Here is a 57,671-nt window from a genome sequence, read left to right as displayed (position 1 = left end):
GGGCTGACCAACAAATGGCTGGCGAAAATCGCTACGAAAGTATTGCAGGCGTTTCCGGGCGCGTTTCCCGCCGCCGATGTGGTGGGAAATCCGGTTCGCACTGATGTACTGGCACTGCCTTTACCCGCGCAACGTCTCGCGAATCGTCATGGCCCGATACGGGTGCTGGTGATCGGTGGCAGTCAGGGTGCGCGGATACTGAACCAGACGCTGCCGCAGGTTGCCGCGCTGGTGGGTGATGAGATCACCCTGTGGCATCAGACCGGTAAAGGGTCGTTGCCCGAAACAGAGAAAGCTTATCAGCAGGTCGGGCAGACGCAGCACAAGGTGACCGAGTTTATTGATGACATGGCTGCCGCCTACGCCTGGGCTGATGTGGTGGTGTGCCGCTCCGGCGCGTTAACCGTGAGCGAAGTCGCTGCCGCTGGCTTACCGGCGATTTTCGTGCCATTTCAGCACAAAGATCGCCAGCAGTACTGGAACGCGCTGCCGCTGGAGAAAGCGGGCGCCGCCAGAATTTTTGAGCAGCCGCAATTTACTGCGGAGGCTGTAGCGGATCAGCTACGCCACTGGGATCGCGAAACACTGCTGACGATGGCTGAGCAGGCCCGTCAGGTGGCGATCCCCGATGCGACTGAACGGGTCGCTCAGGAAGTGGCTCGCGCCGCAAAGTAATCATTCCGGTCAGCGCGTCTGACCTGTACCCGGACTGGGTACAAACTGAAATAGCAGGTAACTGAGAGCGATGAATACACAACAATTGGCAAAACTGCGTTCTATCGTGCCCGAGATGCGTCGCGTCCGGCACATCCACTTTGTCGGCATCGGCGGTGCTGGCATGGGCGGTATTGCCGAAGTGTTAGCAAATGAAGGCTACCATATCAGCGGTTCAGATCTGGCCCCTAACCCGGTGACGCAGAACCTGATTGCGCTGGGTGCCACCATTTATTTTAACCATCGCCCCGAAAACGTGACCGATGCCAGCGTCGTGGTGGTTTCCAGCGCCGTTTCGCAGGATAACCCCGAACTGGTGGCGGCACGTGAACAGCGTATCCCGGTGATCCGTCGCGCGGAGATGCTGGCTGAGCTGATGCGTTTTCGTCACGGCATCGCCGTTGCGGGTACCCATGGCAAAACGACCACCACGGCGATGGTGTCGAGTATTTATGCGGAAGCGGGTCTCGATCCGACTTTTGTTAACGGCGGACTGGTCAAAGCAGCAGGCACCCATGCCCGTCTGGGTCACAGCCGGTATCTGATTGCTGAAGCGGATGAGAGCGATGCGTCGTTCCTGCATCTGCAGCCGATGGTGGCGATTGTGACCAACATCGAAGCTGACCATATGGACACCTATCAGGGCGATTTTGAGAACCTGAAGCAGACGTTTATTAACTTCCTGCACAACCTGCCGTTTTACGGTCGTGCGGTGATGTGTGTGGATGATGCGGTTATTCGTGATCTGATCCCACGCGTGGGACGCCATATCACCACGTACGGTTTCAGTGATGATGCTGACCTGCGCATTGAAAATTATGAACAGAGTGGCGCGCAGGGGCATTTCACCTTGATCCGTCAGGATAAAGCACCGCTGCAGATTACGCTGAACGCGCCGGGACGCCACAACGCCCTGAATGCGGCAGCCGCCGTCGCCGTCGCCAGTGAAGAAGGCATTGAAGACAATGCTATCCTGGCTGCGCTGGAGAGTTTCCAGGGCACGGGCCGTCGCTTTGATCTGCTGGGTGAATTCCCGACAGAGCCGGTCAACGGACAGCCGGGCACCGCGATGCTGGTTGATGATTACGGTCATCATCCCACCGAAGTGGACGCGACAATTAAAGCCGCGCGCGCAGGCTGGCCGGATAAAAAACTGGTGATGGTGTTTCAGCCGCACCGTTACAGCCGTACCCGCGATCTGTTTGATGATTTCGCCAACGTACTGTCGCATGTGGATGTGTTGCTGATGCTGGATGTTTACTCTGCCGGTGAAACCGCTATTCCGGGTGCTGACAGCCGTTCGCTGTGCCGTGCGATTCGTAATCGCGGCAAGGTGGATCCGATTCTGGTGCCGGAACATGACGCGCTGCCAGAGATGCTGGCACCGCTGCTGTCAGGCAATGACCTGATTCTGGTGCAGGGAGCCGGTAACGTCGGCAAGGTTGCCCGCAAGCTGGCTGACACTAAGCTCCAGCCGGAACGCAAAGCGGAGGATCGTCATGGCGGATAAAGTTGCAGTATTAATGGGTGGCACCTCGGCAGAGCGCGAGGTTTCGCTGAACTCAGGTCAGGCCGTCCTCGCCGGATTACGGGAAATGGGCATTGATGCGCATGGCATCGATACCCGTGATGTCTCTGTGCTGACGCTGAAAGAGCAGGGCTTTACCAAAGCCTTTATCGCACTGCATGGCCGGGGCGGCGAAGATGGCACGCTGCAGGCGGTGCTGGAGTTCCTGCAACTGCCGTACACCGGCAGCGGCGTGATGGCATCGGCCGTGACTATGGATAAGCTGCGCACCAAGCTGCTGTGGCAGGGACGTGGTTTACCGTCAGGAAAGTTTGTCTGGCTGACGCGTCAGCAGTTTGATGCCGGTCTGGACGCAGAAAACAACGCGGCAATTGCGGCACTTGGCCTGCCGTTGTTCGTCAAGCCAGCCTGTGAAGGCTCCAGCGTGGGCATCAGTCGGGTTAACGATCTGAGCGCGCTGCCGGCGGCACTGGACATGGCGTTTAAGCATGACAATGACGTGCTGGTCGAAGCGTTTCTCAGTGGCGCGGAGTACACCGTCGCGATTGTGGGCGATCGTATTCTGCCCTCGATTGAAATAAAGAGCGCCAGCGAGTTCTATGACTATGAAGCTAAATACATTTCTGACGATACTCAGTACGTCTGTCCGGCCGATTTAAGCGCTGAACGTGAAGCGGAATTACAACAGCTGGTACTGGCGGCCTGGCGTGCGCTGGGATGTCGCGGCTGGGGACGGGTTGATGTGATGACCGACGGGGAAGGGCGCTTTCAGTTACTGGAAGCCAATACCTCACCGGGCATGACCAGCCACAGTCTGGTACCAATGGCAGCGAAACAGGCGGGCATGAGCTTCCCGCAGCTGGTTGCCCATATTCTGGAGCTGGCCGACTGATATGTCACAGGCGGCGATGAGAGTTCGAAACCGTGAACCGCAGGAGCGTATTCGCACCGGGCGCAGTAACGGTGCCCGACTGTTCGGCATTATTTTTCTGCTGATCGTCATCGGGATTATGGTTGCTGGCGGGCTGGTGGTACTGAAGTGGATGAACGATGCGTCCCGGCTGCCATTGTCAAAACTGGTGGTGACAGGACAGACGCACTACACCACACACGATGATATTCGTCAGGCGATTTTGTCGCTGGGTCCGCCTGGTACGTTTATGTCTCAGGATGTGGACATCCTGCAGCAGCAGATTGAGCGGCTGCCCTGGATTAAGCAGGTCAGCGTACGCAAGCAGTGGCCGGACGAACTGAAGATCCACCTTGTGGAGTACACACCGGTGGCGCGCTGGAACGATTTGCACATGGTGGATGCTGAGGGTGTCTCCTTCAGCGTACCCGCCAGTCATGTCGGCAAAGAGACAATGCCGATGTTGTACGGGCCGGAAGGGAGTGAGAAAGAGGTCCTGGCGGGCTATCACAGCATGGATGATGTGCTGAAAGCCCGGAAGTTTACTCTGAAGGTGGCGTCGATGACGGCGCGGCGTTCATGGCAGCTGGTCACCAGCGACGATGTTCGTATCGAACTGGGCCGCAGCGACACCATGAAACGACTGAATCGCTTTATTGAGCTCTACCCGGTGCTGCAACAGCAAGGTCAGAACGAGAGCAAACGTATCAGCTACGTGGATTTACGATACGACTCTGGCGCTTCTGTTGGCTGGACACCGATCGTGATGGAGCCACAGGACAGTAATCAGCAACAGAACCAGGCACAGGCTAAACAACAATGATCAAGGCAACGGACAGAAAACTGGTAGTTGGACTCGAAATCGGCACTGCGAAGGTTGCCGCCCTGGTTGGGGAAGTTCTGCCCGATGGTATGGTCAACATTATTGGGGTGGGCAGCTGCCCTTCCCGCGGTATGGATAAAGGTGGCGTAAACGACCTTGAGTCGGTGGTGAAATGCGTTCAGCGCGCCATCGATCAGGCTGAGCTGATGGCAGATTGCCAGATCTCCTCCGTCTACCTTGCTTTATCGGGCAAACATATTAGTTGTCAGAACGAAATCGGGATGGTTCCGATTTCCGAAGAGGAAGTGACTCAGGATGATGTAGAGAACGTCGTACATACCGCCAAATCGGTGAGAGTACGTGACGAGCATCGCATCCTGCACGTCATTCCTCAGGAATACGCCATCGACTATCAGGAAGGGATTAAAAATCCGGTCGGGCTTTCCGGCGTGCGTATGCAGGCGAAAGTGCATCTGATCACCTGCCACAACGATATGGCGAAGAACATCGTTAAAGCCGTTGAGCGTTGCGGGCTGAAAGTGGATCAGCTGATTTTTGCCGGTCTCGCCTCCAGTTTTGCCGTTCTGACTGAAGACGAACGTGAGCTGGGCGTGTGTGTTGTCGATATTGGTGGCGGTACAATGGACATAGCCGTATATACCGGCGGCGCTTTACGGCACACTAAGGTTATTCCGTATGCAGGCAACGTCGTTACCAGCGACATCGCCTATGCGTTTGGCACACCACCAACGGATGCTGAGGCGATCAAAGTGCGCCATGGTTGCGCGCTGGGCTCGATTGTCGGCAAAGATGAGAACGTTGAGGTGCCGAGTGTGGGCGGACGTCCACCACGTAGCCTGCAACGTCAGACGCTGGCTGAAGTGATTGAGCCGCGTTACACCGAACTTTTGAATCTGGTCAATGACGAGATTCTGCAGTTACAGGAACAACTGCGTCAGCAGGGCGTGAAGCATCACTTAGCCGCAGGCATTGTCCTGACCGGTGGTGCAGCGCAAATCGAAGGACTGGCGGCCTGTGCGCAACGCGTATTCCATACGCAGGTGCGTATCGGACAGCCGCTGAATATTACCGGCCTGACTGACTATGCGCAGGAATCGTACTACTCCACTGCCGTGGGACTGTTGCATTACGGCAAAGAGTCGCACATGAACGGTGATGCAGAGACCGAAAAACGGGTCTCAGTAGGTAACTGGTTCAAGCGTATTAACAGTTGGTTAAAAAAAGAGTTTTAATTTTTGTGAAAGGGGATCATGCTGTTTTCTTTAGTGATCTCCAGGCGACAGGCACATAACGGAGAGAAATCATGTTTGAACCTATGGAATTAACCAACGACGCGGTGATTAAAGTCATCGGCGTCGGTGGCGGCGGCGGTAACGCCGTAGAGCACATGGTACGCGAGCGTATCGAAGGTGTGGAATTCTTTGCTGTGAATACCGACGCGCAAGCGCTGCGTAAAACAGCTGTCGGCCAGACCATTCAGATCGGTAATAACATTACCAAAGGTCTGGGTGCGGGTGCGAACCCGGAAGTGGGCCGTAACTCTGCAGAAGAAGATCGCGAAGCACTGCGTTCTGCGCTGGAAGGGGCAGACATGGTCTTCATCGCAGCAGGTATGGGCGGCGGTACCGGTACCGGTGCAGCGCCTGTCGTGGCTGAAGTGGCTAAGGAACTGGGTATCCTGACGGTGGCGGTTGTCACCAAGCCGTTCAACTTCGAAGGCAAAAAGCGCATGGCGTTTGCCGAGCAGGGGATCGCCGAACTCTCTAAGCATGTCGATTCACTGATCACCATTCCAAACGACAAGCTGCTGAAAGTGCTGGGCCGTGGTATCTCTCTGCTGGATGCGTTTGGTGCAGCTAATGACGTGCTGAAAGGCGCCGTTCAGGGTATCGCTGAGCTGATTACCCGTCCTGGCCTGATGAACGTCGACTTTGCTGACGTGCGTACCGTCATGTCCGAAATGGGCTATGCGATGATGGGTTCAGGCGTCGCGTGCGGTGAAGATCGTGCGGAAGAAGCGGCTGAAATGGCGATCTCCAGCCCACTGCTGGAAGATATCGACCTTTCTGGTGCGCGTGGCGTGCTGGTCAACATTACGGCGGGCTTCGACCTGCGTCTGGATGAGTTCGAGACCGTGGGTAACACTATCCGCGCCTTCGCCTCTGACAACGCGACCGTCGTGATCGGTACTTCACTGGATCCGGAAATGAATGACGAACTGCGCGTCACCGTGGTGGCAACCGGTATCGGCATGGACAAGCGTCCTGAAATCACCCTGGTAACCAACAAGCCAGCCAGTCAGCCAGTGATGGATCATCGCTATCAGCAGCACGGTATGTCACCGCTGCCGCAGGAGCAGAAACCTGCTGCCAAAGTCGTTAACGACCAGGCTGCGCAGTCGAACAAAGAGCCCGATTATCTTGATATTCCGGCCTTTTTACGTAAGCAGGCCGATTAGGATTAACCCTATAATTGGGATTCTCCGCTCTTTGTGCTAAAGTCTCTGTCCGCTGGTAAAGTATACTGGCGGTCGGACAGGTGATATTGCGAGATAATACGATGATCAAACAAAGGACATTAAAACGTATTGTTCAGGCGACTGGTGTCGGTTTACATACCGGCAAAAAAGTCACCCTGACATTACGCCCTGCGTCGGCTAATACCGGGGTCATCTATCGTCGCACCGACTTGAATCCACCGGTAGATTTTCCGGCTGATGCAAAATACGTGCGCGACACCATGCTGAGTACCTGCCTGGTGAATGATGAAGGCGTGCGTATTTCAACGGTTGAACACCTCAATGCCGCCCTGGCGGGTCTGGGTATCGACAACATTATTGTTGAAGTCGATGCGCCAGAAATCCCGATCATGGATGGCAGCGCAGCACCGTTTATCTATCTGCTGATGGATGCGGGCATCGAGCAGCTCAACAGCGCGAAGAAATTTGTGCGTGTTAAGCAGACCGTGCGTGTGGAAGAGGGTGACAAATGGGCCGAGATCAAACCGTTTAACGGCTTCTCGCTCGATTTCACCATCGACTTCAAACACCCGGCTATCGATTCCAGCTCACAGCGTTATGCGATGAACTTCTCTGCTGACGCCTTTGTTCGTCAAATCAGCCGGGCGCGTACATTTGGCTTTATGCGTGAAATCGAATATCTGCAGTCTAAAGGCCTGTGCCTGGGCGGTAGCTTAGATTGTGCGATAGGTCTGGATGATTTCCGCGTACTGAATGAAGAAGGCCTGCGTTTTGAGGACGAGTTTGTCCGTCACAAAATGCTGGACGCGATTGGCGACTTGTTTATGTGTGGTCACAACATCATTGGCGCATTCACTGCGTTCAAATCGGGCCACGCGCTGAACAACAAGCTGCTGCAAGCGGTTCTGGCTAAGCAGGAAGCCTGGGAATGGGCAACCTTCGAAGACGAAGCTGAACTGCCGCTGGCATTCAAAGCACCGAATCTGGTTCTGGCTTAATTACCCCGGAACGTGAAACGGCTGGTTATGCTGACACCCTCTCCGGTCAGCGGCGCCAGCCGTTTTTTATTGCCTCTTATCACACGCCTGATGACTGCGACCTCGCTCGCAAAGCGTTGTCTGTTCTGCTGATTTGCTGAACAATCACACGCGTTTTCTCTCGCCATCACTTTAATCCCAGGTGTGGATGCCCCACATTAATGATACTATCTGTGGCGCTTTTACAGGCCGAAATCCGTTGCGGCTCGCGGCGGGTACCAGAAAACAAGAGCGCAACAGAGCATGCGCGATGGAAAGGTTGTGATCGGGATTCTTCTGCGCTGGCGACAATTAGGTAGACGCTACTTCTGGCCTCATCTCCTGTTAGGGATGGTAGCGGCCAGCTTTGGCCTGCCAGCCTGTGCGCAAAGCTCCGAACTCAACGCGTCGTCTGAATCTCCGGCCAGCAGTCTCTTTCTTGGCAGTGCCACACGCTTTGATCACCTGATCCGGCTGCAGGAAGCGTCCCGACGCCCGAGCTTCAGCGTGGATTACTGGCATCAGCACGCCATCCGCACCGTTATTCGTCATCTCTCTTTCACGCTGGCGCCCCAGGCGCAGGCGGAGCAACAGACATTACCGCTGGCGGCACAAAAGCTGGCGCTGATCGACTCACTGCATAGTTTACTGACATCACATTCTGCGCTGCACACTGCACCGCAGCAGATCTCTACGCCGCCTCTTTTCACGGCCGTTACCCGTTCATGGGTAGAGTGGCATGCCAGCGTGCATGGCATTCGCGCCGGACCTGCCCGATTGTTCTGCTAATATTTTTGGTTTTATTCACTCTGTTTAGATTTCGCAGTCCGGAATGCTCCGGCTGAATTGAGAATATATTTACTATGTTAAGCAAAATATTAACCAAGGTTTTTGGTAGCAGTAACGATCGTACCCTGCGTCGTATGCGTAAAGTGGTGGATGTCATCAATAAGATGGAGCCCGATTTTGAGAAGCTCTCTGATGATGAACTGAAAGCGAAAACTGACCTGTTCCGCGAACGCCTGAAAAAAGGTGAATCGCTGGAAAGCCTGATCCCGGAAGCGTTCGCAACCGTGCGTGAAGCGAGTAAACGCGTGTTCGGGATGCGTCACTTCGACGTGCAGCTGATTGGCGGCATGGTGCTGAACGATCGCTGCATTGCTGAGATGCGAACCGGTGAAGGTAAAACGCTGACCGCAACGCTGCCAGCCTACCTGAACGCGCTGTCCGGCAAAGGCGTTCACGTGGTCACCGTCAACGACTATCTGGCACAGCGTGATGCGGAAAATAACCGTCCGCTGTTTGAGTTCCTGGGTTTAACCATTGGTATCAACATGTCGGGCCTGCCGGCGGTGGCAAAGCGTGAAGCTTACGCAGCAGACATCACCTACGGCACCAATAACGAATATGGCTTCGACTACCTGCGCGACAACATGGCTTTCAGCCCGGAAGAGCGTGTACAGCGTAAACTGCACTATGCGCTGGTGGATGAGGTCGACTCCATCCTGATCGATGAAGCGCGTACGCCGCTGATCATCTCTGGTCCGGCAGAAGACAGTTCTGAGCTTTACACCAAAGTGAACAAGATCATCCCTCATCTGGTTCGCCAGGATAAAGAAGATACCGAAACCCATCAGGGTGAAGGCGACTTCTGGGTCGATGAAAAAGCGCGTCAGGCTCACATGTCTGAGCGCGGTCTGGTCAAAGTGGAAGAGCTGCTGGTCAGCCAGGGCATCATGGAAGCGGGCGAGTCACTCTACTCTCCGACCAACATCATGCTGATGCACCACGTCACTGCGGCGCTGCGTGCGCACGCACTCTTTACCCGCGATGTTGATTACATCGTGAAAGATGGCGAAGTGGTGATTGTTGATGAACACACCGGCCGTACCATGCAGGGTCGTCGCTGGTCTGATGGTCTGCATCAGGCGATTGAAGCGAAAGAAGGCGTGGAGATCCAGAACGAGAACCAGACGCTGGCCTCTATCACCTTCCAGAACTACTTCCGTATTTACGAGAAGCTGGCCGGTATGACCGGTACCGCTGATACCGAAGCATTTGAATTCAGCTCCATTTATAAGCTCGACACCATTGTCGTGCCGACTAACCGTCCGATGGTGCGTAAAGATCTGGCTGACCTGGTCTACATGACCGAGAAAGAGAAGATCGATGCCATTATCGAAGATATCCGTGAGCGCACCGCCAATGGTCAGCCGGTGCTGGTGGGAACCATCTCGATTGAGAAATCAGAAGTGGTCTCTAACGAACTGACCCGTGCCGGTATCAAACATAACGTTCTGAACGCCAAATTCCACGCCCGCGAAGCGGATATCGTTGCGCAGGCCGGTCAGCCGGGTGCGGTCACTATCGCCACCAACATGGCCGGACGTGGTACAGATATTATGCTGGGCGGCAGCTGGCACGCTGAAGTGGCCGAACTGGAAGAGCCAACTGAAGCGCAAATCGAAGAGATTAAAGCGGCATGGCAGATTCGTCATGATGCGGTTCTGGCGTCAGGTGGTTTACACATCGTCGGTACTGAGCGTCACGAATCGCGTCGTATCGACAACCAGCTGCGTGGTCGTGCAGGTCGTCAGGGTGACGCCGGTTCTTCTCGCTTCTACCTGTCGATGGAAGATGCGCTGATGCGTATTTTTGCCTCAGACCGCGTCTCGAATATGATGCGTAAACTGGGCATGAAGCCAGGCGAAGCGATTGAGCATCCGTGGGTCACCAAAGCGATTGCCAATGCCCAGCGCAAAGTTGAGAGCCGTAACTTCGATATTCGTAAGCAGCTGCTGGAATATGATGATGTGGCTAATGACCAGCGTCGCGCCATCTACAGTCAGCGTAACGAGCTGCTGGATGTGTCTGACGTTAGCGAAACCATCAACAGCATTCGCCACGACGTCTACAAAGTCACCATCGATACTTACATTCCGCCGCAGTCGCTGGAGGAGATGTGGGACGTGCCAGGCCTGGAAGAGCGTCTGCGCACTGACTTCGATCTGAACCTGCCGATTGCAGAGTGGCTGGATAAAGAGCCTGATCTGCATGAAGAAGTGCTGCGTGAGCGCATCATGACCCATGCTATGGAAAGCTACGCGGAGAAAGAAGAGATCGTTGGCGCAGAGATGATGCGCAACTTCGAAAAAGGCGTGATGCTTCAGACGCTGGATTCGCTGTGGAAAGAGCATCTGGCCGCGATGGACTATCTGCGTCAGGGCATCCATCTGCGCGGCTATGCGCAGAAAGATCCGAAGCAAGAGTACAAGCGTGAATCCTTCGCCATGTTTGCTGCGATGCTTGAATCACTGAAATATGAAGTGATCAGTACACTGAGCAAAGTCCAGGTGCGCATGCCAGAAGAAGTTGAAGCGATGGAGCAACAACGTCGCGAAGAAGCTGAACGTCTGGCACAGCAACAGCAACTAAGCCATGTTGAAGAGGATCTGCTGGCAGCCGCAGAGCCTGTGGCGGAGCAGAGTGGTGAACGCAAAGTCGGCCGCAACGATCCCTGCCCATGTGGTTCCGGTAAAAAGTACAAGCAGTGTCATGGCCGCATCGCCTGAGACTGAATGCTAATAAAAAAGGAGCCGCTGGCTCCTTTTTTCATGGTCTCTGCCACCCAGGCAACAGCGACTCCGCTGAGCTAAAGCGGTTAACATCCGCTACGGCATGCTCTAAAATCAGGCTTCATTCACCCATTACTACCGGATAGTCTCCATGAAGCACCTGCAGGTTGCAGTTGGCATCATTCGCAATGCCAGTAAACAAATTTTCCTTGCCCAGCGCGCGGCGACCTCTTACATGGCGAACAAGTGGGAGTTTCCTGGCGGTAAGATTGAAGCGGGCGAAAGCGCCGAACAGGGATTGATAAGGGAACTTCAGGAAGAGACCGGGATTGAGGTCACCGAGGCACGCCCGATTGGTCATGCAGACCACAGTTATGACGATCTGCGCGTGACGTTGCATTTCTTTCTGGTTGAAGGGTGGAAAGGAGAGCCGTGGGGCAAAGAGGGTCAGCCGCAGCGTTGGGTTGATCAGCATGCGTTGGTCGCGGAGGAGTTTCCGCCCGCGAATCATCAGCTGATTGCGCGTCTGATCGCCGGCGAACTCTGAGCGGATGGGGCTGCGCGCCCCATCCGGTTCAGCTATCAGCGATCCTCTTCACTCCAGTTGTCGCTGTCGTTCATATCGTCGCGGCTGGGAATGCGTTTCTCTTCTGCGGCCCATTCACCTAAATCAATGAGCTGGCAGCGCTTACTGCAAAAGGGGCGCCACGGGCTGAGTTCATCCCAGATCACATCTTTGCCGCACTGCGGACAGGCAACGGTCATCACTTCTTGCTGCATTTTTACCTCTAACAACAGGCCAGTTGAAAATTAAGGCGAGCCGGAACTTCACCGCGCTCGCTATCAAGCGGCATAAAACGAATGGCGTAGCGGCTTTTATGTCCGGACACCTGTGGATAGAGCGCATCCTCCAGCGACAACTGCAGTCGCAGCAGATCGGCGCCTTCGGCATTATCCTGATAAAAACCATTAAGGCTGGTCTGCACATGAAACGCGCCGGACTGGCGGATCAGATCCAGTATCATCGCCAGCGCATGATGCAGTGGCTCCAGCGTCAGCATCCAGGCTTCGACCTGCGCATCGCGTGCTTCCTGCGGCAGATGGAGCCAGATGTGCAGGCCCGGCAAATCAAAGCTGCAGCATCCACCAGGGATGCTCAGGCGCTGCCGCACCAGGGCAATCAGACGGTCCTCGCGGAGTTGCTGGCCCATACGTGGGGCATTCATTAACTGCGTCGACTGAATTTTGAGTTTATCGCGCAGGGCATTAACCAGCGTCATATCAACACCTGGCACATCAGCCCATGCACGTAACTTTTGCTGCTGACGCTCCAGCTCTTTTAACAATTCAGTACGCATATCGCCACGCTCAAAAATGTCGAGCAGCTCGCTAATCAGGCGAAAAAAGGTCAGCGCATTAACGGTTTTATCCAGTGGGACAATTTCATCTAACTGATTGATCAAAAACTCAACCCGTAACCAGGTTCGCATTTTTTCATTCAGTGGGTGTTCAAACAGAACGGGTGTGCTCATGGTATTAATCCTGTTTCGTTGCCGCCAGCCTGAGATAGCGCTGATGGAGTTCGGCAACCTGCGGCAAGGCGTCGTCGGGCTCGCCACTGTTATCAATAATGTCATCGGCACAGGCGAGGCGCTGCTGGCGCGTCGCCTGTGCGGCAAGAATGCGTTTCGCCTGCGCGACGGAAAGATGATCACGCTGCCGGGTGCGCGCTAACTGCGTTGCCTCATCAACATCCACCACCAGTACCCGATCAGCCTGGTGCTGTAACTGATTTTCCACCAGTAGCGGCACCACCCAGAGCACATAAGGTGTGGTGGCTTCGGCGATCAATTGACGCGTCCGGGCATTAATCAGTGGATGCAGCAGCGCGTTTAACCAGCTTTTTTCTTCCGGCTGCTGAAAAATAATGTCGCGAAGCCGGCTACGATCAAGCTTCCCCTCATCAGTCACTATCGACGTGCCATAGCGCGCCTGAATGGCCTGCAAAGCGGGTGTGCCGGGTTCGACAACTTCACGTGCTATCAAGTCAGCATCAATAATTTCCACGCCAGACGCTGCGAATGCCTGGGCAATCGTACTTTTACCACTGCCGATCCCCCCTGTAAGCGCGACGATATAGGGCATGTTTCTCACCTGACTTCTCTTTTCGACAGGGCTTCAGGGTAATGATCTGTATAAAAAACGCAAAAATGCGCGTCAGATCACACCGATAAACCACAATTAAATTTAACGGATTGTAGCGTAAATAAAGTGAAATTCGCAGTCTTGTCGCGCAGCGAGAGGCGCGTATCATAACGTCACTGGAGCTGTGCTTACTTCGTGAACGGCGATTCATTGCCACTTACCAGGACACTGTTTATGCGTATTGAAGAAGATTTAAAACTGGGCTTTAAAGATGTCTTAATCCGCCCCAAACGCTCCACGCTGCAAAGTCGCTCACAGGTTGAGCTGGAACGCAGCTTTACCTTCAGACATTCGGGCCTGAGCTGGAGCGGCGTACCGATTATCGCCGCCAACATGGATACCGTCGGCACATTTTCAATGGCTGAGGCGCTGGCCAGCTTCAATATCCTTACAGCAGTCCATAAGCATTACAGCGTAGATGAGTGGCGCGCGTTTATTCAGCGCGTCCCCGCGACGGTATTGAAACATGTGATGGTTTCAACCGGCACCTCGGAGGCCGATCTCAATAAACTGGTTGCGATTATGGCGCTGTCAGACGATCTGCAGTTTATCTGCATCGACGTGGCCAACGGCTATTCTCAGCATTTTGTTGATTTTCTGCAGCGCGCCCGTGAAACCTTCCCGGCTAAAACCATCTGTGCCGGTAACGTGGTAACGGGCGAAATGGTGGAAGAGCTGATTCTCTCTGGCGCGGATATCGTCAAAGTCGGCATTGGCCCGGGTTCGGTCTGTACAACCCGGGTGAAAACCGGCGTGGGCTATCCGCAGCTTTCCGCTGTCATTGAATGTGCCGATGCGGCGCATGGCTTAAGCGGACAGATTGTCAGTGATGGCGGCTGTTCAGTGCCTGGCGATATTGCGAAAGCGTTTGGCGGCGGTGCCGACTTCGTGATGCTGGGTGGCATGCTGGCGGCACATGATGAGTGTGAAGGGCAGGTGGTCGAAGAGAATGGCGAAAGCTTTATGCTGTTTTACGGCATGAGTTCCGAATCGGCGATGAAGCGTCACGTTGGCGGTGTGGCGCAATATCGCGCAGCAGAAGGTAAAACGGTGAAGCTGCCATTACGTGGCCCGGTTGCTGACACCGCGCGCGATATCCTGGGTGGACTGCGTTCCGCCTGCACCTACGTGGGCGCGGAGCGGCTGAAAGAGCTGACCAAGCGCACCACCTTTATTCGGGTTAATGAGCAGGAAAACCGCGTTTTCAACCGATAGTTATCCGGGGCGCAGCCTGCGCCCCTTAATGCATCGCATCACCCAGCCCGAACACCGGCAGATACATCGCAATCACCAGCGTGCCAACAATGCCGCCAATCACCACCATCATCATCGGTTCCAGCGAAGCAGCCAGTGTGTCAGCGCGCTCACGGGTTTCTGCCTCATGCCATTCCGCCAGACGAGCCAGCATTAAATCCAGCGCGCCCGCCTCTTCGCCGACGCGAACCAGCTGACCGCATAATGGTGTGAACAGCGGATGATGCATCAGCGCCTGATGCAGAGGATTCCCCTGAGCAATGTGCTGCTGCAGTCCGGCCATTGCTTCCCGCCATAGCAATGATGAGAGCGTGACTTCAACGGCTGCCAGTCCCTGTAGCAAAGTTAACCCGGCGCGCTGTGTCAGATTCAGAATGGTATAGATCTGCGTCAGCTGCGTGCCACGCCATAACCCGGAAAGCAGCGGGATGCGCAGGAAAATGGCCTGTTCACGGCGCTGCCAGCCCGCAGAGCGTCGTCGTAACTGATGCCAGGCTGCCAGCATCAGCGATACGCCGATGGCTAACACCGTTCCCCACTCCTGAAGCGCGGCAGATAACTGCATTACCGCTGCCGTAAAGGCGGGCAGGGGGGCATCAAAGGAGTCATAGACGGCAACGAACTCTGGCAGAACGAACAGCAGCATGCCGCAGGTGACCGCAATCGCCACCAGCAGAATGAACAGAGGATAGCGCAGCGCCTTCGCCACCTGATGCCATAACTGCTGCTGCCGGATCTGCTGCCGGGCCAGCTCACTGCAACAGGTATCCAACTGACCGGTCAGTTCGCCCACCTCCATCAGGGCCGGATAGAGTGCCGGAAAAATCTGCGGCCATTCGCGTAAAGCCTGAGAAAAAGGAGCACCGCTGAGTACCCGATGATGCAGGACAAGCATCAGAGCACGCCAGCCTGCATGCGGATGGCCCTCAGCCAGCAAAGCCAGACTCTCTGCCAGCGGCAGTCCCGCTTTGAGCAGGGTTGCCAGCTGACGAATCAGATCGGTTTTGTGCTGCCACTTCCACTCCCTCTGACGCCACGCTTTTTCTCGCTTCCAGCTCACCGGCAGAAGATCGCGCTGCGCCAGCATCAGCAGCAGGTTATCACTGTCGATAGCCAGTAGCTGGCCACTGACTAACTGGCCCTGGCTATCGACCGCCTGCCAGCGAAATAAAGACGCATCAGCCATCGTCCAGCCCAATCACCCGTTGCATCTCTTCCAGCGAGGTATCGCCCCGGCTTACTGCTTCCAGGCCAGACACCAGCAGAGTGCGTAATCCCTGCTGTTTCGCCAGGCTGAGCAGATTCTCCAGCGGCATTTCGGCGGCGATCGCATTTTGCAGCCTGGCATTGATCGGCAGCAGTTCAAACAGCGCCAGCCGGCCAAAATAGCCGGAAAAACAGTGGTCGCAGCCGGGAGCTCGCCAGGTTTGCAAGGTACCGGGCCAGAGTTCCGCAGGATAGTGCGCCACCGCCTGAGCGGGCTGACGGCAATGCGGACAGAGACGTCGAACCAGACGCTGAGCAACAATCAGTTTCAGCGCCGACCCCAGAAGATAACCAGGAATGCCCATCTGTCGCAGCCGGGTCAGAGTCTCGGCGGTGGAGTTGGTGTGCAGTGTCGACAGCACCAGATGTCCGGTCTGTGCCGCTTTAACCGCAATCTCCGCCGTTTCAGCATCACGGATCTCTCCTACCATGATCACGTCCGGATCCTGTCTCAGCAGCGCCCGCAACACGCGGTTAAAATCGAGGCCGTTTTTAGCATGGATCTGCGTCTGGTTAATGCCGGGCAGGGGGATCTCAATCGGATCTTCAACGCTGCACAGATTTTTTTCCGGCGTATTCAGGGCACTGAGTCCGCTATAGAGCGTAAACGTCTTGCCGCTGCCGGTAGGCCCGGTGACCAGAATCAGCCCCTGCGGCTGCGCCAGCGCGGCGCAGAACAGGCGCAACTGCGCGGCGGGTAAGCCGAGTTTATCCAGCGACAGCGCCGCGCTTTCACTCTGCAACAGCCGGACCACCGCTTTCTCACCACCGTAGATGGGTAAGGTGGCCAGGCGAAAAGAGGCGGGTTTACCGGCGATCTCCAGACTGAACTGACCATCCTGCGGTAACCGGCGTTCGGCGATATCCAGTCCGCCGAGGATCTTCAGTCGCGCCAGCAGAGCAGCAGGCTGGGTGACGGGCAGGGAAGATAGAGGGTGCAATACGCCATCGATACGCAGACGCACCCGCAGGCCATCACGGCCGGGTTCGATATGGACATCAGAGGCGCGACGCTCCAGCGCCTGACGCAGGATCAGCTGTGTCGCTTCGATCGCTGATTCTGCTGGTGCCTCTTCGCGCGCCACCAGCGGTGTGTCAGCGTGCTGAAGCTGGTCGAGCCGGGCCTGCGGCCAGCACTCGATTTCAATCTGACACTGGCTGGCAAAATGGAGGGCTTCAGCCAGCCCTGGCGGCACGCTCTCCGCGACGGCAACACGCAGCTGGCTGGCATCATGGTGCAAAACCAGGGCGCGATAGCGCTGACATAATGCCGCGATCGCCTCATCAGGCTTGCTCATCGCTGGCTCCTTTATCCGCAAAGCGGAACTGCTGCAGGCAATTGTCACGCAGGCTATTGTTGCTGCTGGTGCAACTGCGTTGCCAGCTGATGCCGCCCTCGTTGCTGTCCCAGAGCGGCAGCATTTCAACACTCAGGCCATTCAGGCTCTCCTGGCCGGTCAGCGTAATGACCCCGTTGGTCACGCTCAGTGCCGAGACATAGCGCGATCCCCTGGCAGCAGGAATACCCGCTTCTCCGGCCTGGCACTGCGTCGGGCCGCCGCGCTCCATGGCGCAAAGCTCAACAGCGGTTTTATAGGGCACCATGGTTTGCAGCATGTCAGTAAGGGCAGCACGCTGCAGATAATTTTGATAAGCGGGCAGGCCGATGGCACTTAAGATTGCCACAATACCCACCACAATCATCAGTTCAACCAGCGTAAATCCACGTTGATAATTCATCACATCGTCTCCGTATTAAGAAGGCGGCAGATTAAAAATCGGCGGCAGTAAAAGACAGGCAGAGATGGGCAAACTGGAAAGCGTGATGTGAACAGATTTCAGACTTACAGCGCAGTCGAAACTGCGCCGGAAGCAGGGTCGCAAAATCGCCGTGTTGAGTGACGGCGAGGCAGGCTATTTTTGTTTAAAGCGCATCGAGAGATCCAGCGCCCGCACATGTTTGGTCAGCGCGCCAACCGAAACATAGTCCACGCCGGTCAGGGCGATCTGTGGCAGGGTAGTTTCGGTGACGTTACCGGAGACCTCCAGCAACGCCCGACCCTGATTAAGTTCGACGGCGGCACGCATCGCTTCCAGGCTGAAGTTATCCAGCATCACGATATCGGCTTCCGCTTCCAGCGCCTGACGTAACTCCTCCAGCGATTCCACCTCAACTTCAACCGGCACATCGGGCTGCAGCCATTGCGCTCTTTCCACTGCCTGCCGAATCGAGCCGCTGGCAATAATATGGTTCTCTTTGATGAGATAAGCGTCAGAGAGGCCCAGCCGATGATTACTACCCCCGCCGCACAACACGGCATATTTCAGCGCAGTCCGCAGTCCGGGCAGGGTTTTACGCGTGTCCAGCAGTTGCGTCTGGCTTCCCGCCAGCATCGCGACATAGCGGCTGACTTCGGTAGCAACGCCTGAGAGCGTCTGCACAAAATTAAGCGCCGTTCGCTCGGCGGTCAGCAGCAGCCGGGCAGGCCCCTCGATTTCAAACAGCAGCTGGTCAGCCTCGATCTGATCACCATCTTCGACATGCCAGATCAGGGTCGCGTGTGAGCCGAGCTGAATGAACACCTCTTCAACCCAGCGTTTACCACAGAAAACACCGGCTTCGCGGGTGATGACCTGCGCATCGGCCTGGGTATCGGCGGGTAACAGCTGCGCGGTGATATCGCGGTCAGCGTCGATCTCGCCCCCTAGATCTTCTTTTAACGCCAGCGCAACGCTATCCGGAATGTCACTTTCAATGCGTTTAATCAGCGCCTGAAGACGGCTGTCGGGATCATAACCACGGGATGACATAGGCGTTTTACTCCTGAAAGGGGAAATGACAGAGGCGGTCACAATAGCCTGAACCGCCATTCGGTTCCAGCAACTGATAGTATTTTGTTTAGTATCCTTAACACGCAGTGCGTGAATGTCATCAGACCGGCACACTAAGAAGCAAGAATCCTTTATTATTCATGCTATTCTCAGCCAGGTGAAATAAGGAAAACCGCTATGAAAATCAAACAGGGCTGGCTGACCCGCGTGCGTCATGTGCCGTCGCCGCATTGCAACGAACGCCCTGATAATGAGGCACCTTCACTGCTGGTGATCCACAATATCAGCCTGCCACCCGGTGAATTTGGCGGGCCATGGATCGATAAACTGTTCACCGGCACCTTACCGCCCGATGCCCATCCCTATTTTGCGGATATCGCCGCGCTGAAAGTGGCGGCACACTGCCTTATTCGCCGTGACGGGGAGATCGTGCAGTATGTCCCCTTTGATAAACGCGCCTGGCATGCAGGCATTTCGCAGTTCGAAGGACGTGAGAACTGCAACGACTTCTCCATAGGCATCGAACTGGAAGGGACAGACAGTGAGCCTTATAGCGAGGCGCAATATCGGGCCTTGCAGCAGGTGACGCAATTACTGCTGCAACACTATCCGTTAACGCCTGCACGTATCACGGGGCACAGTGACATCGCACCGGTACGCAAAACCGATCCCGGACCTGCTTTTGACTGGGACTACTACAAACAGCTGTTAACGCAGCAAAAATCCTGATTTTTGCGGAGTCAGTATGACGTTGTTTACCTTGTTGTTGGTTTTAGGCTGGGAGCGCCTGTTTAAACTGGGCGAGCACTGGCAGCTCGAACACCGGCTGGAGCCGATCTTTCGCCAGCGCCACCATTTCTCAATGATGCGCACCCTGCTGATGACCGTGCTGGCGATGGCGCTGACCGCGCTGGTGATCTGGAGTCTGAAAGGGCTGCTGTTTGGCGTGCTGCAACTGCTCTTCTGGATTGTTGCCGGACTGCTCTGTATCGGTGCCGGTTCGGTGCGGCAGCACTACCACAGCTATCTGAAAGCGGCCAGTCATGACGACGACGCTGCGCATCAGGCGATGGCGGCTGAACTGACGCTGATTCATGGCGTGCCGGTGGAATGCAGCGAGCGCGAGTTCCTGCGTGAACTGCAGAATGCCCTGATCTGGATAAACTTCCGTTTCTACCTTGCGCCAATGTTCTGGCTGGTGGTGGGCGGTCCGTGGGGACCGGTGCTGCTGGTGGGTTACGCTTTTCTGCGGGCCTGGCAAGGCTGGCTGGCAAAGCACGGAACACCGATGGCGCGTTCACAATCTGGCGTGGATGCCATTCTGCATCTTCTCGACTGGATCCCGGCGCGGCTGGCGGGTGTGGCTTACGCCCTGCTGGGTCATGGCGAGAAAGCGCTGCCCGCCTGGTTTGCTTCGCTGACCGATCGGCATCGTTCTCAGTATCAGGTGCTGACGACCCTGGCGCAGTTCTCACTGTCACGCGATCCGCACACCGATAAAGTCGAAACGCCACGGGTTGCCGTGGCGTTAGCGAAACGTACCTCACTGGTACTGGTGGTCGCTGTCGCGTTGCTGACGATTTACGGCACGCTGGTGTAATCGGCAGGCGGCACGCCGAAATCAGGCGTGCCATCTTCCCGCCAGCTGAAATATTTCAGTCGGGTATGGCGGTTCGGATCCCATAACGGATCGCCTTCAATTTCAGTGTAGTTACGCGCGTGGTATACCAGCACGTCGCGTCCCGCCTCATCCTGGGTAAAACTGTTGTGACCCGGTCCATACTGATGGTTGTCCCAGCTGGAAACAAATACCGGCCGTGCAGACTTTTGCCATGCGGCGACATCAAGCGGATCGGCATCAACGTCAATCGACAGTATCCCCAGACAGTAATTCTCATCGGTGGCGCTGGCAGAGTAGGTCACAAACAGCCGATCCCCGTGACGAATAACCGCCGGTCCTTCATTAACGCTAAAGCCTGCGCACTCCCACTCATATTCTGGCCGGCTCAGCATCACCGGCGTGCCTTTCAGCGTCCAGGGATTAAGCAACTCAGCCAGATAGAGGTTAGAGTTGCCGGGAATCAATGGATCTTTCTGCGCCCAGAGATACCAGTTTTTACCCTGATGCATGAAGTGGGTGGCATCCAGTGAGAAGCTGTCGAACTGGCTGAAGACCCGGCGGCAGGGCTGCCAATCGCCCTGCAGCGGATCTTCCGCCTCACACACCAGCGCATACATCCGGTGCTGAAACAGTCCCTCTTTGATTTCACGCGTCGGTGCTGCCGCGAAATAGATGACCCACTGTCCGTCAATGTAGTGCAGCTCAGGTGCCCAGATTAACTCGCTAAAGGGGCCGCTCTCGGGCTTGCGCCAGACGACCACCGGCTCGGCGCTGCGCAGGCCAGCCAACGTCGTGGCGCGACGGATCTCCAGCCGGTCATACTCCGGCACCGATGCCACAAAGTAATAGTACTGTTCATGACGCAGGATAAAGGGGTCGGCGCGCTGCTCGATAAAAGGATTCGGCCAGTCTGGGGTCATTTTACATCTCCTGTTTGCGGGGCAGCACCGTCGCGCAGGCGGACAGTGTGTAAATCATGGAAGTTTTCGCGGCGCAGCGCGAGATCCTGCTGGATGGTAATCATCATTTTGCGGTCGACCTTCATCAGTCGTACCACACCGGCGGTAATCAGATAGCCGACACCCGGAATAATGGTGAACAGCAGCATGATGCCGTTAATCGCCTCTGGGGACTGCTGCTTAGCGCCCGCATTGTAGCCATAGATCGACAGCAGAAAGCCGACCATCGCACCGGCAACCGCCAGTCCCACCTTGAGGAAGAACAAGTTGCCGGAGAAGCTGATGCCGGTGATGCGTTTGCCGGTTTTCCATTCGCCGTAGTCATCCACATCGGCCATCAGTGACCAGTGCAGCGGAGAGGGGATCTGATGCAGGATATTCAGCACAAAGTAGGCGACCACGACCATCACGGTGGCGTGGGGATCGATCCAGTAGAAACCGCTGGAGAAGAGTGCCAGCGCGATATTGGTCCAGAAGAAGACTTTGAGTTTGCACCAGCGATCGGTGAGCAGTTTCGCCAGCGTGCTGCCGACCATCATGCCAATCACACCCAGGCTGATAAACAGCGTGGCGAAGTGCGTTGACTGGCCCATGACCCAGGTCACGTAATACATGGTGGCCGCCATGCGGATGAAGCCGGGACAGACGTTACAGAAGGTCAGCAGCAGAATGCGTACCCACTGGTCATTCTTCCAGACGTCACGCAGATCTTTTTTCAAGTCATCATTGCTCGGCACGGCAGGGCGGATACGTTCACGTACCGTGGCAAAGCAGAACAGAAACATCGCCAGGCCAATGGTTGCCAGTACCGCCATCGCCATCTGGTAGCCGCGCGCTTTGTCTTCGCCACCGAACCACTCTGCCATCGGCAGCAGGGACAGAGAGAGTATCAGCGTAGCGATGCCGACCATGACAAAGCGGTATGACTGGCAGGAGACGCGCTCACCGGGATCGTTAGTAATCACGCCGCCCAGAGAGCAGTAAGGAATGTTAATCGCTGTATAGGTCAGCGACATCAGGAAGTAGGTGACGAAGGCCCAGATCACCTTGTTGTGATAGGTCCAGTCTGGCGTGGTGAACATCAAAACGCTGAACACCACATAAGGTACGGAAACCCACAGCAGCCAGGGACGAAAACGACCCCAGCGACTCTGGGTGCGATCGGCAATCGCGCCCATAATAGGATCGGTTACCGCATCGAGCACTCTGACCGAGAGCAGCAGGGTCCCCACCAGCGCCGGGGCCAGGCCGAAAACGTCGGTATAGAAGTAGTTCAGGAACAGCATGATGGCACCGCCAATCATGTTGCATCCGGCATCGCCCATGCCATATCCCAGTTTTTCCCGAAACGGGAGGGCTGTACCTTTCATGGTTTTCTCCTGCGCATCCAGTGTGAACAGGAATTATTGGCAGGAAATCAGCGAGATGAACGGGAGTAATTCGTTATGAAGATGGACAAAACAGTTGCGGGGAGAGAAGTGTGAACTGGATCGGGGCAGTTGAGACGGACAGAGAGGCGCGGGTGACGTGCTGCAACCCCGCAGGAGGTCGCAGCACGTGGTAAAGCATCAGGCTTTCTGTGTCTGGTTCTTGATAAAGTAACCCACGCCCAGAATCACCAGCCAGACCGGAATCAGCCAGACAGAGATCGCCATGCCCGGCGTGGTCGCCATCAGTACCAGAATCGCCGCCAGGAAAATCAGGCAAATCCAGTTACCGGCCGGATAGAGCAGCGCTTTAAAGCGCGTGGTTACGCCCTGCTTATCTTTCTTACGACGGAACTTAAGGTGCGCCAGGCTGATCATCGCCCAGTTGATCACCAGCGCAGAGACGACCAGCGACATCAGCAGACCAAACGCTTCACCCGGCATCAGATAGTTGATCAGCACACACAGCGCAGTGGCGACAGCAGAGACCAGAATCGTTAATACCGGCACACCGCGACGATCGACTTTCAGCAGCGCTTTCGGCGCATTACCCTGCTGTGCCAGACCAAACAGCATACGGCTGTTACAGTAAACGCAGCTGTTATAGACCGACAGCGCCGCTGTCAGGATGACCACGTTGAGCGCATTCGCTACCATGGCATCGCCCAGCTCGTGGAAGATAAAGACAAACGGGCTGACTTCTGACGTGACACGCGTCCACGGCATCAGTGACAGCAGCACCGCCAGCGAACCAATATAGAAGATCAGAATACGCCACAGCACCTGGTTGGTCGCTTTTGGAATGCTCACTTCCGGGTTATCCGCTTCAGCGGCGGTGATACCTACCAGCTCCAGACCACCAAACGAGAACATGATAATCGCCATGACCATCACCAGACCGCCGATGCCATGCGGGAAAAATCCGCCCTGTTCCCACAGGTTGCGCACGGTAGCCTGCGGACCCGCGTGACCGCTGAACAGCAACCAGCCTCCGAACAGGATCATGCCAATCACCGCAACCACTTTAACGATGGCGAACCAGAACTCCATCTCACCAAACACTTTCACGTTGGTCAGGTTGATAGCGTTAATCATCACGAAGAAGATGGCAGCCGAAGCCCAGGTCGGAAAGTCTGGCCACCAGAACTGGACATATTTGCCAACGGCGGTGAGTTCCGCCATGGCGACCAGCACATAGAGCACCCAGTAGTTCCAGCCCGAGGCGAAGCCTGCAAAGTTGCCCCAGTATTTATACGCGAAGTGGCTGAAGCTGCCGGCGACCGGCTCTTCCACGACCATTTCGCCTAACTGACGCATGATTAAAAAGGCAATAAAACCGGCAATCGCATAGCCCAGAATTACGGCCGGTCCGGCGGATTCAATGACCGATGCACTGCCCAGAAACAGGCCGGTTCCCACTGCACCACCCAGCGCGATGAGCTGAATATGGCGGTTCTTAAGACCACGTTTCAGCGCTTCGCCTTGCTGTTGTTCCATACAAACCTCGTGATGTTTTTATTCTTCGTTCGCAGCGCAGGACGCTGTAATGAAGTAGTTACAATAACGTATTGATTATTTTACGGTATCTGGCGTGCTGAATAGTGCCATCTGCTACCCTGGCGACAAGAATAGTGATAAGCGAATCGCTTTGCACCTGCTTTCGCCTTTCGTGCTGAGAGTTGACTGAAAAAACGCCGTCCTGGTCACGTCTGCCCACAGCAACTTCTGCCATGAAATTCCGTTAATGACGAATAGCTTTCACTTATGTCTGCCGCTGCGCTAACGCGCTAAGCGGGTGTAAGGTTTGGTAAAAGTGAAATTATTTAACATTTGCGGTAACGCGAATTTTTCATTTTTTTAACCGCAAGTTAGCGCCAGCACAGGCTTTGGGGGCAGGTGAATGTCGCAGACACCATATAGACACAAGGTGAATACTTTGTTACTTTACCGGCACCTCTTTGCAATTGGTATTACCAATTTACTCCGGACGATTGGCTTAATAAGAAGGGACGATGGCTTACAGTAAGATTCGCCAACCTAAACTCTCCGACGCTATCGAGCAACAGCTCGAATCGCTGATTATGGAAGGGACCCTGCGTCCGGGAGAGAAGCTGCTGCCTGAGCGCGAACTCGCCAAACAATTCGATGTCTCACGTCCGTCTCTCCGCGAAGCGATCCAGCGCTTAGAAGCCAAAGGATTATTGCTGCGCCGACAGGGTGGCGGAACGTTCGTGCAGGAGAATCTCTGGCAAAGCTTAAGCGATCCACTCGTTGAGCTTCTCGCCGACCATCCGGAATCACAGTTTGATCTGCTGGAAACGCGCCATGCCTTAGAAGGCATCGCCGCCTATTACGCGGCACTGCGCGGCACAGAGGAAGACCTGCTGCGCATTCGCGACTGCCATGTGAATATCCAGCAGGCGCAGGACAGCGGCGATTTAGACGCCGAAGCGGACGCAGTGATGCAGTATCAGATCGCTGTCACAGAAGCGGCCCATAATGTTGTGCTTTTACATTTGCTACGCTCAATGGGCCCTATGCTGGAACAAAACGTTCGCCAGAATTTCGAATTGCTCTACTCGCGCCGGGAAATGCTGGCAAAAGTGAGCGGTCACCGCGCCAGAATCTTTGAGGCGATTGTGGCTCGTGAGCCAGAAAAAGCGCGCGAGGCTTCACACCGTCACCTGGCGTTCATAGAGGAAATCTTGCTGGACAGAAGTCGGGAGCAGAGCCGTCGAGAACGCTCCCTGCGTCGTTTACAGCAACGTAAGGAATAACGTGCGACAAAGATCGTACGGACATGTGCGACGAGCCTGCCTGCATCTGCTTTAACAGGCTCCCGATTATTCAACGTATTAGACACAGATAAGGAACACACCCATGTCAGAACGTTTACACAATGACGTGGATCCGATTGAAACTCGTGACTGGCTACAGGCGATCGAATCGGTCATCCGTGAAGAAGGTGTTGAACGTGCACAGTATCTGATTGATCAGGTACTGGGTGCAGCCCGCAAAGGCGGCGTAAACGTGGCTGCAGGATCTTCTGCAATCAGCAACTACATCAACTCTATTGCCGTTGAAGATGAACCCGATTATCCGGGCAATACCTCTCTTGAACGTCGTATCCGTTCCGCAATTCGCTGGAACGCCATCATGTCGGTGCTGCGCGCATCGAAGAAAGATCTGGAACTCGGCGGCCACATGTCCTCCTTCCAGTCTTCTGCGACGATTTATGAAGTGTGCTTCAACCACTTCTTCCGCGCGCGCAGTGAGAAGGATGGCGGCGATCTGGTCTATTTCCAGGGCCACATCTCTCCCGGCATCTATGCCCGTGCGTTCCTTGAAGGTCGTCTGACCGAAGACCAGATGAATAACTTCCGTCAGGAAGTTGATGGTAAAGGCCTCTCTTCTTATCCGCACCCGAAATTAATGCCGGAATTCTGGCAGTTCCCGACCGTATCAATGGGTCTGGGTCCGCTGTCGGCTATCTACCAGGCGAAGTTCCTGAAGTATCTGGAACACCGTGGTCTGAAAGATACTTCTGCTCAGACCGTTTACGCCTTCCTGGGTGACGGTGAGATGGATGAGCCAGAATCTAAAGGCGCGATTACCATCGCGACCCGTGAAAAACTGGATAACCTGGTCTTCATCATCAACTGTAACCTGCAGCGTCTGGATGGTCCGGTTACCGGTAATGGCAAGATCATCAACGAGCTGGAAGGCATCTTTGCCGGCGCTGGCTGGGAAGTGATCAAGGTCATCTGGGGCGGTCGCTGGGATGAGCTGCTGCGCAAAGATACCAGCGGCAAGCTGATTCAGCTGATGAACGAAACCGTCGACGGCGATTACCAGACCTTCAAATCCCGTGATGGTGCCTATGTGCGTGAGCACTTCTTTGGTAAATATCCGGAAACCGCCGCGCTGGTTAAAGATCTGTCCGATGATGAAATCTGGGCATTGAACCGTGGCGGCCACGATCCGAAGAAAATCTACGCGGCACTGAAAAAAGCGCAGGACACCAAAGGCAAGCCAGTACTGATCCTGGCGCATACCATCAAAGGTTATGGTATGGGCGACACCGCGGAAGGCAAAAACATTGCCCACCAGGTGAAGAAGATGAACATGGATGGCGTGCGCTATATCCGTGATCGCTTCAACGTGCCAGTCGCAGATGACAAAATTGAATCACTGCCGTACGTGACCTTTGAAAAGGGCTCTGAAGAGCACACGTATCTGCACGGTCAGCGTGAGAAGTTAGGCGGCTACCTGCCAACACGTCAGCCGAAGTTCACTGAAAAGCTGGAAATGCCAGCACTCGAAGAGTTCAGTGCGCTGCTGGATGAGCAGAACAAAGAGATCTCAACCACCATCGCCTTTGTGCGTGCCCTGAACGTGATGCTGAAGAACAAGTCGATCAAAGATCGCCTGGTTCCGATCCTCGCCGATGAAGCGCGCACCTTTGGTATGGAAGGTCTGTTCCGTCAGATTGGTATCTACAGCCCGAACGGTCAGCAGTACACCCCGCAGGACCGCGAGCAGGTTGCTTACTACAAAGAAGACGAGAAAGGCCAGATTCTGCAGGAAGGGATCAACGAGCTGGGCGCAGGTTCATCCTGGCTGGCTGCGGCGACCTCTTACAGCACCAACAACCTGCCGATGATCCCGTTCTACATCTATTACTCGATGTTCGGCTTCCAGCGTATCGGCGATCTGATGTGGCTGGCGGGCGACCAACAGGCGCGCGGCTTCCTGGTCGGCGGCACCTCAGGTCGTACTACCCTGAACGGCGAAGGTCTGCAGCATGAAGATGGTCACAGCCACATTCAGTCGCTGACTATCCCGAACTGTATCTCCTACGATCCTTCTTACGCCTATGAAGTGGCTGTCATCATGCATGACGGTCTGGTGCGTATGTATGGCGAAGCGCAGGAGAACGTTTACTACTACATCACCACGCTGAACGAAAACTACCATATGCCAGCAATGCCCGCTGGTGCAGAAGAGGGTATCCGTAAGGGTATCTACAAACTGGAAACGGTAGACGGCAGCAAAGGCAAAGTGCAGCTGCTGGGCTCAGGTTCTATCCTGCGTCATGTGCGTGAAGCTGCGCAGATCCTGGCGAAAGATTACGGTATCGGCTCTGATGTCTACAGCGTCACCTCGTTCACTGAACTGGCACGTGATGGCCAGGATTGTGAGCGCTGGAACATGCTGCATCCGACAGAAGAAGCGCGCGTACCTTACATCGCTCAGGTGATGAACGACGCACCTGCTGTCGCCTCAACCGACTACATGAAACTGTTCGCTGAGCAGGTTCGTAGCTATGTCCCGGCCAGCGATTATCGCGTGCTGGGTACCGATGGCTTTGGTCGCTCTGACAGCCGTGAGAACCTGCGTCATCACTTTGAAGTTGATGCATCTTATGTGGTGGTTGCCGCGCTGGGTGAGCTGGCTAAACGCGGCGAGATCGAGAAGAAAGTGGTGGCCGACGCGATCACCCGATTCAATATCGATGCCGATAAAGTTAACCCGCGTCTGGCTTAAGAGGTAATAGAGTAATGGCTATCGAAATTAAGGTACCGGATATCGGGTCTGACGAAGTTGAAGTCACCGAGATTCTGGTGAAAGTTGGCGACAAGGTGGAAGCCGAGCAGTCGCTGATCACCGTGGAAGGCGACAAAGCCTCAATGGAAGTGCCGTCGCCGCAGGCTGGCGTAGTGAAAGAGATCAAAATCTCTACCGGTGACAAAGTTGAAACCGGCTCACTGATCATGGTGTTTGATGCTGAAGGCGCTGCGGAAGCAGCACCTGCCGCCGCCGAAGAGAAAAAAGCGGACGCGGCGCCAGCGCCAGCCGCTGCTGCGGCCAGCAAAGAAGTGGCTGTGCCGGATATCGGCGGTGACGAAGTTGAAGTCACTGAGATTCTGGTTAAGGTTGGCGACAAAGTCGAAGCCGAGCAGTCACTGATTGTGGTGGAAGGCGATAAAGCGTCGATGGAAGTCCCGGCTCCGTTCGCGGGTGTGGTCAAAGAGATCACTATTTCCACCGGCGACAAGGTCAGCACCGGTTCAGCCATCATGGTCTTTGAAGCAGAAGGCGCAGCACCGGCCTCTGACGCGAAGCCAGAAGTGAAAGAAGAAGCGGCATCGGCACCTGCCGCGGCTGCAGGCGCAAAAGACGTTAACGTTCCGGATATCGGCGGTGATGAAGTTGAAGTTACCGAGATCCTGGTCAAAGTTGGCGACAAAGTTGAAGCTGAGCAGTCACTGATTGTGGTTGAAGGCGACAAAGCCTCTATGGAAGTGCCTGCGCCGTTTGCAGGTACCGTCAAAGAGCTGAAAGTGGCGACCGGCGATAAAGTCAGCACCGGCTCACTGATCATGGTGTTCGAAGTCGAAGGTGCTGCTCCGGCTGCCCCTGCGGCCGCGAAACAGGAAGCCGCACCGGCCCCTGCTGCCAAATCTGAAGCTAAAGCCGCGGCACCCGCTCCAGCTAAAGCGGAAAGCAAAGGTGAGTTCGCAGAGAACGACGCTTACGTTCACGCTACCCCGGTGATCCGTCGCCTGGCGCGCGAGTTCGGTGTTAACCTGGCGAAAGTCAAAGGCACCGGCCGTAAAGGTCGCATTCTGAAAGAAGACGTGCAGACTTACGTGAAAGAGGCCGTGAAACGCGCTGAAGCAGCACCAGCTGCAGCCAGCGGTGGCGGTCTGCCAGGCATGCTGCCATGGCCGAAAGTTGATTTCAGTAAGTTTGGCGAAATCGAAGAAGTCGAACTGGGTCGTATCCAGAAAATTTCTGGCGCGAACCTGAGCCGTAACTGGGTAATGATCCCGCACGTTACGCATTTCGACAAAACCGATATCACCGATCTGGAAGCTTTCCGTAAGCAGCAGAATGCTGAAGCAGAGAAGCGTAAGCTGGATGTGAAGTACACCCCGGTGGTGTTCATCATGAAAGCGGTCGCGGCGGCGCTTGAGCAGATGCCACGCTTCAACAGCTCGCTGTCTGAAGATGCGCAGAAACTAACGCTGAAAAAATATATCAACATCGGTGTGGCGGTTGATACGCCAAATGGCCTGGTGGTTCCGGTCTTCAAAGACGTGAACAAGAAAGGCATCACCGAGCTGTCGCGTGAACTGATGGCGATTTCGAAGAAAGCGCGTGACGGTAAGCTGACAGCGGGCGACATGCAGGGCGGATGTTTCACCATCTCCAGCCTGGGCGGCCTGGGCACCACGCACTTCGCGCCGATCGTGAACGCGCCGGAAGTGGCTATCCTGGGTGTCTCTAAATCGGCGATGGAGCCGGTGTGGAACGGTAAAGAGTTTACTCCGCGTCTGATGATGCCGATTTCTCTCTCCTTCGACCACCGCGTAATCGACGGTGCTGATGGTGCGCGATTCATCACCATCATCGGCAATATGTTGTCTGACATTCGTCGTTTAGTTATGTAAATGTAAAGAAGGCCGGCGGAAGCCGGCCTTCCTGTAACGATTCGTCGCGCCGCGGTTGGCAGTTTGTTAACAATTCTGTAAACTCTTGCGGTGAAAGTCCCGGTGGAACAAGGGCATTATAAGAAAGTCTGACCCGCCGGATATCAATTAAGAGGTCATGATGAGTACAGAGATTAAAACCCAGGTCGTAGTACTTGGGGCAGGTCCTGCAGGTTACTCTGCAGCCTTCCGTTGTGCGGATTTAGGTCTGGAAACCGTACTGGTAGAGCGTTACAGCACCCTGGGTGGTGTTTGTCTGAACGTCGGTTGTATCCCATCTAAAGCGCTGCTGCACGTTGCTAAAGTGATTGAAGAGGCGAAAGCCCTTGAAGAGCACGGCATTGTGTTTGGCCAGCCATCTACTGATATCAACAAGATTCGCAGCTGGAAAGAGAAGGTTATCAACCAGTTGACTGGCGGCCTGTCAGGAATGGCAAAAGGTCGTAAAGTCACCGTGGTTAACGGCCTTGGCAAATTCACCGGTGCTAACACCCTGGTGGTTGAAGGAGAAGGCGGCGCGACCACCATCAACTTCGATAATGCCATTATCGCTGCGGGTTCACGTCCAATCGAACTGCCATTCATTCCACATGAAGATCCACGCGTCTGGGACTCTACCGATGCGCTGGAACTGAAAGAAGTGCCGAAGCGCTTGCTGGTCATGGGCGGCGGCATCATCGGTCTGGAAATGGCGACGGTTTATCATGCGCTGGGTTCAGAGATTGATGTGGTTGAGATGTTCGACCAGGTTATCCCGGCTGCGGATAAAGACGTGGTGAAAGTCTTTACCAAGAAAATCAGCAAGAAATTTAACCTGATGCTGGAAACTAAAGTGACCGCCGTTGAAGCAAAAGACGATGGCATTTACGTTTCAATGGAAGGTAAAAAAGCACCAGGCGAAGCGCAGCGTTACGACGCAGTGCTGGTGGCGATCGGCCGTGTGCCGAACGGTAAAGGTCTGGATGCCGGTAAAGCGGGCGTGGAAGTGGACGATCGCGGCTTCATTCGCGTCGACAAGCAGATGCGCACCAACGTGCCACACATCTATGCTATCGGCGACATCGTCGGTCAGCCAATGCTGGCGCACAAAGGCGTGCACGAAGGCCACGTGGCGGCAGAAGTGATCTCCGGTCTGAAGCACTACTTCGATCCGAAAGTGATCCCTTCAATTGCCTATACTGAGCCAGAAGTTGCCTGGGTCGGTCTGACCGAGAAAGAAGCGAAAGAGAAGGGCATCAGCTACGAGACCTCCACCTTCCCGTGGGCAGCCTCAGGCCGTGCTATCGCTTCTGATTGTGCAGACGGTATGACCAAACTGATTTTCGACAAAGAGACGCACCGGATTATTGGTGGCGCGATTGTCGGTACTAACGGCGGCGAGCTGTTAGGCGAAATCGGTCTGGCGATTGAGATGGGTTGTGATGCTGAAGATATTGCGCTGACCATCCACGCTCACCCGACCCTGCATGAGTCAGTCGGTCTGGCGGCAGAAATCTTCGAAGGCAGCATCACCGATCTGCCTAACGCGAAAGCGAAGAAGAAATAACTTTCTGCTACTAAAGAAGAAAGCTCCCGTTATGGGGGCTTTTTTTTCGCCTGGATTCTGGTGCTGTATGGCAAGAATCGATTTGGGTTAAGACTAAAGGTAACCCCAATAACCCTGAAAACGTTGCCTGTGAGAGTTATTAGAGTTATCGTGCTTTCATCGGGACGCGACAGGACACAGGGATGGATAGCAGCACGTTAATTTCCGAAATGAAGGCTGATGGCTGGGTTCTGACAGGGATAAACGGTAGCCATCACCATTTCACACATCCGACAAAACCGGGGCTGGTTACAGTACCCCATCCTAAAAAAGACTTACCGATCGGTACGGTAAAGAGCATCAGGAAACAAGCGAGAATTTAATCCCGCTTGCCCGTAGAGGTATAAATATGTTTTATCCAATCGCGATTGAAGCGGGTGATCACGAACACGCATACGGCGTAATCGTTCCCGATTTACCAGGGTGTTTCTCTGCCGGGGATACTCTTGATGAAGCCATTAAAAACGCTAAAGAGGCTATCACAGGGCATATCGAATTATGTGTAGAGCTCGGTCATGAGATCCCTGCCGTGTCCACCATTGAGACTCTGGCCACGAATCCTGACTATCAGGGTTATATCTGGGCATTGGTTGATGTAGATGTCATTCGTTTGCTGGGCGGCTCTGAAAAAATCAATGTCACTTTACCCAGGTCGTTAATTGATCGGATTGATCGTTGTGTGGCTTCACACCCGGAATACAAAAGTCGCTCGGGCTTTCTGGCTCAGGTAGCGCTTGAGCGTATTACTGCTCCGATTAACAGGCCTCAAAAGTAAGTCTGAGCGATAGCTAAATTTATTGGTGGCAGAGGAATCAAAAGGCACCGTTTATGAGTTTTTACCCCTTAAGCCGTTGCTATGATCTTTCTCCCGTATGGTCAGGTTGATGTCTTTGATGATGCTTTTATCCAGATTGATAAAACCGGCGTAAGAATGCATATTCCGGTGAATCTGGATGGACTGCTGCTGATTCTCTTCCTGACTCTTATAAATCAGTGAGTTACTGATCTTTAAATACGTGAATTTAGTGGTCATTTTTTTATGAAGGTAAAATCATCATATTTTACAGCTACATACATTAAGAGTGTTCCCCGCTCAAGCGGGGATAAACCGCATTGATGATGGAGGTGGCCAGACATCTGGCCTGTGATCCCCTACGAATGTGAATATCAGAGTCAGGCCCGATGAAAAAAAAGAACAGCACTCCCACACCTCACGATGCCACTTTCCGGCAGTTTCTCTCACAGCCGGACATTGCCCGCGACTTCATGGAACTGCATCTGCCCGCCGAACTGCGCGCTATATGCGACCTCAGCACCCTGAAACTTGAATCCGGTTCGTTCGTTGAAGACGATCTTCGCCAGTATTTCAGCGATATCCTCTACAGCCTGAAGACCAGTAACGGGGATGGGTACATACACGTCCTGGTTGAGCATCAGTCTACGCCGGACAGGCATATGGCATTCAGGCTGATGCGATACGCTGTGGCGGCTATGCACCGCCACCTTGAAGCGGGCCATAAGCAGCTGCCGCTGGTTATACCGGTACTGTTCTATACCGGCAAACGCAGCCCTTATCCGTATTCAACACGCTGGCTCGACGAATTTGAAGACCCTTCGCTGGCGGAAAACCTCTATGGCAGTACCTTTCCACTGGTGGATGTCACGGTGATCCCGGATGAGGAAATCATGGGGCACCGCAGCATGGCGGCGTTGACGCTGTTACAGAAGCACATACATCAGCGTGACATCGCGACTCTCACCGATCGGCTGGCCACGTTACTGATGGCTGATTATCTTTCTTCACCCCAGGTAACAGCGCTGATACACTATTTACTGCAGGCAGGCGAGTCGGCTGACTCCGAAGCCTTCGTGCGCGAACTGGCACAGCGAGTGCCGCAACACGGAGACGCACTTATGACCATCGCACAGCAGCTGGAGCAGAAGGGCATCGAGAAAGGTATTCAGCTTGGTGAACAGCGTGGAATCGAGAAAGGCCGAAATGAAGGCAAACTCGAGGTTGCCCGCACTATGCTGCAGAACGGCATCGACCGTAACACCGTCATGAAAATGACCGGTCTCTCAGAAGATGAACTTTCACAGATCCGTCACTGATTTTGATGTCAGAAAACGGCTCGGCAACGTAAAGCCCTGCACTACAGGGCTTAACAAATTTAATGAAACGCAGGCGCTGCTCATCAGACAGTGCGCTGATGCAGTCTCCCGGGTTAACTGACTATAAGTACGAGCGTGCTTTTCTGCCATTCCCGAAACTCATCACAAAGCAATTCGACTGTTATGACAAAATTACCGGGTCTCCTGGCTGAAACATCAGGATAGGTGGCGCTCCTGGGAGGAAGCGAAGAGGGCTGCAGATCAGCAGGGCATAACCTTCCTGGATGCTAAAATTCAGGGTTCGGCTAAGGTCTGGCTTATCCCTTTCACTGTTTCCAGTAAACCCGATAAAACACAATATGGGATGCTGGACGGTGGCACTCTGACAGTCAAATTCTCAGAAGATTAGGCAGCAAGCTAACCTTCATCTAACCACGCATCTCCCATGCAGCCACCCGTTCAATAAACATCTGCGCCAGGGCAGTAATGGCGCTGTTGCCGGGTAGTCTTTCTTCATTGATATACATCACCAGCGAACTACTGCGTCGGCGGCCCTGCAGCAGCGGCAGGGGACGGAGCTCACCGCTCTCTAACAGCGCGGCGATATTCTGTTCCGGCAGCCAGCCATAACCTAACTGATGCTGGACCGCTTCAATGGCTGCCGACAGCGTCGTGAATGACCAGTTCTCCGCCTGATCGCCATTGACCTCCGACTGCTGCTGTTGCTGACGATCCAGAATGGTAATGCAGGGCCAGCGTGCCAGCGTAGCAGCACTAAGCGGGGCGGATTCGCGGTGCAGCGGGTGGTCGCGATGGGCGACGGCGACGAAATCGACACTCATCAGGCTTTCGCCTGCTAACGGCGTGTCGCCATATTGTGCCACCAGCCAGAGATCAGCCTGATTTTCCGCCAGTCTGTCAGGCGTTTCGCTTCGGACGATTTCGCTAAACCAGATGCGGACATGCGGATAGCGTTGCTGAAAGGTCTGAAGCACATCGAATAGCAAGGGTTTGGGCAGAGTCGCATCGACCATCAGATCGATGCGCGAACGCTCGCCGCGTTGCAGTGCACTGGCCTGCGCCTCAAGCGCGCCGAATCCCTCCAGCAGCGGACGCACCTGTGCCAGCAACTGATGTCCCTCTGCACTCAGGACAGCGCGGCGGCCCTCCTGCTGAAGCAGGGTCAAACCCAGCCTCTGCTGTAACAGGCTCAGCTGATAACTCAGTGAGGACTGGCTGCGATTGTTCTTCTCCGCTGCCTGCGCAAAACTCCCCTCATTCACTACTGCGTCGAGCAGATACCACTGTTCGAGTGTTGTCTTGTACATGCTCACTCATCTAAAAATTAAATTATTTAGTGCTAAAAATAGCGTTATTCATCGGTTTTGTAACGCGCAATAATCTCCTCAAGGAAAACAAATGAGGAATTAACCATGAGCACTTTCGATAAACATGACCTGTCTGGCATCGTCGGCAAACATCTGGTTTACACTTATGACAACGGCTGGAATTACGAGCTCTACATTAAAAATGCCAGCACCATCGACTATCGCATTCACAGCGGTATGGTCGGTAATCGCTGGGTTAAAAATCAGCATGTCTATGTCGTTCGTCTGGCGCAGGATGTCTATAAAGTTTCCTGGACTGAACCAACCGGTACCGATGTCAGCCTGGCCGTTAATCTGGCTGATAAAATTTTCCACGGCACCATCTTCTTCCCGCGCTGGGTAATGAATAATCCGGAGAAAACCGTCTGCTTCCAGAATGATCATCTGGAAGAGATGGCAAAATTCCGCGAAGCGGGTCCGGCTTATCCAACCGAAGTGATTGATGAGTTCGCAACGCTGACCGTAATCCGTGATGTGGGTGAAAATAACGAAAGCGTGATCGACTGTCCGCCTGACCAGTTGCCCGCCAATTTTCCGGAAAATCTGAAAAATTAAACATGCACAGAAGAGGTCATGACGACCTCTTCTGAATAGCAGTCTCTGTCTTGTAGCTTCTGACGTGCAACTTGTGAGGATGAAAAGGAGATTTATCGACCAGGGTTTTATCAGTAATAATCAGCAGGACGGATTCGGTGTAAGTTCCATCATCATGGGCGAGAGGCGCTGTAATCCTCTTAAGCGCAAAATACATCAGGCTGATTTCCGGCCTGGTGTTGTTATCCTTCTGAGCTCACCTCCGCTGTATCCCATAAACACGCCGGCTTCTATTCCTGCCAGTTATCTATTTCCCTGAATCACTTCGCTAAAGCCACGGCAAAACTGACATAAACCTGCAGCCATTTGTGTGGAATGCGGTACGCTGCAGAGAGACCCATTCAGCCGACTCAGCTGGCTGATGCAGGGAGTTAAGCGGGCAGAGTGGCCGTAGTGGATTATGTTGTATTTTTGTAAACAGATTAACAAACAGACGAAATACTGCTATTCTGCCCTCCGCGAAACCGGGCACCTCAACCTGGACGAGAAAGGGAAGATTGTTCTCCATAAGTGAGCAAGGTGGTCGGAAAGCCCTACATAATGAGAGCGAGGATAACGTCGTGCTAGAAGAATACCGTAAGCACGTTGCCGAGCGTGCTGCCCAGGGAATTGTACCTAAGCCTTTAGAGGCTTCCCAAATGGCCGCGCTGGTTGAACTGCTAAAAAATCCACCTGCGGGTGAAGAAGAATTTTTGATCGATTTATTGGTCAACCGCGTCCCACCTGGCGTCGATGAAGCGGCGTATGTCAAAGCCGGTTTCCTGGCGGCTGTCGCCAAAGGCGAAGCAACCTCTCCTCTGATATCTCCTGAAAAAGCGGTTGAACTGCTTGGCACCATGCAGGGCGGTTACAATATTCATCCGCTGATTGAGGCGCTGGACGATAGCAAACTGGCTCCGATTGCCGCGAAAGCCCTTTCACACACGCTGCTGATGTTCGACAACTTCTATGATGTCGAAGAGAAAGCGAAAGCGGGTAATGAATACGCGAAGCAGGTGATGCAATCCTGGGCAGATGCGGAATGGTATCTGTCACGGCCTGAACTGGCAGAGAAGATCACGGTTACAGTGTTTAAAGTCACTGGCGAAACCAACACCGACGATCTTTCTCCGGCCCAGGATGCCTGGTCACGTCCAGACATTCCTCTGCACGCCCTGGCGATGCTGAAAAATGCCCGTGAAGGCATTGAGCCTGATGAAGTGGGCAATATTGGCCCGATCAAACAGATCGAAGCTCTGAAGACCAAAGGCTTCCCGCTGGCGTATGTCGGTGATGTTGTCGGAACTGGTTCTTCACGTAAATCCGCCACCAACTCGGTGCTGTGGTTTATGGGCGACGACATCCCGAACGTGCCAAATAAAAAAGGCGGCGGCGTGGTGCTGGGCAGCAAAATTGCACCCATCTTCTTCAACACCATGGAAGATGCGGGCGCACTGCCCATTGAAGTGGACGTAAATAACCTGAACATGGGCGATGTGATCGACATCTATCCATTCAAAGGCGAAGTCCGCAACCACGAAACCAATGAGCTGCTGGCCAGCTTCGAGCTCAAAACCGAAGTAGTGATTGACGAAGTGCGCGCCGGTGGCCGTATTCCACTGATCATCGGTCGCGGTCTGACCACCAAAGCGCGCGAGTCGCTGGGTCTGCCGCACAGCACCGTATTCCGTCAGGCGAAAGATGTCGCGGAGAGCACCCGTGGTTTCTCGCTGGCGCAGAAAATGGTTGGCCGCGCCTGTGGCGTGACCGGTGTTCGTCCTGGCGCCTATTGCGAACCTAAGATGACCTCGGTTGGCTCGCAGGATACCACCGGCCCGATGACCCGTGACGAGCTGAAAGATCTGGCTTGCCTGGGCTTTTCGACCGATCTGGTGATGCAGTCGTTCTGTCACACCGCCGCGTATCCGAAGCCGGTGGATGTGAGCACGCACCATACGCTGCCAGACTTCATCATGAACCGCGGTGGTGTGTCACTGCGTCCGGGTGACGGCATTATCCACAGCTGGCTGAACCGTATGCTGCTGCCGGATACCGTCGGTACCGGTGGTGACTCGCACACCCGTTTCCCTATCGGCATCTCTTTCCCGGCGGGTTCAGGCCTGGTGGCGTTTGCCGCCGCGACTGGCGTAATGCCGCTCGACATGCCGGAATCGGTTCTGGTGCGCTTCAAAGGTAAGATGGAGCCGGGCATTACCCTGCGCGATCTGGTTCACGCCATTCCGCTGTATGCCATCAAACAGGGTCTGCTGACCGTTGAGAAGAAAGGTAAGAAAAACATCTTCTCTGGTCGCATCCTGGAGATTGAAGGTCTGCCGGATCTGAAAGTCGAGCAGGCGTTTGAGCTGTCCGATGCGTCAGCAGAACGTTCCGCTGCGGGCTGTACCATCAAGCTGGATAAAGCGCCGATTATCGAATACCTCAGCTCCAACATCGTGCTGCTGAAGTGGATGATCGCAGAAGGCTACGGCGATCGTCGTACGCTGGAGCGTCGCATTGAAGGTATGGAGAAATGGCTGGCCGATCCTCAGTTGCTTGAGCCGGATGCCGATGCTGAATATGCCGCCGTGATCGAAATCGATCTGGCTGAAATCAAAGAGCCAATCCTCTGTGCGCCAAACGATCCGGACGATGCACGTCTGCTCTCTGACGTTCAGGGTGAGAAGATCGACGAAGTGTTTATCGGCTCATGCATGACCAACATTGGTCACTTCCGTGCTGCGGGTAAACTGCTGGATAGCCACAAAGGCCAGCTGCCAACCCGTCTGTGGGTGGCACCGCCAACCAAGATGGATGCGGCACAGCTGACCGAAGAGGGCTACTACAGCGTATTCGGCAAAAGCGGTGCGCGTATCGAGATCCCTGGCTGTTCACTCTGCATGGGTAACCAGGCACGTGTTGCAGATGGTTCGACGGTGGTTTCGACTTCGACCCGTAACTTCCCGAACCGTCTGGGTAACGGCGCTAACGTCTACCTGGCGTCAGCGGAGCTGGCTGCGGTCGCGTCTCTGCTTGGCAAACTGCCAACGCCGGATGAGTATCAGCAATTCATGGCGCAGGTCGATAAAACGGCCAGCGACACGTATCGCTATCTCAACTTCGACCAGCTGACGCAGTACACCGACAAAGCTGATGGTGTGATTTTCCAGACCGCGGTCTGATTCTTCACCTTGCAGGCATGAATAAGGGGCGATGATTCGCCCCTTTTTTTCGTCTCAGCATGGGGTAGAGAGACGATCAAAAGCTGGCTTTCGGCAGACAGCCTGTAATAATGCGCGACGTGTCACACTTTGCCGCGAGAGCAGCACGGACACTTACCAGGTGAGACGACGACGTTGAGAGGAACGGGCGATGGAATATGAATTTTTACGCGATGTGACCGGACAGATTAAGGTTCGCATGTCGATGGATCATGAAGCGGTCGGCCACTGGTTCAACGAAGAGGTCAAAAACGATCCGGGATTGCTGGATGAAGTTGAAGCCGCCATTGAAGATGTCAAAGGCAGCGTACGTCAGTGGCAGCGGATCGGCAGCGAGTACACCATTCTGCTGGATGAAGAGGAGGTGATGATCCGCGCCAACCTGCTGGCTCTGGAAGATGACGGTATGGAAGAGGGGATGAACTACTATGACGAAGAGAGCCTCTCGTTCTGCGGCATTGAAGATTTTCAGCTGGTGATCGCTGCTTATCGCCAGTTTATGAACCAGTACGGCAAACCCGTACGGTAATAAAAGCCGGGCGAACTCAGCAGCCCGGCTGCGCATCATGCCGATCATCGCCGATGTGGTGGCTACATACTGAATGCGTCCCATAGCCGTTCGGCTGCCCAGAAGCCCAATACTGTCGCCAGCCCCACCGGGGCGTAAAATGATTCACAGCGGCAACATGCAGTTGCCATAAGCGTGTGCGGGCGTTAAGAACCAGCTTCCCCAGCAGCGCGGGATTACGCTGGCGCTGACCTCCGCCTGAACAGAACGCGCCATGTTGCTCTGACCTGATCAGCAGGACGAGAGCAGCACCGCGCGTTTATCTTTATCTCTCGCCGTTAAAACGCGCCGTTAACGCGCGTACGCATCATTCTCTTCGCGCGTAGTCGCGGGTGCGTCCACCGAAACCCGTTCAAACCTCAGATTATTTACGCCCGCTATTTTGCCAAACTCCTGCGCCTGCAGCGTGATATCGCTGAAACTCAGCTGCTCAATCGGATTTTCCGGCGTGCCTTCAATAAAGAAGGCGCGGGAAAAGGTCGTGGGCTGAGTCAGGCTGCTGCTGATATGGCTGATGCGGATATTCTCTACTCTCGTCAGCCCGGCATCGCCCGTGACGCCCGCAGCCAGCTTACGCCAGTGCGGAGGCTGTTCTGTGTCGGCAGGCTGCTCGCTGTAGCTGTATTGCGGGAACCAGTTCAGCTGCAGCATAAACGGATAGCCGACATCTTCCATCATCAGATGGCGAACAATGATGTTTTTAATCCAGCCGCCGCGATTGCGGGCTGATTTGATGCGGAAGCCGACGCCGGTACCGGAGAAACGGTTATGTTCGATGATAACATTTTCGATACCGCCGGAGGTTTCGCTGCCCAGGGTGATGCCCGAGCCTTTCAGCAATGTGCAGTCGCGAATAATAATATCGCGCGCGGTTCTGGCCAGCTGATGCGCTTCTGCGCCGCGCCCCGATTTGACGCAGATATTGTCGTCATTGCAGGAGACCGTACAGCCCTCAACGCGAACTAACTGACTGGAGTCGATATCAATACCGTCAGTGCTGGGGCCGGTGGCGTTCATCACATTGAGTCTCTGCAAATTCACCTGTTTCGAGTAACAGACGTGCAGGTTCCAGAAGCCGGAATCCTTTGAGGTAAAGTCCTCCAGCGTCACGCATTCGCTCTGATAAACCACCAGATTACGCGGGCGCCTGCAGTCATAATCCACCACCCAGCGCAGCCCGCGGCGGGTATAGTCCGCCAGCATTCCGCTGTTTTCATCGTCGCCCCAGAACTTATGCCACCAGACCGCGCCCTGGCCGTCGAGAGTGCCGCTGCCGCAGACGGTGACATTGCGACACTGATTGATGTTAAGCATTGCTGCGGGCCAGACCATATCAATCCCCGCCACGCGGGTAGCAATTTCCGGGTAATCCTCCAGCCGCTGGCTGCCGAGCAATACGGCATCTTTTGCCAGCTCCAGCGTCATCTCACTTTTCAAAAACAGCGCGCCAGTCAGAAAGCGGCCTGCCGGGATCAGTACCGTGTCGCCTTCTGCTGCGCTGTCGATCGCGTGCTGTATCGCCTGAGTGGAAAGTGAAGTGGCGTCCGGGACGGCATCGAAATCAATGATGTTAATTCTTGCCATTTTTTTTGCCTGTCGTGGATTAAGAAATAAGCGTTCAGCGCTGAAAGTAGCACGCCCGGACAGGAAAATTATTGCTGGCGATCAGGGAATTCCGGCAGTTGCCGTGATGAAAAAGCAGAAGTAACAAGAGGGAAGGAGACGCGCAGGTTATGAGCTATAACGCTGCGCGCCTGATAATCAGAGGGTCTTCAGGCCCACTGAGGGGATATTTCTGCCGTAGTAGATCTCGCGCATCTCTTTCCAGAGCAGATCGGTAATGCGCTTGTGCTCCTGCGGAGTGAGATCTTCCGGGCGGGTGTTAAACAGGTAGTGTTTAAGGTCGAACTCTTTCAGCAACATCTTGGTATGAAAGATGTTTTCCTGATAGACATTCACATCCACCATGTCATACATCGCTTTCATATCTTCAGACATGAAGTTCTGAATCGAATTGATCTCGTGATCGATGAAGTGCTTCATCCCTTTCACGTCACGGGTAAAACCGCGCACCCGGTAATCGACGGTGACAATATCGGACTCCAGCTGATGGATCAGATAGTTCAGCGCTTTCAGGGGCGAAATGACGCCACAGGTTGAGACTTCAATGTCTGCACGGAAGGTGCACAGACCGCCTGCCGGATGGCTCTCCGGATAGGTGTGCACGCAGATATGACTTTTATCGAGATGAGCCACCACCGAGTTGGGCAGCGGACCGGGGTGCTCTGAGTTATCGATATCTTTCGGATCGATCGGCTCTTCGCTGACCAGAATCGTGACGCTGGCCCCCTGCGGCTCATAATCCTGGCGCGCAATGTTGAGCACGTTAGCCCCGATAATGGAGCAGGTCTCAGTCAGAATTTCCGTCAGACGGTTAGCGTTATATTGTTCGTCAATGTAGGCGATGTAACCATCGCGTTCAGCTTCAGTATTCGCATAGCAAATATCGTAAATACAAAAACTCAGGCTTTTCGTCAGGTTGTTGAAGCCATGTAGTTTTAGCTTTTGCAATTTCGTTCACCCCCTTAGAAATGCACTATCAGCACGCGGCGGATAACGCATTCAACAGATATTGCGGCAGGGCAAAGCTGCCGGTATGGATTGCTGGCGTGTAATAACGGCAGGCCAGGCCAGCGGCCTCGAAACGCGCCTTTAAGGTCGCGGTGTCGAGCTGGCGCAGCGCCGGATTATCACTCGCCCAGGCAAAGGTCATAATGCCGCCGTAGTAGGTCGGAATCGCCGCCTGATAGAAACTGACGTCCGCAAAGTAATGTCCCAGCTTACGATGGCTGTTAACGGCCTCATCCTGTTGCAGGAAGCAGACGCCATTCTGCGCCACAAAGATGCCATTTTCATTAAGGGCCGCTTTGCACCCGGCATAAAATTCCGAGGTAAACAGACTCTCGCCCGGACCAATCGGATCGGTGCAGTCGGAGATAATGACATCAAACTTTTCCTGCGTCTGATTAACGAAGTTCACCCCGTCATCAATCACCAGCGTAAAGCGCGGATCGTCATAGGCACCCGCGCTGTGGTTCGGCAGATACTGGCGGCAAAAGGTCACCACGCCCGCATCGATCTCCACCATGGTAATCTTTTCGATCCCGGGATGACGTGACACTTCACGCAGCATTGCGCCGTCACCGCCACCGATAATCAGAACGCTCTTCGCCGCGCCGTGCGCCAGCAGCGGAACGTGGGTCATCATTTCATGGTAGATAAATTCGTCGCGTTCGGTGGTCTGAACGACGCCGTCCAGCGCCATTACGCGGCCCATCGCGGCATTTTCGAAAATGATTAAATCCTGATGCGCAGTCTTCTCACGGTACAGCTCTTTATCGACCGTGAAATACTGGCCAAAACCGGCATGAAGGGTTTCATACCACGTTTCATTGTGGGCCATGGTGCTCTCCTCTGATGACATCGCCATGAAGATGGGCGGCATATGATAGCTAACACTGACCGTGGTTGCACGGTCAATGTCCGGCTGCAGAGGGAAGAATCGTTACCTGACGTAGGCCAGCAGGCTCAGCGAATCGCGGGCCAGTGACTTGCACTTTTTGTCGTTGGTGATGGCGATGCCGCTGAGATCGCGATAGCTATCTTCACCCAGCGCTTTCATGTTGTAGTTGCTGTAGTTGCTTAAATCCCAGCGGTTCTGCTGAGCAAAAAAGACCAGCGCTTTGCGAATCTGCGCGTCCGGTAAATCCTGATAGCCACAATCATTTTTCAGATAGACGAAAACCGCCGTGAGATCGGCCAGATCTTCCGCTTCGGATTCGCTCAGGGCAAAACTGGTGGAGGAGAAGCCAAGGAGTCCCGTCAGCAGCAGGATCCTGATACTTTGCTTCATAGTCGTTCTCTTCAATGGATATTGCTAATGACGTTAGCACAGTTGCTCTCAGGTTTTCGATTAATTTGCCGCTGTGGGCCGCTGCACCGCCTTTTTTTCGTCAGATTCGCACGGGTAAGACTTGACCTTCCCATAAGGTCAGGGTTTAGGCTGTGCGCTCTGATGCCACAAGGATGATCACCATGCAACGTCGCCATTTCCTGAAACTCACTGCCGCACTGAGTGCAGCCGGAGCATTACCGCTCTGGAGCCGTTCGCTGATGGCAGCCACCCGTCCGCTGCTGCCGATTCCGTCTCTGCTGGAACCCGATGCCAGGGGCAGCTACAGCCTCACCGCGATGCAGGGTACCACCCAGTGGAACGGCAAAGCCGTGCCGACCTGGGGCTATAACGGCAGCCTGCTGGGGCCGGTGCTGAAGATGCAGAGTGGTAAACCGGTGACGGTGAACATCCATAACCGGCTCAGCGAAGCGACCACACTGCACTGGCACGGGCTGGAAATCCCCGGCGCAGTGGATGGCGGCCCGCAGGCGGTGATTGCGCCTGGCGGCTCGCGTCAGGTCTCTTTTACGCCCGATCAACCCGCCGCAACCTGCTGGTATCACCCGCATCTGCATGGCAAGACCGGGCATCAGGTGGCTCAGGGGCTGGCGGGACTGATCCTGCTGGAAGATAAAGAGAGCGGAACGCTGCGTTTGCCCTCGCAGTGGGGTGTGGATGATGTGCCGCTGATTTTTCAGGATAAGCAGCTGACCAAAGATGGCAGCCGCATTGATTATCAGCTCGACGTGATGCGCGCCGCGGTGGGCTGGTTTGGCGATATGATGCTGACCAACGGCGTGCACTATCCGCAGCATGCGGTGCCGCGTGGCTGGCTGCGTCTGCGCCTGCTCAACGGCTGCAATGCCCGTTCGCTGCATGTTGCCGCCAGCGATCGCCGACCGCTCTATGTGATCGCCAGCGATGGTGGCCTGCTGGCTGAGCCGGTAAAGCTCGACTCGCTGCCGATCCTGTCGGGCGAGCGTTTTGAGGTGATGATCGATACTTCTGACGGTAAGAGCTTCGATCTGGTGACGCTGCCGACAGAGCAGATGGGCATGACGCTGCCGCCGTTTGACCAGCCGCTGCCGCTGGTGCAGATCCTGCCGCTGCGGGTGATGGCCAGCGCCACGCTGCCGGATCAGCTGGCGACGCTGCCAGCGCTACCCTCAACAGACGGCCTGACGACACGCTGGCTGCAGCTGATGATGGACCCGCAGCTGGACCAGCAGGGCATGCAGGCGCTGATGCAGCGCTACGGCGAGAAAGCGATGGGCAAGGGCAGTCATCACACGATGCCGGAAAAAACGGCTGCCGGGCCGATGCCACCAATGGAAAATATGGAAAACATGGATCACAGCATGCACGGCAATACGCCGCCCGCCGGTTACGATTTCCGCAACGGCAATAAGATTAATGGCCAGGCCTTTGATATGACGAAGCCGTCGTTTGCGGTGAAGCTGGGTGATTACGAGAAGTGGACGATTTCAGGTGAAGGCGACGCGATGCTGCACCCGTTCCACATTCACGGCACCCAGTTTCGTATTCTTTCAGAAAACGGCAAACCGCCAGCCCCGCACCGGCAGGGCTGGAAGGATATGGTGAATGTCGACGGCTGGCGCAGTGAAGTGCTGGTACGCTTCAACTATGTCGCCGCCGCAGAACACGCTTACATGGCCCATTGCCATCTGCTGGAGCATGAAGACACCGGCATGATGCTGGGTTTTACCGTCAGCTGATTACGCCTGCTCCAGCGCCAGCTTCACATCTTCAATCAGGTCGCCGGCGTTTTCGATGCCAATCGACAGCCGCACCGTGGCGTCAGTGATCCCAATACGCTGACGCACCGCCTGCGGCACGCCGGAGTGGGTGGTGCTGCCAGGATGGCTGGCCAGCGACTCGGTCCCGCCCAGGCTTACCGCCTGCTTAAACAGCGACAGCGCATTAAGAAAACGGAACGCAGCGGGCTGATCGCCGACGATATCAAATGAGAAGGTCGACCCGGCACCGCTGCACTGCTCGCGATAAGTTTTCCCTTCGGCGCTCTCCGCATCCAGATAGGGCAGCCAGTGCAGCTTCGCCACTTTAGGGTGATCGCGCAGAAACGCCGCGACCGCTTCCGCATTCTGCCAGGCTTTCTCCATGCGTAGCGACAGCGTTTCCAGCGAGCGGCTGAGCATCCAGCTTGAGTGTGGATCCAGCTGCGTGCCGATAGCGCTGCGCAGGGCGCGCACTTTCGCCATCAGCGCTTTACTGCCCATCGCCGCGCCTGCAATCAGGTCAGAGTGACCGCCAACATACTTGGTCAGCGAGTAGAGCGACAGGTCAGCGCCCAGCGTCAGCGGCTGCTGGAACAGCGGGCCGAGCAGCGTGTTGTCACAGGCGATAATCGGTCGTGAACCCTGCTGCTGATCAATCTCATCAGCGATACGCGCCATCAGACGGATATTGACCAGGCTGTTGGTGGGATTCGCTGGCGTTTCAATCAGGATCACCGCTACCCGGCCCTGGGCCATCGCCTGCTGAGCGGCTTCACGCACTTTGACTTCATCATTGCCGTCGCTGAAACCCACCGCTTTGATGTCCAGATTGTGCAGCGTCTTGCTAAGCAGGGTTTCGGTGCCGCCATACAGCGGCTGGGAATGCAGGATCACCTCGCCCGGACGGGCAAACGTCAGCAGGGCAGTGGAGATAGCGGCCATACCGGAAGAGAAGAGCGAACAGCTCTCCGCCTGCTCATAGACCGCCAGCCGATCTTCTACAATTTCGCTGTTAGGGTGGTTAAAGCGGGAATAGACCAGCCCACCCGATTTGCCTTCCGGCGGCTCACGTCGGCCAGAGACGTAATCAAAGAAATCCCGTCCCTCTTCGGCGCTGTCAAAGACAAAGGTTGATGTCAGAAACACCGGCGGCTTCACCGCACCTTCAGAGAGGCGGGGATCATAGCCATAGTTCAGCATCTGGGTTTCAGGGTGCAGCGGCCTGTCGCCGATATGCGTTTTTTTGCTTGAAGATGAAGTCATTGTGATCTCCGGCCAGCGGCGCGAGTAGGGTAACGATCTGTTGGATAAAGGCTACCATGCAGCGAATCATGCTGGTAAATGCCAGAATGTTCTAAGGTAATGCGCATTTCAGCGAGCCGCAGGCGGCGGGTAATAATTTTCGCGACGTAATCGTTTGCTTATGGGGCCGCGCAGCCGTCGCTGCTGCGTCTGTGATAGACTCCGGGGCTTTTCTGACGTAACCGGGCTGAACGCAATGAAACACACTGTTGAAGTGATGATCCCTGAACAGGCAATCGCCACGCGCATCGCTGAACTGGGCAAAGAGATTAACGACCACTACCGCGACAGCGGCAGCGATATGGTGCTGGTGGGGCTGCTGCGCGGCTCCTTTATGTTCATGGCTGATCTCTGTCGCGCCATCGATGTGCCGCATGAAGTCGACTTTATGACGGCTTCCAGTTACGGCAGCGGGATGTCCAGCACGCGTGATGTGAAAATCCTGAAAGATCTGGATGAAGATATCCGTGGCAAGGATGTGCTTATCGTCGAAGATATCATCGACTCCGGCAACACCCTGAGCAAAGTGCGTGAGATTCTGCAACTGCGTCAGCCAAAATCTCTGGCGATCTGTACCCTGCTGGATAAGCCAGAGCGCCGTGAAGTCGAAGTGAACGTCGAATATGTCGGCTTTGCGATTCCGGACGAGTTCGTGGTGGGCTTTGGTATCGACTATGCTCAGCACTATCGCCATCTGCCTTATATTGGCAAAGTGGTGCCGCTGGAATCCTGATACCGCTCTACCGCACATTCTTCCAAGGCCTGCACCTGTTGCCTGGTGTAGGCTATGCCGCGCTTTACGCTGCGATCGGCTCAGGCCTCACCGTTCTTCCGCAGATTAGCAATGCCGTGGCGGTAGCGCTGTTCGAGGATCTCCCGGCTGTTTGCCGTCACATCAAGGTTACGCAGACAGCCGTCCTGAATGCCGTATACCCAGCCGTGCAGGGAGACATCCTTTCCGCGTTTCCAGGCAGATTGCAGTACGGTGGAGTGCCCCAGGTTATAGACTTGTTCAATAACGTTGATTTCGCACAGTTTGTCCAGGCGCTTATCCGGCGGGAGTTCCCCCAGCAACACGCTATGCTTGTACCAGAGGTCGCGGATGTGCAGCAGCCAGTTGTCGATTAATCCCAGTTCCGGGTTATCCATCGCCGCCTGCACGCCGCCGCAGCCGTAATGGCCGCAGACGATAACGTGTTCCACTTCCAGCACTTCGATAGCGTACTGCACCACGGACAGACAGTTCAGGTCGGTGTGGATTACCAGATTGGCCACGTTGCGGTGAACGAAGAGTTCGCCGGGTTCGAGCCCGGTCAGACGTTCGGCAGGAACCCGGCTGTCAGAACAGCCAATCCACAGGAAGCGCGGTTTTTGTGCCTGGGCGAGCCGCTCAAAAAAGCTGGGATCTTCTTCAACCAGTAATTTTGACCATTCGCGGTTGTTTCTGATCAGGGTGTTGATGTCTGTCATGGTGTTGAGCGACCGGTTACTGCGCAGAGTGCGCGCGCGTACTATATGACAGGGCCTGATAAATTTAAACGGCATTGCGATGCCATCAAAACAGGGTATGGATGCAGAATGACTTATGCACTGGAACTTTCCCGGCTGACCAAGACCTATCCCGGCGGCGTGCAGGCGCTGAAGGGCATCGATCTTAACGTTGAAGCGGGTGACTTTTATGCGCTGCTGGGGCCAAACGGTGCCGGTAAATCGACCACCATCGGAATTATCAGTTCGCTGGTTAACAAATCCGAGGGCAGCGTGCGGGTGTTTGGCTACGATCTCGAAAAAGATGTGGTGAATGCCAAGCGCCAGCTCGGCCTGGTGCCGCAGGAGTTTAACTTCAACCCGTTTGAGACGGTGATGCAAATCGTCGTTAATCAGGCGGGTTACTACGGCGTTGAGCGTCGTGAAGCCAATGAGCGGGCAGAAAAGTATCTGAAGCAGCTCGATCTGTGGGGAAAACGCGCTGAACGTGCACGCATGCTTTCCGGCGGGATGAAGCGTCGCCTGATGATCGCCCGTGCGCTGATGCATGAGCCTAAGCTGCTGATTCTGGATGAACCCACCGCTGGCGTGGATATCGAACTGCGACGCTCGATGTGGGTATTCCTGAAAGATCTCAATGCCAAAGGCACGACCATTATTCTCACTACCCACTATCTGGAAGAGGCGGAGATGCTGTGCCGCAACATCGGCATCATCCAGAGCGGTGAACTGGTGGAGAACACCTCGATGAAAGGGCTGCTCTCCAAGCTCAAATCAGAAACCTTTATCCTGGATCTGGCACCCCGCAGTCCGCTGCCCACGCTGGAAGGGTTCCAGTACCGGCTGACCGATACCTCAACGCTCGAAGTGGAAGTGCTGCGTGAGCAGGGGCTCAACAGCGTCTTCAGCCAGCTTAGCGCGCAGGGTGTGCAGGTGCTGAGTATGCGCAATAAAGCCAACCGTCTTGAAGAGCTGTTTGTGGGTCTGACGACGCAGGGAAAAACAGGAGCAAAAGCATGACACATCTCTACTGGGTGGCGCTGAAGAGCATCTGGGCCAAAGAGGTTAACCGTTTCGCCCGCATCTGGATCCAGACGCTGGTGCCGCCGGTCATCACCATGACGCTCTATTTCATCATTTTTGGCAACCTGATCGGGTCGCGCATCGGTGAAATGCACGGCTTCAGCTATATGCAGTTCATCGTGCCGGGATTGATCATGATGGCAGTCATCACTAACGCCTATGCCAACGTGGCGTCGTCGTTCTTCAGCGCCAAGTTCCAGCGCAACATTGAAGAGCTGCTGGTCGCGCCGGTGCCGACCCACATCATCATTGCCGGCTATGTTGGCGGCGGCGTGGCGCGTGGTGTCTGCGTGGGTATTCTGGTGACGGCCATCTCGCTGTTCTTTGTGCCGTTCCACGTGCATTCCTGGACGATGGTGGCGGTCACGCTGCTGCTGACCGCGATTCTGTTTTCACTGGCAGGTCTGCTGAACGCTGTCTTTGCGCGCACCTTTGACGATATCAGCCTGATCCCGACCTTTGTGCTGACGCCACTGACTTATCTGGGCGGCGTATTCTATTCACTGAGTTTGCTGCCGCCGATCTGGCAGGCTGTCTCTAAACTCAATCCAATCGTTTATATGATTAGCGGATTCCGTTATGGCTTCCTCGGCATTAATGATGTGCCGCTGGTGTTTACCCTCTCGGTGCTGGTGGCCTTTATTCTGGTGTTCTACTGGCTGGTCTATGCGCTGATACAGCGCGGACGCGGATTACGCACCTGACGTTAAGCTGAATGGTAAGGGCCACGCTGCGATAAGGGCGTGGCTTTTTTTTGGGTGGAGAGCAAATCACGCTGACTACGGTTCTGCCTGGCCTTAAAAATCACCTTAAAACCCGCCTCATTCGTTATATTTTGCCTCTGAAGCCGCCCGACGCCTCGCTTACATCCTTACTCACAAAAAATAACCCTAAGTATTATCTGATAATACTCTGACATCTTTCGCTATCTGAATGATTCTTAACTATTAAATATTTTTTAAGAATAGCCTTAAAGTCTGGCTGTTGTTTATTTGATTATGAATTATCAGAATAGCGCCGGAATAAGGTTATTCCTCTGCTCAGGGACGAATGAGTAGGCTAAGAGTCTTCTTAATAAGAAAAATGGCAACCGAATCAGGGCCAGTTTTTAATCAAAGGCAGGAAAAGATGAATCGTATAACGTGGATCGATAATCTGCGGGGATTGAGTATTCTCGCAATCATTTTTTTGCACAGCACTATTGCCGTACATAATAACGCCGGACACTTTACCGCCTTCAGCGGCCTGTTAAATGAGATGCTGGCACCGGTAAGGCTGGGGCTGATGTTCTTTGTTTCGGGTTTATTTGTCGATGCCGGGTTAAGAAAAGGCCTGGGTCCTTTTTTTAATAACAAGGTGCGCAGTATTCTCTATCCATTTGTGGTCTGGGTTGCCGTCTACGGCGGGTTGAAAATCCTGTTCAGCTCGATGGCTAATACGCCGCAATCACCGATGAATATTATTCTCTCCCACCTGACCGGTGGCGGTGATATGACCTGGTTCCTGCATTCGCTGTTTATCTTCTTTATTGTGATTATCTTTGCCCGTCACTTGCCGTTCCTGCTGGTGTTTGCCATCTGTATGACGCTGAGCTGGGCGCTGCCAGCGATTGAGGCGGATGGCGTGTTTGCCAGCTTCGACAATACCCACATCAATAAATCGCTTTATCTGTTTGTATTCTTCTATCTCGGCGATTACGTCGTGAGAAAGCAGGTGGATATCGCAGAGAAAGTGCAGCATGGCCCGACGCTGTTAATCTCGGTAATTAGTTTTGTGCTGCTCTCCTGCCTGAATATCTTTGTACTGGAACGTCATTCCCAGGCGTTATTGTCACCGCTGGCACTATTATCGGTTCCGTTCTTTGTCTGGATTGCGCTGAAACTGAAGTCTGAACTGGTCTACTACATAGGCGTCAATTCTATCGTCTTCTACCTGTCGCATTATCTGGCGATTCAGTTCTTCAGTAAGATTGTGAAGTTTGAAAGCCCGTCTGCCTGGGTAAATGACCTGAAGTTTATTTCGGCATTCCTGGTGGCGCTGGCGTTACCGTGGACATTATGTCTGATGAGAAAACGCGGCTGGTTTAATTTCCTCTTTACGATGAAAAAGTCATCGAAGCCGATGACAACCAAACCGGTTTAAATACTGCAGCAGAAATAAAAAGGGCCGCCCGTTTTAACGGCGGCCCTTTTTTAATCAGGTTTTAATCAGGCAATCTGCACCGGCAGCGCTTTCGCCAGACGCTTCATCTGGTTGTCACCTTCAAAATAGGCGACCTTAGGCTGCCACTGACGCGCCTCGGCATCGTCTACCTGCACATAGGAGCAGATAATTAAAATATCGCCTTCGCAGGCGCAGCGGGCGGCCGCACCGTTGACCGAGATGATTTTCGAGCCACGCTCAGCCGCGATAGCGTAGGTGGAAAAGCGCTGACCGTTGGTGACGTTATAAATATCGATCGCTTCATATTGCAGAATGCCGGAAGCATCCAGGAAATCCTGATCGATAGCGCAGGAACCTTCATAATTGAGGTCCGCCTGCGTCACCTTCACGCGGTGCAATTTGCCTTGCAGAACTGTGCGAATCATAGCCAGAAACCTTGTCAGAGAAATAAAATAACCTGCAGCGGGATTGATTACTGCGTCAGGTCAACGGTTTGATTATCAATCAGGCGGGCCTTGCCCAGCCAGGCGGCCATCAGCACCACCGCGCGCTGGCTGTCCACCGTCAGCGGTTGCAGCGTTTCCGCATCACAGATCGCCAGGCCATCAGGACGCAATCCCTGCGCCAGCAGTGCCTCACTGGCTGCCTCAATGATCTCGTCAACATGACGCTCGCCATTCTCCAGCTGCGTCGCCATCTGATGCATCACCTGGCTCAGGGCCGGTGCCAGCTTACGCTCATCTGCCGTCAGGTAGCCGTTGCGCGAACTCAGCGCCAGGCCATCTTTAGCGCGCACCGTAGGCACACCAACAATCTCAATGTCGAAGCCCATATCGGCCACCATCTTACGAATGATAGCCAGCTGCTGAAAATCCTTTTCACCGAAACAGGCAATATCGGGCTGTACCAGATTAAACAGTTTGCTGACGATAGTGGCCACACCGCGAAAATGGCCTGGACGTGTGGCCCCTTCCAGCAGGGAAGAGAGCACAGGCACCTCAACAAAGGTCTGATTCTGCGCGCCCTGCGGATAGACTTCAGCAGATGAGGGGGCGAAGACCACGTCAACCTGGTGGCGATTCAGCTTTTCACAATCTTCCTGCAGCGTGCGCGGGTAGCGCGCTAAATCATCGGCGCGATCGAACTGCATCGGATTGACAAAGATCGAAACAATCACGATGTCGCCGCGCGCCCGTGCTTCATCCACCAGCTTCAGATGACCTTCATGCAGGTTGCCCATGGTCGGCACCAGCGCAATGCGTTTACCCTGCTGGCGCCAGCGACGGACTTCCTGGCGCAGCATCAGCAGCGTTTCAATGATCAACACGGTGACTCTCCTGGATTACTGGAAACTGTGCTCTGCCGCCGGATAGGTTCCGGCCTCGACTTCGGCGATATAGTGGCGAATCGCCGCGCGAACATCGCCGGTCTCCGCCAGGAAATTTTTGGCAAATTTGGGAATGTGGCCGCCGGTCACGCCCAGCGCGTCATGCATCACCAGAATCTGACCATCGGTGACATTGCCGGCACCGATACCGATCACCGGGATGGTGAGCGCGTCGGTAATCCGCTGCGCTACCGACACCGGCACACACTCCAGCACCATCAGCTGTGCACCTGCGGCTTCCAGCGCCAGCGCATCGGCCAGCAACTGCTCTGCACCGGCTTCATCCCGGCCCTGCACTTTATAGCCGCCAAAGATATTGACCGACTGCGGTGTCAGGCCCAGATGACCACATACCGGAACGGCCCGCTCGGTCAGCATCTGCACGGTCTCAGCCAGCCAGCTGCCGCCTTCCAGCTTCACCATGTTAGCACCGGCACGCATCAGCTGCGCGGCGTTGTCAAAGGTCTGCTGTGGCGTGGCATAACTCATAAACGGCAGGTCGGCGAGCAGCAGTGCCTGTGGTGCGCCACGGCGCACGGCGGCGGTGTGATAGGCGATGTCGCTGACCGTGACCGGCAGGGTGGAATCATGCCCCTGCACCGTCATCCCTAAAGAATCACCAACCAGCAGCACCTGAATGCCTTCATCGGCAAACAAGCGGGCAAAACTGAAATCGTAGGCGGTCAGGGTCGCGAATTTTTTACCGCTGGCTTTCGCCTGACGCAGATGTGAAATCGTGGTGGGTTTCATGGCGCTCTCAACTCAGGAATTCTGATGGGCGCAGTTTACTGGATAGCGTGAAAGAGCGGAATCAGAGATGTGCGTTTGTCTGCTCAGCCGTGCCACAACACGATGCTGCTGCTGTCGAGGGTAGCCAGGATTGTGCTGAGTGCGCGGCCGTCGGGCAGGCGGGCATCTGGCGCAATCGCCAGCAGGGGCACCAGCATAAACGCGCGATTCAGCAGATCATAGTGCGGCACAATCAGCCGCTCCGTGTTGATGTGCGCCTCGCCAAACAGCATCAGATCAATATCCAGCGTGCGCGGACCCCAGCGTTCTGCCTTGCGCACCCGGCCATGCTCCCGCTCGATCCGCTGGGTATGGTCAAGCAGCGCTTCTGCACTGAGATCGGTCTCCAGCGCCACGGCGGCATTGAGAAAATCGGGCTGATCGGGCGGGCCATATGGCGGCGTACGGTAGAACGGCGAGGTAGCGATGCGTTGCGTCTGCGGCAACGCATCCAGTGCGGTCAGCGCTGCATCAACCTGATGCAGCGGATCGGCCAGGTTACTGCCTAACGCGAGGTAAACCCGTGTCATGAGACGTTCTGGTTGTCACGACGCGGTGCGGAAGGACGGCGGCGCGGACGACGCGATTTATTACGCGGCACCGGATCGTCACCCAGGTTATTGAGCATGTTTTTCTGATGCGGCGGCGCAGCCACCTGGAATTCACCCCACCACTGGCTCAGGCGCAGCAGTTCCGGGTTATTTTCCACTTCCGCCCGCAGCGCCAGCAGATCGTAAGCGGCGCGGAATTTCGGATGCTCCATCAGTTTCCAGGCGCGTTTACCGTGACGGCGGGACATGCGTAACTGCAGCAGCCAGATATCGCGGATTAGCGACGTAATACGTTTCGGAATCGCCAGCGCACGGCAGGCTTCGTCCAGCGTATCGTTCATCGCCATCGCAAAAGCTTCGAAGTAGGTCAGGCCACTCTCCTGCGCAATGCGTTCTGCCGTTTCAAGCTGCGGATACCAGAACATCGCGGCAAACAGGAACGCCGGGTTAACGCGCATGTCGTTGTGAATGCGGTTATCGGTGTTTTTCAGCACCTGCGCCAGCATCCGCTCCATGTGACTGTCGCTGTTTTCGGTGAAGTTGCGCGCCAGCGTCGGGAACAGGGGCTGGAACAGCTGATATTCACACAGCTTGAGATATGTGCTGTAGCCGTACCCAGCCTGCAACATCTTCAGCGACTCTTCAAACAGGCGAGCAGGCGGAATATCACGCAACAGCGAGGCCAGACGTGGAATCGGCTCGGCGGTTTCCGGCGCAATGCTCATATTGAGTTTGGCAGCAAAGCGTGCGACGCGCAGCATGCGGACCGGATCTTCGCGGTAGCGGGTTTCCGGATCGCCAATCAGGCGAATGATGCCCTGTTCGAGATCGCTGATGCCGCCGACATAGTCACGCACGCTGAAATCAGCCACGCTGTAGTAGAGGCTGTTGATGGTGAGATCGCGTCGCTGGGCATCATCTTCGATTGAGCCGAAGATGTTGTCGCGCAGCAGCATACCGCTCTGGGCACGCTGCGAGCTGTTGCGATCCTCTTCCGGCTCTTCCGCCTGATGATGTCCACGGAAGGTGGCGACTTCGATCACTTCCGGGCCAAACATCACGTGCGCCAGACGGAAACGACGGCCAACCAGGCGACAGTTGCGGAACAACTTACGCATCTGCTCAGGCGTGGCATTGGTGGTCACGTCGAAATCTTTGGGTTTTTGCCCCAGTAGCAAATCGCGCACGCCACCGCCTACCAGATAGGCTTCATAACCGGCTTTGTTCAGGCGATAGAGCACTTTGAGGGCATTTTCGCTGATGTCTTTACGTGAGATGGTATGGCTTTCACGAGGAATGATGGTCATCAGACGCTCTGGTTCAACCTCTGCTGGGGCTTCCTCTTCATCACGCTTCAGGACTTTCCGGCAAAAATTAGCTACTCGGGTAAAAATGGGACACCTCGACAGTGGCAATTAGGGTGTAGGTAAAATCAGCGGCTAATCATAGCCTGTTGAGAACCGTTTGAGAATGCTGTTGTCTATGCATCCGGTTTCAGGGCGTTCTCTTGCGGCATCAAAGCGATATTCCACTGCGACACCGCATCAGACAGCAGTTTGTCCTGCGTTAAGTCCTGCCAGCCGCCTGAAACCGGCTGTCCGAGGAAGCGTAACGCCGCCACCAACAGGGGTCTGGCATCGCCATCCGGCAGCGCAGGTGCATGATTCTGCTTCGACAACTTATGACCATCGTGGTTAAGCGCCAGCGGCAGATGCAGCCAGTCAGGCACCGGCCAGCCAAATTGCTGGCAGAGCGCAATCTGTCGCACCGTCGGCTCAATCAAATCTGCGCCGCGAACCACTTCGGTAATGCCCTGAAAATGATCATCGACAACGACCGCCAGGTTATAGGCAAACAGGCCATCACGGCGGTGAATAATAAAATCTTCCTGTGCCAGACGCCTGTCCGCCTCCACACGGCCACGCAGACGATCGTCAAACGCAAAGACCGGCGCATGCTGGCGTAAACGCAGCGCGGCATTCTCCGGTCCGCGTTGCCGTTCACGGCAGTAACCATCATAGAAACCGCCAATCTGCTGAATGCGACGCCGGGGGCAGGTGCAGTAATAGCTTTGACGATGCTGCTGCAGCCAGGCCAGCGCGTCACGGTAGGCCTCATGACGTTGTGACTGCCACAGAACCTCGCCATCCCACTCTAAACCGTAGTGCTCCAGCTGATGCAGGATACGGCTGGCGGCACCCGGTACTTCCCGTGGCGGATCGATATCTTCAATTCTCACCCGCCAGACGCCGTTTTGCGCACGCGCGCTCAGGTAACTGCCCAGGGCAGCAATCAGCGATCCGAAGTGGAGTTCACCAGAGGGAGAAGGGGCGAAGCGACCGATACAGGAGGATGACATAGGTTTCAGAAGTGACCACGCAGCGGACAAAACAGCAGTTGTTCCACTGCGTGGTAACAGGCTGGACGCGGCATCAGCCGGCCATTTGTTTCTCACGAATTTCTGCTAACGTCTTACAGTCGATGCAGAGATCGGCAGTAGGACGGGCTTCGAGACGGCGGATACCAATCTCAACGCCACAGGAATCGCAATAGCCGAAGTCGTCATCTTCAACTTTCTTCAGCGTCTTCTCGATCTTTTTGATCAGTTTACGTTCGCGATCGCGGTTACGCAGCTCCAGGCTGAACTCCTCTTCCTGCGCGGCACGGTCAACCGGGTCCGGGAAGTTAGCGGCTTCATCCTGCATATGAGAAACGGTACGATCGACTTCGTCCCGTAATTGATTACGCCAGGCTTCCAGAATCTTGCGAAAATGGGTCAGCTGCGCATCATTCATATACTCTTCGCCAGGCTTCACCTGATAAGGTTCGACGCCAGCAATAGAGAGAATACTCAGGGACGATGTTTTACGGTTTTGACCTTCTTGCATGTTGCTTCTCCTGGATAACACGCACTATACCCTTCGAAATTCGTCTCGCAGGGGCCTTGCTGCCAGCCTGCATTTGACGTCTGCGGGGTACATCGATCCCCCATTGGGGAAAAAAACAGGCCGCTATAAATAACAGAAGCAGTCAGGGTTGGCAATTCTTCATGAACACACCTTGACAAGCCTGTGAGGAACAGCGTAATTGGCCCTTAGCTCAGAACATTCTTAACACATAAAATTGCAAAAGATATTACAAGGTTACGTTGATCGGCGATTTAAGAAACATTCCCTCCGCCGATAAGTCTGCCTGATACGCTAAAACCTCTACGCCCTCCTGCTGCGCCTGAGCCAGTTGTTCTGCATACGCCACATCAATGTGACGTGCCGGAGAAACGTCCTCAATCCCCGAGTGCAAAACGGCAAACAACAAAACGGCCCGATGACCCTCTGCCGCAACTGTCGCCAGTTCACGCAGGTGTTTCTGTCCTCGAATCGTCACCGCATCCGGAAAATACCCTTTTCCTTCATGTAGAAGGGTTACGGATTTCACCTCAATATAGCAGTTGCGCCGGGCCTCTGCTTTGAGCAGGAAATCAATTCTGCTTTTTTCAGTGCCATATCTCACTTCCGCCTGACGATGCGTATAACCGGCCAGCGCCGGCAGCCGATCCTGCTCCAGCGCCTCAGCCACCAGCTGGTTGGCGCGCAGCGTATTCACGCAGATCCAGTGGCCCTGTTGTG

53 protein-coding genes and 1 pseudogene (2 of these 54 cut by a window edge) are annotated in these 57,671 nt (G+C 54.9%); 29 read left to right on the top strand and 25 right to left on the bottom strand.

Annotation, left to right across the window (positions count from 1 at the left end; translation table 11 throughout):
- From murG to mutT, 10 genes are all read left to right on the top strand, one after another.
- Positions 1 to 675: the 3' portion of an undecaprenyldiphospho-muramoylpentapeptide beta-N-acetylglucosaminyltransferase gene (gene murG, locus OK409_RS11105; RefSeq protein WP_052271112.1), read on the top strand. The gene continues 384 nt to the left of window position 1, outside the view; the window shows 675 of its 1,059 coding nt (coding positions 385–1,059); its start codon lies off the left edge, out of view; it ends in the stop codon at positions 673 to 675.
- Positions 676 to 745: 70 nt separating this feature from the next.
- Entirely contained in the window at positions 746 to 2,224 is a 1,479-nt protein-coding gene (gene murC, locus OK409_RS11100) for a UDP-N-acetylmuramate--L-alanine ligase (protein WP_010253883.1), read from the top strand.
- Complete coding sequence (locus OK409_RS11095; RefSeq protein WP_010253885.1) at positions 2,214 to 3,134, top strand: D-alanine--D-alanine ligase; 921 nt, start codon at positions 2,214 to 2,216, stop codon at positions 3,132 to 3,134. Before murC ends, OK409_RS11095 begins: the two co-directional genes overlap by 11 nt.
- A gap of 1 nt (position 3,135) precedes the next feature.
- Entirely contained in the window at positions 3,136 to 3,975 is an 840-nt protein-coding gene (gene ftsQ, locus OK409_RS11090; protein ID WP_010253887.1) for a cell division protein FtsQ, read from the top strand.
- A complete protein-coding gene (ftsA, locus tag OK409_RS11085) occupies positions 3,972 to 5,228 on the top strand; it encodes a cell division protein FtsA (protein WP_010253890.1) in 1,257 nt (418 codons plus the stop codon). Before ftsQ ends, ftsA begins: the two co-directional genes overlap by 4 nt.
- A gap of 71 nt (positions 5,229 to 5,299) precedes the next feature.
- Complete coding sequence (gene ftsZ / locus OK409_RS11080) at positions 5,300 to 6,454, top strand: cell division protein FtsZ (protein WP_010253892.1); 1,155 nt, start codon at positions 5,300 to 5,302, stop codon at positions 6,452 to 6,454.
- A 101-nt stretch (positions 6,455 to 6,555) separates the two neighbouring features.
- Positions 6,556 to 7,473, top strand: coding sequence for a UDP-3-O-acyl-N-acetylglucosamine deacetylase (lpxC, locus tag OK409_RS11075; RefSeq protein WP_010253894.1), 918 nt, complete (start codon positions 6,556 to 6,558; stop codon positions 7,471 to 7,473).
- A 300-nt stretch (positions 7,474 to 7,773) separates the two neighbouring features.
- Positions 7,774 to 8,280, top strand: a complete 507-nt coding sequence (secM, locus tag OK409_RS11070; RefSeq protein ID WP_242461324.1) for a secA translation cis-regulator SecM — start codon at positions 7,774 to 7,776, stop codon at positions 8,278 to 8,280.
- Positions 8,281 to 8,354: 74 nt separating this feature from the next.
- Positions 8,355 to 11,063: a preprotein translocase subunit SecA gene (secA, locus tag OK409_RS11065; RefSeq protein ID WP_022625411.1), complete on the top strand. Its 2,709-nt coding sequence runs from the start codon at positions 8,355 to 8,357 to the stop codon at positions 11,061 to 11,063.
- A gap of 154 nt (positions 11,064 to 11,217) precedes the next feature.
- On the top strand, positions 11,218 to 11,613 hold the full coding sequence (mutT, locus tag OK409_RS11060; RefSeq protein WP_010253900.1) for an 8-oxo-dGTP diphosphatase MutT: 396 nt from the start codon (positions 11,218 to 11,220) through the stop codon (positions 11,611 to 11,613).
- Between the two features lie 35 nt (positions 11,614 to 11,648).
- On the opposite strand, the gene yacG is transcribed toward mutT, so the two are convergent.
- Genes yacG through coaE form a run of 3 tightly spaced genes read right to left on the bottom strand, consistent with a single transcriptional unit; the run spans position 11,649 to position 13,211 of the window.
- A complete protein-coding gene (yacG, locus tag OK409_RS11055; protein WP_010253903.1) occupies positions 11,649 to 11,846 on the bottom strand; it encodes a DNA gyrase inhibitor YacG in 198 nt (65 codons plus the stop codon).
- An 8-nt stretch (positions 11,847 to 11,854) separates the two neighbouring features.
- Positions 11,855 to 12,598, bottom strand: coding sequence for a cell division protein ZapD (gene zapD / locus OK409_RS11050; RefSeq protein WP_033756556.1), 744 nt, complete (start codon positions 12,596 to 12,598; stop codon positions 11,855 to 11,857).
- Positions 12,599 to 12,602: 4 nt separating this feature from the next.
- Positions 12,603 to 13,211, bottom strand: a complete 609-nt coding sequence (gene coaE / locus OK409_RS11045) for a dephospho-CoA kinase (protein WP_010253911.1) — start codon at positions 13,209 to 13,211, stop codon at positions 12,603 to 12,605.
- A 234-nt stretch (positions 13,212 to 13,445) separates the two neighbouring features.
- On the opposite strand from coaE, the gene OK409_RS11040 reads away from it, so the two are divergent.
- Positions 13,446 to 14,486, top strand: coding sequence for a GMP reductase (locus tag OK409_RS11040; RefSeq protein WP_010671832.1), 1,041 nt, complete (start codon positions 13,446 to 13,448; stop codon positions 14,484 to 14,486).
- Positions 14,487 to 14,511: 25 nt separating this feature from the next.
- Here OK409_RS11040 and hofC read toward each other — a convergent pair whose 3' ends face one another.
- The 4 genes from hofC to nadC form a co-directional block, all read right to left on the bottom strand.
- Positions 14,512 to 15,711: a protein transport protein HofC gene (gene hofC, locus OK409_RS11035; RefSeq protein ID WP_264367056.1), complete on the bottom strand. Its 1,200-nt coding sequence runs from the start codon at positions 15,709 to 15,711 to the stop codon at positions 14,512 to 14,514.
- Complete coding sequence (gspE, locus tag OK409_RS11030) at positions 15,704 to 17,089, bottom strand: type II secretion system protein GspE (protein WP_010671834.1); 1,386 nt, start codon at positions 17,087 to 17,089, stop codon at positions 15,704 to 15,706. The genes hofC and gspE overlap by 8 nt, the downstream gene beginning before the upstream one ends.
- Complete coding sequence (ppdD, locus tag OK409_RS11025) at positions 17,076 to 17,531, bottom strand: prepilin peptidase-dependent pilin (protein ID WP_223565749.1); 456 nt, start codon at positions 17,529 to 17,531, stop codon at positions 17,076 to 17,078. Before ppdD ends, gspE begins: the two co-directional genes overlap by 14 nt.
- Positions 17,532 to 17,705: 174 nt before the next feature.
- Complete coding sequence (nadC, locus tag OK409_RS11020; protein WP_264367055.1) at positions 17,706 to 18,602, bottom strand: carboxylating nicotinate-nucleotide diphosphorylase; 897 nt, start codon at positions 18,600 to 18,602, stop codon at positions 17,706 to 17,708.
- Positions 18,603 to 18,800: 198 nt separating this feature from the next.
- On the opposite strand from nadC, the gene ampD reads away from it, so the two are divergent.
- Both ampD and ampE read left to right on the top strand, forming a co-directional pair.
- On the top strand, positions 18,801 to 19,352 hold the full coding sequence (gene ampD, locus OK409_RS11015) for a 1,6-anhydro-N-acetylmuramyl-L-alanine amidase AmpD (RefSeq protein ID WP_010671836.1): 552 nt from the start codon (positions 18,801 to 18,803) through the stop codon (positions 19,350 to 19,352).
- A 16-nt stretch (positions 19,353 to 19,368) separates the two neighbouring features.
- On the top strand, positions 19,369 to 20,223 hold the full coding sequence (ampE, locus tag OK409_RS11010; RefSeq protein WP_022625416.1) for a beta-lactamase regulator AmpE: 855 nt from the start codon (positions 19,369 to 19,371) through the stop codon (positions 20,221 to 20,223).
- Here ampE and OK409_RS11005 read toward each other — a convergent pair.
- The 3 genes from OK409_RS11005 to aroP all read right to left on the bottom strand — a co-directional run bounded on the left by OK409_RS11005 (position 20,205) and on the right by aroP (position 24,127).
- Entirely contained in the window at positions 20,205 to 21,164 is a 960-nt protein-coding gene (locus OK409_RS11005; RefSeq protein WP_264367054.1) for a family 43 glycosylhydrolase, read from the bottom strand. The two genes, ampE and OK409_RS11005, sit on opposite strands and share 19 nt — an antisense overlap.
- Entirely contained in the window at positions 21,161 to 22,573 is a 1,413-nt protein-coding gene (locus tag OK409_RS11000) for a glycoside-pentoside-hexuronide (GPH):cation symporter (RefSeq protein WP_022625418.1), read from the bottom strand. The genes OK409_RS11005 and OK409_RS11000 overlap by 4 nt, the downstream gene beginning before the upstream one ends.
- A gap of 198 nt (positions 22,574 to 22,771) precedes the next feature.
- The gene (gene aroP / locus OK409_RS10995) at positions 22,772 to 24,127 is read right to left on the bottom strand and encodes an aromatic amino acid transporter AroP (protein ID WP_033756570.1); all 1,356 of its coding nucleotides are present in this window, start codon (positions 24,125 to 24,127) and stop codon (positions 22,772 to 22,774) included.
- Positions 24,128 to 24,642: 515 nt separating this feature from the next.
- On the opposite strand from aroP, the gene pdhR reads away from it, so the two are divergent.
- The 8 genes and pseudogenes from pdhR (at position 24,643) to OK409_RS10955 (ending at position 33,823) form a co-directional block, all read left to right on the top strand.
- Positions 24,643 to 25,407: a pyruvate dehydrogenase complex transcriptional repressor PdhR gene (gene pdhR, locus OK409_RS10990; RefSeq protein WP_010253942.1), complete on the top strand. Its 765-nt coding sequence runs from the start codon at positions 24,643 to 24,645 to the stop codon at positions 25,405 to 25,407.
- Between the two features lie 103 nt (positions 25,408 to 25,510).
- Positions 25,511 to 28,177 carry a pyruvate dehydrogenase (acetyl-transferring), homodimeric type gene (gene aceE / locus OK409_RS10985; protein ID WP_010253944.1) on the top strand — a complete coding sequence of 889 codons (2,667 nt, stop codon included), beginning with the start codon at positions 25,511 to 25,513 and terminating at the stop codon, positions 28,175 to 28,177.
- Positions 28,178 to 28,191: 14 nt separating this feature from the next.
- Positions 28,192 to 30,087 (top strand): pyruvate dehydrogenase complex dihydrolipoyllysine-residue acetyltransferase, encoded by a 1,896-nt coding sequence (aceF, locus tag OK409_RS10980; protein ID WP_264367053.1) that lies wholly within the window; start codon positions 28,192 to 28,194, stop codon positions 30,085 to 30,087.
- Between the two features lie 160 nt (positions 30,088 to 30,247).
- Positions 30,248 to 31,672 (top strand): dihydrolipoyl dehydrogenase, encoded by a 1,425-nt coding sequence (gene lpdA, locus OK409_RS10975; RefSeq protein ID WP_010253950.1) that lies wholly within the window; start codon positions 30,248 to 30,250, stop codon positions 31,670 to 31,672.
- Between the two features lie 182 nt (positions 31,673 to 31,854).
- Positions 31,855 to 32,034, top strand: a complete 180-nt coding sequence (locus tag OK409_RS10970; protein WP_010253953.1) for a type II toxin-antitoxin system HicA family toxin — start codon at positions 31,855 to 31,857, stop codon at positions 32,032 to 32,034.
- A 26-nt stretch (positions 32,035 to 32,060) separates the two neighbouring features.
- On the top strand, positions 32,061 to 32,486 hold the full coding sequence (locus tag OK409_RS10965) for a type II toxin-antitoxin system HicB family antitoxin (protein WP_010253955.1): 426 nt from the start codon (positions 32,061 to 32,063) through the stop codon (positions 32,484 to 32,486).
- Positions 32,487 to 32,567: 81 nt separating this feature from the next.
- Positions 32,568 to 32,657: pseudogene (locus OK409_RS10960) on the top strand (CRISPR-associated protein Cas1); the annotation flags it as partial.
- A gap of 236 nt (positions 32,658 to 32,893) precedes the next feature.
- Positions 32,894 to 33,823: an Rpn family recombination-promoting nuclease/putative transposase gene (locus OK409_RS10955; RefSeq protein WP_061703638.1), complete on the top strand. Its 930-nt coding sequence runs from the start codon at positions 32,894 to 32,896 to the stop codon at positions 33,821 to 33,823.
- Between the two features lie 428 nt (positions 33,824 to 34,251).
- On the opposite strand, the gene OK409_RS10950 is transcribed toward OK409_RS10955, so the two are convergent.
- Positions 34,252 to 35,151, bottom strand: coding sequence for a LysR family transcriptional regulator (locus tag OK409_RS10950; RefSeq protein ID WP_264367052.1), 900 nt, complete (start codon positions 35,149 to 35,151; stop codon positions 34,252 to 34,254).
- A 105-nt stretch (positions 35,152 to 35,256) separates the two neighbouring features.
- Here OK409_RS10950 and OK409_RS10945 point away from each other — a divergent pair, with 105 nt between their 5' ends.
- From OK409_RS10945 to yacL, 3 genes are all read left to right on the top strand, one after another.
- Positions 35,257 to 35,766, top strand: a complete 510-nt coding sequence (locus OK409_RS10945; protein ID WP_010253965.1) for a phenolic acid decarboxylase — start codon at positions 35,257 to 35,259, stop codon at positions 35,764 to 35,766.
- A gap of 599 nt (positions 35,767 to 36,365) precedes the next feature.
- Entirely contained in the window at positions 36,366 to 38,963 is a 2,598-nt protein-coding gene (gene acnB, locus OK409_RS10940) for a bifunctional aconitate hydratase 2/2-methylisocitrate dehydratase (RefSeq protein WP_153020885.1), read from the top strand.
- Positions 38,964 to 39,153: 190 nt separating this feature from the next.
- Positions 39,154 to 39,531, top strand: a complete 378-nt coding sequence (gene yacL / locus OK409_RS10935; protein ID WP_010253973.1) for a protein YacL — start codon at positions 39,154 to 39,156, stop codon at positions 39,529 to 39,531.
- A gap of 330 nt (positions 39,532 to 39,861) precedes the next feature.
- Here the strand turns inward: yacL and OK409_RS10925 are convergent, their stop codons facing one another.
- From OK409_RS10925 to OK409_RS10910, 4 genes are all read right to left on the bottom strand, one after another.
- Entirely contained in the window at positions 39,862 to 41,154 is a 1,293-nt protein-coding gene (locus OK409_RS10925; RefSeq protein ID WP_264367051.1) for a glycoside hydrolase family 28 protein, read from the bottom strand.
- Between the two features lie 177 nt (positions 41,155 to 41,331).
- Positions 41,332 to 42,141, bottom strand: coding sequence for an adenosylmethionine decarboxylase (speD, locus tag OK409_RS10920; protein WP_010253978.1), 810 nt, complete (start codon positions 42,139 to 42,141; stop codon positions 41,332 to 41,334).
- Between the two features lie 28 nt (positions 42,142 to 42,169).
- The gene (gene speE, locus OK409_RS10915; RefSeq protein WP_264367050.1) at positions 42,170 to 43,033 is read right to left on the bottom strand and encodes a polyamine aminopropyltransferase; all 864 of its coding nucleotides are present in this window, start codon (positions 43,031 to 43,033) and stop codon (positions 42,170 to 42,172) included.
- Between the two features lie 102 nt (positions 43,034 to 43,135).
- Positions 43,136 to 43,483, bottom strand: coding sequence for a YacC family pilotin-like protein (locus OK409_RS10910; RefSeq protein ID WP_003854673.1), 348 nt, complete (start codon positions 43,481 to 43,483; stop codon positions 43,136 to 43,138).
- 182 nt (positions 43,484 to 43,665) lie between these two features.
- On the opposite strand from OK409_RS10910, the gene cueO reads away from it, so the two are divergent.
- Positions 43,666 to 45,261: a multicopper oxidase CueO gene (gene cueO, locus OK409_RS10905; protein WP_264367049.1), complete on the top strand. Its 1,596-nt coding sequence runs from the start codon at positions 43,666 to 43,668 to the stop codon at positions 45,259 to 45,261.
- Here cueO and OK409_RS10900 read toward each other — a convergent pair whose 3' ends face one another.
- On the bottom strand, positions 45,262 to 46,545 hold the full coding sequence (locus tag OK409_RS10900) for a cystathionine gamma-synthase family protein (protein WP_010671844.1): 1,284 nt from the start codon (positions 46,543 to 46,545) through the stop codon (positions 45,262 to 45,264).
- 235 nt (positions 46,546 to 46,780) lie between these two features.
- Here OK409_RS10900 and hpt point away from each other — a divergent pair, with 235 nt between their 5' ends.
- Positions 46,781 to 47,317, top strand: coding sequence for a hypoxanthine phosphoribosyltransferase (gene hpt / locus OK409_RS10895; RefSeq protein WP_010254010.1), 537 nt, complete (start codon positions 46,781 to 46,783; stop codon positions 47,315 to 47,317).
- A gap of 80 nt (positions 47,318 to 47,397) precedes the next feature.
- On the opposite strand, the gene can is transcribed toward hpt, so the two are convergent.
- Positions 47,398 to 48,054 (bottom strand): carbonate dehydratase, encoded by a 657-nt coding sequence (gene can, locus OK409_RS10890; protein ID WP_029519477.1) that lies wholly within the window; start codon positions 48,052 to 48,054, stop codon positions 47,398 to 47,400.
- A 108-nt stretch (positions 48,055 to 48,162) separates the two neighbouring features.
- On the opposite strand from can, the gene OK409_RS10885 reads away from it, so the two are divergent.
- The 3 genes from OK409_RS10885 to OK409_RS10875 all read left to right on the top strand — a co-directional run bounded on the left by OK409_RS10885 (position 48,163) and on the right by OK409_RS10875 (position 51,297).
- The gene (locus OK409_RS10885) at positions 48,163 to 49,092 is read left to right on the top strand and encodes an ABC transporter ATP-binding protein (RefSeq protein WP_010254017.1); all 930 of its coding nucleotides are present in this window, start codon (positions 48,163 to 48,165) and stop codon (positions 49,090 to 49,092) included.
- Positions 49,089 to 49,859, top strand: coding sequence for an ABC transporter permease (locus tag OK409_RS10880; protein WP_010254018.1), 771 nt, complete (start codon positions 49,089 to 49,091; stop codon positions 49,857 to 49,859). Before OK409_RS10885 ends, OK409_RS10880 begins: the two co-directional genes overlap by 4 nt.
- Before the next feature lie 424 nt (positions 49,860 to 50,283).
- Positions 50,284 to 51,297 (top strand): acyltransferase family protein, encoded by a 1,014-nt coding sequence (locus OK409_RS10875; protein ID WP_010254020.1) that lies wholly within the window; start codon positions 50,284 to 50,286, stop codon positions 51,295 to 51,297.
- A gap of 65 nt (positions 51,298 to 51,362) precedes the next feature.
- Here the strand turns inward: OK409_RS10875 and panD are convergent, their stop codons facing one another.
- The 8 genes from panD to sfsA all read right to left on the bottom strand — a co-directional run.
- A complete protein-coding gene (gene panD, locus OK409_RS10870) occupies positions 51,363 to 51,743 on the bottom strand; it encodes an aspartate 1-decarboxylase (RefSeq protein ID WP_010254022.1) in 381 nt (126 codons plus the stop codon).
- Positions 51,744 to 51,790: 47 nt separating this feature from the next.
- Complete coding sequence (gene panC / locus OK409_RS10865) at positions 51,791 to 52,645, bottom strand: pantoate--beta-alanine ligase (protein WP_158149545.1); 855 nt, start codon at positions 52,643 to 52,645, stop codon at positions 51,791 to 51,793.
- Positions 52,646 to 52,660: 15 nt separating this feature from the next.
- Positions 52,661 to 53,455, bottom strand: coding sequence for a 3-methyl-2-oxobutanoate hydroxymethyltransferase (panB, locus tag OK409_RS10860; protein WP_010254026.1), 795 nt, complete (start codon positions 53,453 to 53,455; stop codon positions 52,661 to 52,663).
- Positions 53,456 to 53,538: 83 nt separating this feature from the next.
- On the bottom strand, positions 53,539 to 54,024 hold the full coding sequence (gene folK / locus OK409_RS10855; RefSeq protein ID WP_022625440.1) for a 2-amino-4-hydroxy-6-hydroxymethyldihydropteridine diphosphokinase: 486 nt from the start codon (positions 54,022 to 54,024) through the stop codon (positions 53,539 to 53,541).
- Positions 54,021 to 55,439 carry a polynucleotide adenylyltransferase PcnB gene (gene pcnB, locus OK409_RS10850; RefSeq protein WP_203583884.1) on the bottom strand — a complete coding sequence of 473 codons (1,419 nt, stop codon included), beginning with the start codon at positions 55,437 to 55,439 and terminating at the stop codon, positions 54,021 to 54,023. Before pcnB ends, folK begins: the two co-directional genes overlap by 4 nt.
- A gap of 86 nt (positions 55,440 to 55,525) precedes the next feature.
- On the bottom strand, positions 55,526 to 56,404 hold the full coding sequence (gene gluQRS / locus OK409_RS10845) for a tRNA glutamyl-Q(34) synthetase GluQRS (protein ID WP_010254032.1): 879 nt from the start codon (positions 56,402 to 56,404) through the stop codon (positions 55,526 to 55,528).
- Between the two features lie 73 nt (positions 56,405 to 56,477).
- The gene (dksA, locus tag OK409_RS10840) at positions 56,478 to 56,933 is read right to left on the bottom strand and encodes an RNA polymerase-binding protein DksA (RefSeq protein WP_010254035.1); all 456 of its coding nucleotides are present in this window, start codon (positions 56,931 to 56,933) and stop codon (positions 56,478 to 56,480) included.
- Between the two features lie 247 nt (positions 56,934 to 57,180).
- Positions 57,181 to 57,671, bottom strand: the 3' portion of a protein-coding gene (gene sfsA, locus OK409_RS10835; protein WP_264367048.1) for a DNA/RNA nuclease SfsA. 214 nt of this gene lie beyond the right edge of the window; the window shows 491 of its 705 coding nt (coding positions 215–705); the start codon falls outside the window, past its right edge — the gene reads right to left on this strand; its stop codon occupies positions 57,181 to 57,183.

Source organism: Pantoea sp. RG18 (assembly GCF_025910075.1).
Classification (GTDB): domain Bacteria; phylum Pseudomonadota; class Gammaproteobacteria; order Enterobacterales; family Enterobacteriaceae; genus Pantoea; species Pantoea agglomerans.
The sequence above is the reverse complement of the archived record's forward strand: the minus strand, read 5'-3'. Positions and strand labels throughout refer to the sequence as shown.

Coding starts and splice junctions, on each gene's coding strand:
- murC (WP_010253883.1), top strand. CDS start 746: ATGAATACACAACAATTGGCAAAACTGCGTTCTATCGTGCCCGAGATG.
- OK409_RS11095 (WP_010253885.1), top strand. CDS start 2,214: ATGGCGGATAAAGTTGCAGTATTAATGGGTGGCACCTCGGCAGAGCGC.
- ftsQ (WP_010253887.1), top strand. CDS start 3,136: ATGTCACAGGCGGCGATGAGAGTTCGAAACCGTGAACCGCAGGAGCGT.
- ftsA (WP_010253890.1), top strand. CDS start 3,972: ATGATCAAGGCAACGGACAGAAAACTGGTAGTTGGACTCGAAATCGGC.
- ftsZ (WP_010253892.1), top strand. CDS start 5,300: ATGTTTGAACCTATGGAATTAACCAACGACGCGGTGATTAAAGTCATC.
- lpxC (WP_010253894.1), top strand. CDS start 6,556: ATGATCAAACAAAGGACATTAAAACGTATTGTTCAGGCGACTGGTGTC.
- secA (WP_022625411.1), top strand. CDS start 8,355: ATGTTAAGCAAAATATTAACCAAGGTTTTTGGTAGCAGTAACGATCGT.
- mutT (WP_010253900.1), top strand. CDS start 11,218: ATGAAGCACCTGCAGGTTGCAGTTGGCATCATTCGCAATGCCAGTAAA.
- yacG (WP_010253903.1), bottom strand. CDS start 11,846: ATGCAGCAAGAAGTGATGACCGTTGCCTGTCCGCAGTGCGGCAAAGAT.
- zapD (WP_033756556.1), bottom strand. CDS start 12,598: ATGAGCACACCCGTTCTGTTTGAACACCCACTGAATGAAAAAATGCGA.
- coaE (WP_010253911.1), bottom strand. CDS start 13,211: ATGCCCTATATCGTCGCGCTTACAGGGGGGATCGGCAGTGGTAAAAGT.
- OK409_RS11040 (WP_010671832.1), top strand. CDS start 13,446: ATGCGTATTGAAGAAGATTTAAAACTGGGCTTTAAAGATGTCTTAATC.
- hofC (WP_264367056.1), bottom strand. CDS start 15,711: ATGGCTGATGCGTCTTTATTTCGCTGGCAGGCGGTCGATAGCCAGGGC.
- gspE (WP_010671834.1), bottom strand. CDS start 17,089: ATGAGCAAGCCTGATGAGGCGATCGCGGCATTATGTCAGCGCTATCGC.
- ppdD (WP_223565749.1), bottom strand. CDS start 17,531: ATGAATTATCAACGTGGATTTACGCTGGTTGAACTGATGATTGTGGTG.
- nadC (WP_264367055.1), bottom strand. CDS start 18,602: ATGTCATCCCGTGGTTATGATCCCGACAGCCGTCTTCAGGCGCTGATT.
- ampD (WP_010671836.1), top strand. CDS start 18,801: ATGAAAATCAAACAGGGCTGGCTGACCCGCGTGCGTCATGTGCCGTCG.
- ampE (WP_022625416.1), top strand. CDS start 19,369: ATGACGTTGTTTACCTTGTTGTTGGTTTTAGGCTGGGAGCGCCTGTTT.
- OK409_RS11005 (WP_264367054.1), bottom strand. CDS start 21,164: ATGACCCCAGACTGGCCGAATCCTTTTATCGAGCAGCGCGCCGACCCC.
- OK409_RS11000 (WP_022625418.1), bottom strand. CDS start 22,573: ATGAAAGGTACAGCCCTCCCGTTTCGGGAAAAACTGGGATATGGCATG.
- aroP (WP_033756570.1), bottom strand. CDS start 24,127: ATGGAACAACAGCAAGGCGAAGCGCTGAAACGTGGTCTTAAGAACCGC.
- pdhR (WP_010253942.1), top strand. CDS start 24,643: ATGGCTTACAGTAAGATTCGCCAACCTAAACTCTCCGACGCTATCGAG.
- aceE (WP_010253944.1), top strand. CDS start 25,511: ATGTCAGAACGTTTACACAATGACGTGGATCCGATTGAAACTCGTGAC.
- aceF (WP_264367053.1), top strand. CDS start 28,192: ATGGCTATCGAAATTAAGGTACCGGATATCGGGTCTGACGAAGTTGAA.
- lpdA (WP_010253950.1), top strand. CDS start 30,248: ATGAGTACAGAGATTAAAACCCAGGTCGTAGTACTTGGGGCAGGTCCT.
- OK409_RS10970 (WP_010253953.1), top strand. CDS start 31,855: ATGGATAGCAGCACGTTAATTTCCGAAATGAAGGCTGATGGCTGGGTT.
- OK409_RS10965 (WP_010253955.1), top strand. CDS start 32,061: ATGTTTTATCCAATCGCGATTGAAGCGGGTGATCACGAACACGCATAC.
- OK409_RS10955 (WP_061703638.1), top strand. CDS start 32,894: ATGAAAAAAAAGAACAGCACTCCCACACCTCACGATGCCACTTTCCGG.
- OK409_RS10950 (WP_264367052.1), bottom strand. CDS start 35,151: ATGTACAAGACAACACTCGAACAGTGGTATCTGCTCGACGCAGTAGTG.
- OK409_RS10945 (WP_010253965.1), top strand. CDS start 35,257: ATGAGCACTTTCGATAAACATGACCTGTCTGGCATCGTCGGCAAACAT.
- yacL (WP_010253973.1), top strand. CDS start 39,154: ATGGAATATGAATTTTTACGCGATGTGACCGGACAGATTAAGGTTCGC.
- OK409_RS10925 (WP_264367051.1), bottom strand. CDS start 41,154: ATGGCAAGAATTAACATCATTGATTTCGATGCCGTCCCGGACGCCACT.
- speE (WP_264367050.1), bottom strand. CDS start 43,033: ATGGCCCACAATGAAACGTGGTATGAAACCCTTCATGCCGGTTTTGGC.
- OK409_RS10910 (WP_003854673.1), bottom strand. CDS start 43,483: ATGAAGCAAAGTATCAGGATCCTGCTGCTGACGGGACTCCTTGGCTTC.
- cueO (WP_264367049.1), top strand. CDS start 43,666: ATGCAACGTCGCCATTTCCTGAAACTCACTGCCGCACTGAGTGCAGCC.
- OK409_RS10900 (WP_010671844.1), bottom strand. CDS start 46,545: ATGACTTCATCTTCAAGCAAAAAAACGCATATCGGCGACAGGCCGCTG.
- hpt (WP_010254010.1), top strand. CDS start 46,781: ATGAAACACACTGTTGAAGTGATGATCCCTGAACAGGCAATCGCCACG.
- can (WP_029519477.1), bottom strand. CDS start 48,054: ATGACAGACATCAACACCCTGATCAGAAACAACCGCGAATGGTCAAAA.
- OK409_RS10885 (WP_010254017.1), top strand. CDS start 48,163: ATGACTTATGCACTGGAACTTTCCCGGCTGACCAAGACCTATCCCGGC.
- OK409_RS10880 (WP_010254018.1), top strand. CDS start 49,089: ATGACACATCTCTACTGGGTGGCGCTGAAGAGCATCTGGGCCAAAGAG.
- OK409_RS10875 (WP_010254020.1), top strand. CDS start 50,284: ATGAATCGTATAACGTGGATCGATAATCTGCGGGGATTGAGTATTCTC.
- panD (WP_010254022.1), bottom strand. CDS start 51,743: ATGATTCGCACAGTTCTGCAAGGCAAATTGCACCGCGTGAAGGTGACG.
- panB (WP_010254026.1), bottom strand. CDS start 53,455: ATGAAACCCACCACGATTTCACATCTGCGTCAGGCGAAAGCCAGCGGT.
- folK (WP_022625440.1), bottom strand. CDS start 54,024: ATGACACGGGTTTACCTCGCGTTAGGCAGTAACCTGGCCGATCCGCTG.
- gluQRS (WP_010254032.1), bottom strand. CDS start 56,404: ATGTCATCCTCCTGTATCGGTCGCTTCGCCCCTTCTCCCTCTGGTGAA.
- dksA (WP_010254035.1), bottom strand. CDS start 56,933: ATGCAAGAAGGTCAAAACCGTAAAACATCGTCCCTGAGTATTCTCTCT.